The sequence below is a fragment of the Paenibacillus ilasis genome, assembly GCF_043195395.1.
GTDB classification, from domain to species: Bacteria; Bacillota; Bacilli; order Paenibacillales; family Paenibacillaceae; genus Paenibacillus_AQ; species Paenibacillus_AQ lautus.
The window spans coordinates 1-57,671 of record NZ_JBHDJG010000006.1; the positions used below are offsets into that span (position 1 = coordinate 1).

General features: G+C 51.6%; 43 protein-coding genes (1 of these 43 running past the window's edge). 35 read left to right on the plus strand and 8 right to left on the minus strand.

Going from position 1 to position 57,671, the window contains the following annotated elements; genetic code table 11:
- The 14 genes from ACETK5_RS31005 to argH all read left to right on the plus strand — a co-directional run.
- Positions 1 to 934: fibronectin type III domain-containing protein (locus ACETK5_RS31005; RefSeq protein ID WP_394059626.1), on the plus strand; the 934-nt coding region annotated here is incomplete at its 5' end.
- Positions 935 to 1,295: 361 nt separating this feature from the next.
- Positions 1,296 to 1,493 carry a cold shock domain-containing protein gene (locus ACETK5_RS31010; protein WP_009594275.1) on the plus strand — a complete coding sequence of 66 codons (198 nt, stop codon included), beginning with the start codon at positions 1,296 to 1,298 and terminating at the stop codon, positions 1,491 to 1,493.
- 197 nt (positions 1,494 to 1,690) lie between these two features.
- Positions 1,691 to 2,254 (plus strand): ribosome hibernation-promoting factor, HPF/YfiA family, encoded by a 564-nt coding sequence (hpf, locus tag ACETK5_RS31015; protein ID WP_100540918.1) that lies wholly within the window; start codon positions 1,691 to 1,693, stop codon positions 2,252 to 2,254.
- Between the two features lie 717 nt (positions 2,255 to 2,971).
- A complete protein-coding gene (gene secA / locus ACETK5_RS31020; RefSeq protein WP_394059627.1) occupies positions 2,972 to 5,485 on the plus strand; it encodes a preprotein translocase subunit SecA in 2,514 nt (837 codons plus the stop codon).
- 382 nt (positions 5,486 to 5,867) lie between these two features.
- Positions 5,868 to 6,981 (plus strand): peptide chain release factor 2 gene (gene prfB, locus ACETK5_RS31025; RefSeq protein WP_394059628.1). Its coding sequence is split into 2 segments (ribosomal slippage): positions 5,868 to 5,939 and positions 5,941 to 6,981, totalling 1,113 coding nucleotides; the frame shifts between segments, so codons are not numbered across the junction.
- A gap of 26 nt (positions 6,982 to 7,007) precedes the next feature.
- Entirely contained in the window at positions 7,008 to 7,913 is a 906-nt protein-coding gene (locus ACETK5_RS31030) for a YitT family protein (protein ID WP_394059629.1), read from the plus strand.
- Positions 7,914 to 8,189: 276 nt separating this feature from the next.
- Complete coding sequence (locus ACETK5_RS31035; RefSeq protein WP_394059630.1) at positions 8,190 to 8,759, plus strand: GNAT family N-acetyltransferase; 570 nt, start codon at positions 8,190 to 8,192, stop codon at positions 8,757 to 8,759.
- A gap of 395 nt (positions 8,760 to 9,154) precedes the next feature.
- Positions 9,155 to 10,210 carry an N-acetyl-gamma-glutamyl-phosphate reductase gene (gene argC, locus ACETK5_RS31040; RefSeq protein WP_394059631.1) on the plus strand — a complete coding sequence of 352 codons (1,056 nt, stop codon included), beginning with the start codon at positions 9,155 to 9,157 and terminating at the stop codon, positions 10,208 to 10,210.
- Between the two features lie 18 nt (positions 10,211 to 10,228).
- Positions 10,229 to 11,455 (plus strand): bifunctional glutamate N-acetyltransferase/amino-acid acetyltransferase ArgJ, encoded by a 1,227-nt coding sequence (gene argJ / locus ACETK5_RS31045; protein WP_394059632.1) that lies wholly within the window; start codon positions 10,229 to 10,231, stop codon positions 11,453 to 11,455.
- Positions 11,456 to 11,486: 31 nt separating this feature from the next.
- A complete protein-coding gene (gene argB, locus ACETK5_RS31050) occupies positions 11,487 to 12,323 on the plus strand; it encodes an acetylglutamate kinase (RefSeq protein ID WP_394059633.1) in 837 nt (278 codons plus the stop codon).
- Between the two features lie 237 nt (positions 12,324 to 12,560).
- Complete coding sequence (locus ACETK5_RS31055) at positions 12,561 to 13,781, plus strand: acetylornithine transaminase (RefSeq protein ID WP_394059634.1); 1,221 nt, start codon at positions 12,561 to 12,563, stop codon at positions 13,779 to 13,781.
- 58 nt (positions 13,782 to 13,839) lie between these two features.
- Entirely contained in the window at positions 13,840 to 14,796 is a 957-nt protein-coding gene (gene argF, locus ACETK5_RS31060) for an ornithine carbamoyltransferase (RefSeq protein WP_394059635.1), read from the plus strand.
- 107 nt (positions 14,797 to 14,903) lie between these two features.
- Positions 14,904 to 16,136, plus strand: coding sequence for an argininosuccinate synthase (locus tag ACETK5_RS31065; protein WP_394059636.1), 1,233 nt, complete (start codon positions 14,904 to 14,906; stop codon positions 16,134 to 16,136).
- 131 nt (positions 16,137 to 16,267) lie between these two features.
- Positions 16,268 to 17,683, plus strand: a complete 1,416-nt coding sequence (gene argH / locus ACETK5_RS31070) for an argininosuccinate lyase (protein ID WP_100540908.1) — start codon at positions 16,268 to 16,270, stop codon at positions 17,681 to 17,683.
- Between the two features lie 203 nt (positions 17,684 to 17,886).
- Here the strand turns inward: argH and ACETK5_RS31075 are convergent, their stop codons facing one another.
- Positions 17,887 to 18,660 carry an alpha/beta hydrolase gene (locus tag ACETK5_RS31075; RefSeq protein WP_100540907.1) on the minus strand — a complete coding sequence of 258 codons (774 nt, stop codon included), beginning with the start codon at positions 18,658 to 18,660 and terminating at the stop codon, positions 17,887 to 17,889.
- Between the two features lie 415 nt (positions 18,661 to 19,075).
- Here ACETK5_RS31075 and ACETK5_RS31080 point away from each other — a divergent pair, with 415 nt between their 5' ends.
- A complete protein-coding gene (locus tag ACETK5_RS31080; RefSeq protein WP_100540905.1) occupies positions 19,076 to 19,804 on the plus strand; it encodes a bactofilin family protein in 729 nt (242 codons plus the stop codon).
- A 281-nt stretch (positions 19,805 to 20,085) separates the two neighbouring features.
- On the opposite strand, the gene ACETK5_RS31085 is transcribed toward ACETK5_RS31080, so the two are convergent.
- Entirely contained in the window at positions 20,086 to 21,522 is a 1,437-nt protein-coding gene (locus ACETK5_RS31085) for a VanW family protein (protein WP_394059637.1), read from the minus strand.
- Between the two features lie 206 nt (positions 21,523 to 21,728).
- On the opposite strand from ACETK5_RS31085, the gene ftsE reads away from it, so the two are divergent.
- The 5 genes from ftsE to ACETK5_RS31110 all read left to right on the plus strand — a co-directional run bounded on the left by ftsE (position 21,729) and on the right by ACETK5_RS31110 (position 27,624).
- Entirely contained in the window at positions 21,729 to 22,415 is a 687-nt protein-coding gene (gene ftsE / locus ACETK5_RS31090) for a cell division ATP-binding protein FtsE (protein WP_394059638.1), read from the plus strand.
- Positions 22,405 to 23,313 (plus strand): permease-like cell division protein FtsX, encoded by a 909-nt coding sequence (gene ftsX, locus ACETK5_RS31095; protein ID WP_394059639.1) that lies wholly within the window; start codon positions 22,405 to 22,407, stop codon positions 23,311 to 23,313. Before ftsE ends, ftsX begins: the two co-directional genes overlap by 11 nt.
- A gap of 27 nt (positions 23,314 to 23,340) precedes the next feature.
- Entirely contained in the window at positions 23,341 to 24,609 is a 1,269-nt protein-coding gene (locus tag ACETK5_RS31100) for a murein hydrolase activator EnvC family protein (RefSeq protein WP_394059640.1), read from the plus strand.
- 131 nt (positions 24,610 to 24,740) lie between these two features.
- Positions 24,741 to 26,210, plus strand: coding sequence for a S41 family peptidase (locus ACETK5_RS31105; protein ID WP_100540901.1), 1,470 nt, complete (start codon positions 24,741 to 24,743; stop codon positions 26,208 to 26,210).
- Between the two features lie 91 nt (positions 26,211 to 26,301).
- A complete protein-coding gene (locus ACETK5_RS31110) occupies positions 26,302 to 27,624 on the plus strand; it encodes a PDZ domain-containing protein (protein WP_100540900.1) in 1,323 nt (440 codons plus the stop codon).
- Positions 27,625 to 27,704: 80 nt separating this feature from the next.
- Here the strand turns inward: ACETK5_RS31110 and ACETK5_RS31115 are convergent, their stop codons facing one another.
- Positions 27,705 to 28,355 carry a response regulator gene (locus ACETK5_RS31115; RefSeq protein ID WP_100540899.1) on the minus strand — a complete coding sequence of 217 codons (651 nt, stop codon included), beginning with the start codon at positions 28,353 to 28,355 and terminating at the stop codon, positions 27,705 to 27,707.
- Between the two features lie 53 nt (positions 28,356 to 28,408).
- Positions 28,409 to 29,569, minus strand: a complete 1,161-nt coding sequence (locus ACETK5_RS31120; RefSeq protein WP_394059641.1) for a sensor histidine kinase — start codon at positions 29,567 to 29,569, stop codon at positions 28,409 to 28,411.
- A gap of 176 nt (positions 29,570 to 29,745) precedes the next feature.
- Between ACETK5_RS31120 and ACETK5_RS31125 the strand changes: the two genes are divergently transcribed.
- The 3 genes from ACETK5_RS31125 to ACETK5_RS31135 are packed head-to-tail and all read left to right on the plus strand — an operon-like array spanning position 29,746 to position 33,089.
- Positions 29,746 to 30,705 carry an ABC transporter ATP-binding protein gene (locus ACETK5_RS31125; protein WP_394059642.1) on the plus strand — a complete coding sequence of 320 codons (960 nt, stop codon included), beginning with the start codon at positions 29,746 to 29,748 and terminating at the stop codon, positions 30,703 to 30,705.
- A 46-nt stretch (positions 30,706 to 30,751) separates the two neighbouring features.
- The gene (locus ACETK5_RS31130) at positions 30,752 to 31,933 is read left to right on the plus strand and encodes an ABC transporter permease (RefSeq protein ID WP_394059643.1); all 1,182 of its coding nucleotides are present in this window, start codon (positions 30,752 to 30,754) and stop codon (positions 31,931 to 31,933) included.
- Positions 31,926 to 33,089, plus strand: a complete 1,164-nt coding sequence (locus tag ACETK5_RS31135) for an ABC transporter permease (protein ID WP_394059644.1) — start codon at positions 31,926 to 31,928, stop codon at positions 33,087 to 33,089. The genes ACETK5_RS31130 and ACETK5_RS31135 overlap by 8 nt, the downstream gene beginning before the upstream one ends.
- A gap of 201 nt (positions 33,090 to 33,290) precedes the next feature.
- On the opposite strand, the gene ACETK5_RS31140 is transcribed toward ACETK5_RS31135, so the two are convergent.
- Together ACETK5_RS31140 and ACETK5_RS31145 are read right to left on the minus strand one after the other, a co-directional pair.
- Positions 33,291 to 34,106: a flagellar motor protein MotB gene (locus tag ACETK5_RS31140; protein WP_394059645.1), complete on the minus strand. Its 816-nt coding sequence runs from the start codon at positions 34,104 to 34,106 to the stop codon at positions 33,291 to 33,293.
- On the minus strand, positions 34,090 to 34,884 hold the full coding sequence (locus ACETK5_RS31145) for a flagellar motor protein (RefSeq protein WP_394059646.1): 795 nt from the start codon (positions 34,882 to 34,884) through the stop codon (positions 34,090 to 34,092). The genes ACETK5_RS31140 and ACETK5_RS31145 overlap by 17 nt, the downstream gene beginning before the upstream one ends.
- Positions 34,885 to 35,187: 303 nt before the next feature.
- Between ACETK5_RS31145 and uvrB the strand changes: the two genes are divergently transcribed.
- The 7 genes from uvrB to ACETK5_RS31180 all read left to right on the plus strand — a co-directional run bounded on the left by uvrB (position 35,188) and on the right by ACETK5_RS31180 (position 47,831).
- Positions 35,188 to 37,179 (plus strand): excinuclease ABC subunit UvrB, encoded by a 1,992-nt coding sequence (uvrB, locus tag ACETK5_RS31150; RefSeq protein WP_127594784.1) that lies wholly within the window; start codon positions 35,188 to 35,190, stop codon positions 37,177 to 37,179.
- 104 nt (positions 37,180 to 37,283) lie between these two features.
- Positions 37,284 to 40,151, plus strand: coding sequence for an excinuclease ABC subunit UvrA (gene uvrA / locus ACETK5_RS31155; RefSeq protein WP_394059647.1), 2,868 nt, complete (start codon positions 37,284 to 37,286; stop codon positions 40,149 to 40,151).
- Between the two features lie 261 nt (positions 40,152 to 40,412).
- Positions 40,413 to 41,909, plus strand: coding sequence for an S-layer homology domain-containing protein (locus tag ACETK5_RS31160; protein ID WP_394059648.1), 1,497 nt, complete (start codon positions 40,413 to 40,415; stop codon positions 41,907 to 41,909).
- Between the two features lie 254 nt (positions 41,910 to 42,163).
- Positions 42,164 to 42,373 (plus strand): hypothetical protein, encoded by a 210-nt coding sequence (locus tag ACETK5_RS31165; protein WP_071219760.1) that lies wholly within the window; start codon positions 42,164 to 42,166, stop codon positions 42,371 to 42,373.
- A gap of 247 nt (positions 42,374 to 42,620) precedes the next feature.
- A complete protein-coding gene (locus tag ACETK5_RS31170; RefSeq protein ID WP_394059649.1) occupies positions 42,621 to 43,697 on the plus strand; it encodes a S1C family serine protease in 1,077 nt (358 codons plus the stop codon).
- Positions 43,697 to 45,625 (plus strand): copper amine oxidase N-terminal domain-containing protein, encoded by a 1,929-nt coding sequence (locus tag ACETK5_RS31175; protein WP_394059650.1) that lies wholly within the window; start codon positions 43,697 to 43,699, stop codon positions 45,623 to 45,625. Before ACETK5_RS31170 ends, ACETK5_RS31175 begins: the two co-directional genes overlap by 1 nt.
- A 247-nt stretch (positions 45,626 to 45,872) precedes the next feature.
- The gene (locus tag ACETK5_RS31180) at positions 45,873 to 47,831 is read left to right on the plus strand and encodes a GTP-binding protein (protein WP_100540888.1); all 1,959 of its coding nucleotides are present in this window, start codon (positions 45,873 to 45,875) and stop codon (positions 47,829 to 47,831) included.
- A 338-nt stretch (positions 47,832 to 48,169) separates the two neighbouring features.
- On the opposite strand, the gene ACETK5_RS31185 is transcribed toward ACETK5_RS31180, so the two are convergent.
- Positions 48,170 to 49,378, minus strand: a complete 1,209-nt coding sequence (locus ACETK5_RS31185) for an MFS transporter (RefSeq protein WP_100540887.1) — start codon at positions 49,376 to 49,378, stop codon at positions 48,170 to 48,172.
- Between the two features lie 610 nt (positions 49,379 to 49,988).
- Between ACETK5_RS31185 and ACETK5_RS31190 the strand changes: the two genes are divergently transcribed.
- The 5 genes from ACETK5_RS31190 (at position 49,989) to galU (ending at position 56,980) form a co-directional block, all read left to right on the plus strand.
- Positions 49,989 to 51,086 (plus strand): DNA alkylation repair protein, encoded by a 1,098-nt coding sequence (locus ACETK5_RS31190; protein WP_100540886.1) that lies wholly within the window; start codon positions 49,989 to 49,991, stop codon positions 51,084 to 51,086.
- Between the two features lie 634 nt (positions 51,087 to 51,720).
- The gene (locus ACETK5_RS31195) at positions 51,721 to 54,234 is read left to right on the plus strand and encodes a U32 family peptidase (protein ID WP_100540885.1); all 2,514 of its coding nucleotides are present in this window, start codon (positions 51,721 to 51,723) and stop codon (positions 54,232 to 54,234) included.
- 221 nt (positions 54,235 to 54,455) lie between these two features.
- Positions 54,456 to 55,493: an acyltransferase family protein gene (locus ACETK5_RS31200; RefSeq protein ID WP_100540884.1), complete on the plus strand. Its 1,038-nt coding sequence runs from the start codon at positions 54,456 to 54,458 to the stop codon at positions 55,491 to 55,493.
- A 403-nt stretch (positions 55,494 to 55,896) separates the two neighbouring features.
- Positions 55,897 to 56,037: a hypothetical protein gene (locus ACETK5_RS31205; protein WP_165789774.1), complete on the plus strand. Its 141-nt coding sequence runs from the start codon at positions 55,897 to 55,899 to the stop codon at positions 56,035 to 56,037.
- 70 nt (positions 56,038 to 56,107) lie between these two features.
- Positions 56,108 to 56,980 (plus strand): UTP--glucose-1-phosphate uridylyltransferase GalU, encoded by an 873-nt coding sequence (galU, locus tag ACETK5_RS31210; RefSeq protein WP_100540883.1) that lies wholly within the window; start codon positions 56,108 to 56,110, stop codon positions 56,978 to 56,980.
- Positions 56,981 to 57,056: 76 nt separating this feature from the next.
- Here the strand turns inward: galU and ACETK5_RS31215 are convergent, their stop codons facing one another.
- A protein-coding gene (locus tag ACETK5_RS31215) for an O-antigen ligase family protein (RefSeq protein WP_100540882.1) crosses the window boundary here: on the minus strand, positions 57,057 to 57,671 show its final stretch. It continues 1,845 nt past the right edge of the window; the window shows 615 of its 2,460 coding nt (coding positions 1,846–2,460); its start codon lies beyond the right edge, outside the window; it ends in the stop codon at positions 57,057 to 57,059.

Sequence of the window (57,671 nt, forward strand, 5' to 3'; positions counted from 1 at the left end):
AACCAGCACAACCATTGTATTAAGCTGGCCGACAGTATCGGGAGCGACCCGCTATGATGTAGAGCGAAATGGGGTTGTGGTTGTATCCCCAACCGGAGCATCAACAAACTTATCCGGATTGCAGCAGGACCAGGACTATACGATTCGAGTTCGTGCGAAGAATACCGGAGGCAATGGGGATTGGAGCGACAGCATTGTCGTGAAGACGCAGCTGGCAACACCGGTTGTCACGAAAGCAGTAGCTGAGACGGAGATTACCTTAAGCTGGGCAGTAATTGCAGGTGCTACAGCATATGAGGTAGAAGCCGATGGCGTGGTGGTAACGGTGACAGGGACTGGATACACCCATACAGGTTTAAATCCAGGGACAGCGCATACGTACAAAGTCAGAGCAAAAAGTGACACGAATGTGAGCCTGTGGAGTGCAGTGGTCAATGCAAATACGGTTCCAAGTAAGCCGGGTGTCATCACGGGAACTGCAACCAGCAATCGAATCGTGTTAAGCTGGCCGGCGGTATCGGGAGCAACGAAATATGATGTGGAACGCAACGGAACGATTGTGACGTCACCAACAACGGCGACAGCTACACTGAGTTCCCTTCAACCGGATCAAGATTATACCATTCGTGTTCGTGGGAAGAATGCAGGTGGGGATGGCGTCTGGAGTGATCCGTTTACTTTTAGGACTACTTTAAGTGCCCCAACTATTACTGTTACTTCTGGAGTTGGCGAGAATACGATCACCTGGAGTGCAATAGGAAATGCAAGCGAGTACGAACTTGATATCAATGGTCATTCTTTTTATGTTGGTGATCAACAAACGTATATTCATACAGGTCTAGTAAAAGGTGTTAGACAGACCTATCGTATTCGTGCGATTAATGGGGTTAATTTAGGTGATTGGTCCAGTTACGTAACAAAAGCGGCTTTGTAACCTTTAAGACCCAATTTAGTAGAGAAGGATCTTCATCATCTCGAATATGAGGATCCTTTCTCTTCTATTAAAGCTCTGATATATAGAAATGCGTTCGTTTTATAGAAAAAACAAAAAATAGCCTTTGCAAAATTCTGTGGTTCACCCCCTCCCTCCCCGGGTAAATAACCATAAACCTATTTTGTCCGCAGACTATTTTTGCCCGCCAACTCAGTCGTGAAGCCAAGTCGACATTTTTCCGGTTTTTTTGCAAAAGAAAACCTTTTCCTTGGTAATTGACACTGGATAAGTCGGGTGCTATAGTCGGAAATGTGGACAATTAGTGTCACACTTTATTTGACAATGAAGGGAATGTTAGTGCATGCAAGGTAAAGTGAAATGGTTCAACGCAGAGAAAGGTTATGGCTTCATCGAGACTGAGGACGGCGGCGACGTATTCGTACATTTCTCCGCGATCCAATCCGAGGGCTTCAAGACTCTGGAAGAAGGACAATCCGTAGAATTCGAGATCGTTGAAGGCGCTCGTGGCCCGCAAGCAGCTAACGTAATCAAATTATAATCATCCCGGCACAGCCGACCTACATAAACGGTATAGATGGTTAACAATTCGAGATTCGCTAGCCCAAGACTCCGGTTCGTCCGGAGTCTTTTTTCTGTTCACCGTCCCCTGAATATATTGTGCTAAAATTCACAATTCTGACTTTTTACATAGCCTTAACAAAATGCTATAATGAAGGTGCAAAGGAGGAGTGCCCAATGCAATTCACTATCCGAGGTCAACAAATTGAAGTGACCGATGCTTTGAAAGACTATGTTGACAAGAAACTCAGCAGGCTAGATAAGTATTTTGATGCACCCCCCACCTCCGAAGGATATGTCACACTGAATGTCATTCGAGGATTGCACACAGTGGAAGTGACCATTCCGCTCACAGGCGTGGTACTGCGTGCGGAAGACCGAAGCGACGATATGTACGCTTCCATTGACGCTGTTGTGGACAAGTTGGAACGTCAGATTCGCAAGCACAAAACCAAGCTGAACCGTAAGATCAAGCAAGAGGGCGGATTGAAGACGCTCATTGCGGCGAACGGAGCAGCAACCAGTCAGATGGAGGCAGAGCAAGTCGAGTATGACGAGGACAATTACGAAGTTGTCCGTACGAAACGTTTTACCATGAAGCCGATGGACGTGGAAGAAGCGATCCTGCAGATGAACATGGTAGGCCATAATTTCTTTGTATTTTCCAACATTGACACACAAGAAGTAAATGTCGTTTACAAGCGTGATGACGGCAAGTACGGATTGATCGAGAGGGACTAAGCTTTAGTGATATTCCAAGCGGAATGCAGAAGCAGCTGGACCTGATTCGAATTTTAAAACGGTAAATGAAATTGAAATGTAAGATGAGCCTTCATCCGTGTAAGCGGGTGGGGCTCTTTATTTGGATATATACGTTTTCGACGCGGTAGGCATCGTAAAGACGGTGGTATTTGATGGTAAACCCGTCGGAGTATGCTGAAAAGTGCAACCACTGTTTTAGATGAGATGGCTCATAGGGGGCTTCGGTGCCGTTTCTTAAACAGCTTCAGGTACAACGTCTTAAGGACTTCCTTTATAAGAGGATTAGCGTTCGGTTTAGTCATGATTGAACCATAGTTCCGGGGCGGAGTTCTTTGTTATTTCCGGACAATGGGAGAAGAATATTTTACACCCATTTAGATGTAGAGTTTCATTTGAGAAATGAATATACTTCCATTGGTTATGACTGGGTAAATGCTCCACGCAACTTTTTTGAGCCTTTCCGCGTCTCATAGAATAGGGCTTCACGTAACAGACATCTCTTGTGATAACACATATTGTTGCGGCATCCCTTACAAACTGTTACAATTTATGCAAACCCTCATTTTATGGGACGGGCTTTTTAGCCTGCATGAAATGGGACCATCATAAGGAATCAATGAATCGATTTCATCATTTAACCCTTTGGCATTTAATGAAGTTGATTCTATCACTTGTTTTGCACGAAAGGGGTTAACCATGCTAGGACTTGTCAAAAAGATTTTCGGCGACACCAACGAGCGTGATGTCAAACGTCTCATGAAGACGGTCGATGTAATCAACAAACTGGAACCGGATTTTGAGAAGCTCTCCGATGAGCAGCTGCAAGCCAAAACCGAAGAGTTCCGTGCGCGGATCGAGAAGGGTGAGACGCTGGAGGAATTGCTGCCTGAAGCGTTTGCGACCGTTCGTGAGGCTTCCAGACGGACACTTGGCAAGCGTCACTATGACGTGCAGTTAATCGGGGGTATGGCCCTCCACGAAGGCAGAATTGCAGAGATGAAGACCGGAGAAGGTAAGACCCTTGTAGGTACGCTGCCGGTTTACTTAAATGCCCTGCTTGGCAAAGGTGTTCACGTGGTAACCGTCAATGATTATTTGGCACAGCGTGACAGCCAAGAGATGGCGCAAATATATAACTTCCTGGGAATGACGGTCGGGGTTAACCTGAGCGGTATGGAACACCCGGATAAACAGCAGGCGTATGCTTGCGATATTACGTACGGGACGAACAATGAGTTCGGCTTTGACTATCTGCGGGACAACATGGTCCTCTACAAAGAGCAGATGGTTCAGCGTCCGCTTTATTTCTGTATCATTGACGAAGTGGACTCCATCCTGGTTGACGAAGCGCGTACGCCGCTCATCATTTCGGGACAAGCTCAGAAATCGACCGAGCTGTATTTTGCAGCTGACCGCTTCGTGAAGCGTCTTACTCCGGAAGAGGATTATACGGTAGACATTAAGGTCAAATCCGTGGCCTTAACCGAAAAAGGCGTGGCGCTAGCGGAGCGTTCCTTCGGGATCGACAACCTGTATGACCATAACCACGTAACCTTGAACCACCACATTGTACAAGCGCTGAAAGCGAACGTCATCATGCGCCGCGATGTGGATTATGTCGTTACCGATGACGAAGTGGTCATCGTTGACGAATTTACGGGTCGTCTGATGGCTGGACGCCGCTATAGCGACGGTCTCCACCAGGCGATCGAAGCGAAGGAAGGCATTGAGGTTCAGAACGAGAGCATGACTCTTGCAACGATTACCTTCCAGAACTACTTCCGGATGTATCGCAAGCTGGCGGGCATGACCGGTACGGCGAAGACGGAGGAAGAAGAATTCAAGAAGATTTACGGTCTTGAAGTGCTGCAAATTCCTACGAACAAACCGAATCAGCGTATTGACATGCCGGATGTGGTTTACAAGAGCGAAGAAGGCAAGTTTAAGGCGGTAGTAGCCGAGATCGTTGAGCGCCATAAAAAGAACCAACCGATTCTGGTGGGTACGGTGTCCATCGAGAACTCCGAGCGATTGTCTGAAATGCTGAAGCGCAAAGGCGTCCAGCATAAAGTTCTGAACGCGAAGTATCATGCGGAGGAAGCGGAAATCATCTCACGCGCCGGACAGCCGGGATCGGTAACGATCGCGACGAACATGGCGGGGCGCGGTACGGATATTTTGCTTGGCGAAGGCGTACAGGATATTGGCGGACTTCACATTATCGGTACCGAACGTCACGAATCGCGCCGGATCGATAACCAGCTGCGCGGCCGTGCCGGTCGTCAGGGTGACCCGGGGTCTACCCAGTTCTACCTGTCCCTCGGCGATGAGCTGATGAAGCGTTTTGGTACGGACAACGTGCTGAATATGATGGATCGTCTTGGCTTTGAAGAAGATCAGCCGATCGAGAGCAAAATGATTACCCGTGCGGTGGAATCCGCGCAGAAGCGGGTAGAAGGCAACAACTTCGACATGCGTAAAGTCGTTCTTCAATACGATGACGTCATGAACCAGCAGCGTGAGATCATCTACAAGCAGCGCCGTGAGATCTTGGAGTCCCAAGACATTAAGCAAATCGTTGTAGAGATGATCAAGCCGGTCATTGATCGTGTGGTGCAGGCTCACTGCAGCGATGACATTCCGGAGAACTGGGAACTGCAGGAAGTGGCAGACTACGTGAACAGCAAGCTGCTGGACGAGGGCGCCGTTACCCGCGAAGATCTGTGGGGTAAAGAAGCCGAAGAGCTTACGGAGTACATCTTCGATCGCGTGATGAAGAAGTACGAAGAACGTGAACAAGCCATCGGCGAAGAAATGGTACGCGAGTTCGAAAAAGTTATCGTCCTGCGTGCGGTGGACAGCAAGTGGATGGATCATATTGATGCAATGGATCAGCTGCGTCAAGGTATCCACCTCCGCGCTTACGGCGGTACCGATCCGCTTCGCGAATACCAATTCGAAGGCTTCGAGATGTTCAATGCCATGATCGCGACGATCCAGGAAGAAGTGGCGACCTACATCATGAAGGCCCAAATCGCGACGAATCAGGAGCGCCAAGCGGTTGTGGACGAGAATAAAGTCTCCACGAACAGCAGCAGCGAGCCTGCCGAGAAGCGTCCGGTCCAAGTGGCTGAACAGATCGGCCGGAACGACGCATGCCCTTGCGGCAGCGGCAAGAAGTATAAGCACTGCCATGGACAGAACGCTTAAGCGATCCAGCCTAACGGTGATGAATATAAGAAAAGCATCCATTGACGTGCTTTTACAGAAGCAAGAGCGCGTTTAGAGGATACTTTTCTTGCGATGATCGACATTTGTTCAGCATCACAACAAACTTCGATAATCCTCATATAGCCCGTCCAGGTTATGGGCGACTTTTCAACTCCCTTAAGAGCGGCAGATGAACCGGGTGATTGTGGTCTATTCCACCGTGATCCGAAATCACTGCTGCGCTTAAGGGAGTTTATCTGAATAAACAGCGAAACATGTTGTGAAGCGATGTGACGTGGATTTTCTCCTAAAATGGAACGTTTTCCATGCTGGAGAGGGTATACTGGAATTATTACGTGTAGATAAGAAAGGACGAGGACTCATGATCGATCCAAGTGTGAAGCAGGACCTGCGTGAAATCAGCAAGAAACTAACCAATCTTAGGGGGTCTCTTTGACTTAAGTTTAAAGCAGGAGATGATTGAGAACTTTGAGGAGAAGATGGCAGCCCCGGATTTCTGGGACGACAATGAGAAAGCTCAGGCGCTTATTACCGAGATGAATGCCGTGAAGTCATCCGTGGATCAATATCAGAAGCTGCAAGCGGATTACGATGATGCCGTCGTGATGATCGAGCTGGCGGATGAAGAAGGCGATGACTCGCTTGCAGGAGAAATCGGAGAGACCATCAAGGATCTGGTTGGGCGTGTGGAAGAGTTTGAACTCCAACTGCTGTTGAACCAGCCTTACGATAAAATGAATGCCATCCTTGAGCTGCATCCGGGCGCGGGAGGTACCGAGTCGCAGGACTGGGGCCAAATGCTGCATCGCATGTACACGCGCTGGGCGGAGAAACGCGGCTTTAAGGTGGAGACGCTGGATTATTTGCCTGGGGATGAAGCGGGAATCAAGAGCGTGACGCTGCTCATTAAGGGCTACAATGCATATGGGTATTTGAAGGCTGAAAAAGGGGTGCATCGCCTGGTTCGGATCTCTCCGTTCGATTCTTCGGGCCGTCGCCATACCTCATTTGTGTCCTGTGACGTCGTTCCGGAGATTAACGATGAGATTGAACTGGACATCCGCACGGAGGACCTGAAGATTGATACGTACCGTGCGAGCGGTGCCGGTGGTCAGCATATCAATACGACGGACTCGGCCGTACGGATCACTCACTTGCCAACGGGTGTGGTCGTAACCTGTCAGAATGAACGGTCCCAGATCAAGAACCGTGAGCGTGCAATGACCATGCTTCGTTCCAAGCTCTATGAGCGCAAGATTGAAGAGCAGCAGAGGGAATTGGCGGAAATCCGCGGCGAGCAGTCCGACATCGCATGGGGCAGCCAGATCCGTTCGTATGTATTCCATCCGTACAGCATGGTGAAAGACCATCGTACACAGGTGGAGACCGGTAATATAGGAGCCGTCATGGACGGGGATCTGGATGCTTTTATCGATGGATACTTGCGCAGTCAGATCAAGCAGGAAGTCGAGTAGGACGTTGAGGAGAGATTCGAAGAACTATGGCGCAATCCGCTGGTAATCCATCGATTAACAAAAGAAAAAGAGAACCCCTGATTCCGATCAACGGTCCCCTTCGTCAGACGGTGGACGCCGCTTTTATTATCGTCGGCTCCTTTATTATGGCGCTGTCATTTAATCTGTTTTTCCTGCCTAACCACATCGCCTCAGGCGGCGTGTCCGGATTGTCTGTTCTTGCGCAAGCGTGGCTCGGGATTGAACCAGCCTTCACGCAGTGGGCGCTGAATATCCCTTTGTTTGTGCTTGGCTTTTGGCTGCTTGGACGCGATTACGGCATCCGTTCCCTGCTGGGAAGCGTGATTTTGCCGCTGTTCGTCTTTTTGACCAAGGACTGGCCGATTCCAACCTCCAATCCGCTCCTGGCTTCCATTTATGGCGGAATCGGCGTCGGTATCGGGATGGGGCTGGTCTATCGCGGCAGGGGGTCAACCGGTGGATTGACCATCGTAGCGCAGCTCTTGCAAAAATACAGCGGCCTCAGCTTCTCCCTCTGCGTCGTACTCTTGGATGCGATTGTGATCTCTTCGGCAGCCCTCGTGCTGTCGCTGGAGCAGGCGTTATACGCGCTGATTGGATTGTACGTGACAGGCAAAGTGATTGATGCAATTGAGCTGGGCTTTAGCTTCACGAAGGTAGCTTACATTATATCCGATCATACGGAGCCGATCACCAAGGCGATTCTCGAGGATCTCGATCGTGGACTAACCAAGCTGACTGCAGAGGGAGGCTATACGGGCGAACACCGGACGGTTCTGATGGTGGTCGTCGGGCAGAGTGAAATTCCCCGTCTGAAAACGGTGGTACAATCGGTGGACCCGAATGCGTTTGTCATCATTAGCAATGCCCATGAGGTATTGGGTGAAGGTTTCCGCAATATCAAGGCGTAACCCAATAAAAGCGGTGTCGAGAGGTTCTCGACACTTGAAGAGACGGTGTATATCACCGTCTCTTTTTTTGTGGAACTGTAGAATCGATAAGGTTTCAGCGAAGCTAACCATTCGATAATCGCAAGCAAAACGTCCTCTAAACGCGGTCTGTCATCTGTGAAGTGCGTCGATCGTCGACTTTTAAGTAGGGGGCTGATCGTTGACCTTGAATTTTTCTTTATTTTTCTAGTAAAGAGCATATAATGGTATCTAATATTGTTCAGGGGGTAGGAGATTATGGAAATCGAACAGATCTACGCTAATTTGCCGGTATTGGAAACCGAGCGCCTGCGGCTTCGCAGAATATCGATGCAGGATGCGGAACATATGTATGCCTATGCCTCTGATGAGGAGGTTGCCAAGTACGTAACATGGGATACCCATCGGACGATTCAGGACAGTAAAAAATTCATCCAGTTTATACTGGTCCAGTATGCCAAGCATGATATTGCCCCTTGGGGGATCGAGTTGAAGGAGGACGGGCGTCTGGTCGGAACGGTGGATTTTGTATGGTGGAAGCCCGAACAGCAGAGTGCCGAGATCGGTTATGTACTCGCGCGGGATTGTTGGGGACAAGGGCTCATGACGGAAGCGGCCTCCGCTTTACTGAAACTCGGATTTGGCGAAATGGATCTTGTGCGCATCCAAGCTCGTTGCATAGAAGGGAACATCGGCTCTCAGCGTGTCATGGAGAAGATCGGTATGACTTATGAGGGAACATTGAGGAAGGGGATCAAGATCAAAGGTCAGCATTGGGACCTTAAAGTATATTCCATTCTAAAAGAAGAATTTGAATCCGCTTATTAGCCATTGGATGAACATGGAATTCTCATGCATTTGGGACCAAATTTGAATAATCCATTGTATTTATATGAATACGGTCGTATAATAATACATATTTATGAGACGGATAAAGTCAATGAATACCTATGACGAAAGCGTCGTTTTAACGCAGGAGACAGAAGACTTCTTAAACAAGATTTATACAAGCTTGACTGCCTTACGATGGAAAGCCATATCAAGAGCATCAACAGTCACTACCCTTGATTTCTATATCTTATCACATCAAGGGCAGAGTTCAGGAGACAAGGTGAATCGCTCGGAAGAAGTTATACGGATGAGCATGGCGTAGAGATGAAGGATGGATGAATGGGACCTTGTATAAGGTCCTTCAACTGTTCCTTGGGGAGAGGGATGAGGATATGACGGACACAAACACAGTAAAAGTTGCTATTGTTGGATCTACCGGCTACGGTGGCGTGGAACTAATCCGCTTGCTGCAAGCACACCCGCGCGTTGAGATTACATCGGTAATCTCTTCATCGACGGCAGGCGTACCGATAGCGGACGGTTTTCCGCATTTGACGAATATCATGACCCGGAACCTGGATGATGTCAATCCAGCGGAAATCGCTAAGGTGGCAGACCTGGTGTTCGCGGCTACGCCTTCGGGCGTCAGTGCCAAGCTGGTGCCGGAGCTGCTGGATGCGGGCCTGAAGGTCATAGATCTTTCGGGGGATTTTCGTTTAAAGGACGGAGCTGTTTATGAACAGTGGTATAAACATACGGCTCCGAGTGCGGAACTGTTGGAAAAGGCCGTATATGGTCTATGCGAAGTGTTTGGCGAAGAGGTCCGTGATGTGGATTTCATCTCCAATCCGGGCTGTTATCCGACAGCGACGCTGCTCGGGCTCATTCCGGCAATCAGCGCGGGATGGATTGATGCCTCTTCCCTAATTATCGACGCTAAATCCGGCGTGTCCGGTGCAGGCCGGGGAACGAGTTTGATGACGCACTATGCCGAGATCAACGAGAACTTCAAAGCCTATAAGGTAAATAAACACCAGCATATTCCCGAGGTTGAGCAGGTATTGACGCAGGTCGCGGGCGAACCGATCACGGTTACCTTTACGACCCATCTGGTTCCGATGACGCGGGGAATCATGAGCACCATGTATGCCACGTTGAATGGTCCTTACACGGAAGAGGATTTCATCGAGCTGTATCGCCAGTATTTCAAGAACCGCCGGTTTGTAAGAATCCGCGACTTGGGCGTATGGCCTGCGACAAAAGAAGTCAGCGGGTCCAACTACTGCGATATCGGATTTGCGGTGGATGCGCGTACGAACAGAGTGACCATTATATCGGTCATTGATAATGTGGTGAAGGGTGCAGCCGGTCAGGCGATTCAGAACCTGAATTTGATGATGGGATGGGAGGAGAGCCTCGGACTTACGTTTACGCCGATTTATCCGTAAGCGTCTGGGGATACAGACATGGGAGAAAATATGTTTGCGATTATCGATGGGGGCAGCATCGTAACGCCGCAAGGCTTCAAGGCTGCCGGACTTCACTGTGGACTTAAGAAAACCGACCGTAACGACCTGGGCGTCATTGTATGTGATGTGCCTGCCGTGGCGGCTGCTGTATATACAACGAACCTGTTCCAAGCGGCACCGCTGAAGGTGACGCGTGAAAGCCTGCAGGACGGCAAGCTTCGTGCGATCGTCGTCAACAGTGGGAATGCTAACGCCTGTACGGGCAAGCAGGGCGAAGAGGATGCTTACGCGATGCGTGCCAATACGGCTGCGCAATTCGGTCTGGAAGAGAACGATGTGGCCGTCGCCTCAACCGGAGTCATCGGGGAATTGCTGAAGATGGACCGGGTTTCCTCAGGTATCGCCGGCCTGCCTGCAAGGCTCAGCGGAGAAAGCGAAGGGGCTGAAAGCTTCAGCCAAGCAATTTTGACAACCGATCTCGTGAAAAAAGAAGCCTGCGTCACGGTACAAGTTAACGGTACGAAGGTGACCATCGCCGGGACGGCCAAGGGATCGGGGATGATTCATCCGAACATGGCGACCATGCTCGGATTTATGACGACGGACGCGGTCATTGGTCAGGAAGCACTGCAGCTGCTGCTGCGCCAAACGACCAACCTGACCTTTAATATGATTACGGTAGACGGCGATACAAGCACGAACGACATGCTGGTTGCGATGGCCAGCGGCCTGGCGGGACACGACATGCTTTCGCCGGAGCATCCGGATTGGGATGCATTTGCAGCCGGCTTCCATTATGTATGCCAGCAGCTGGCGAAGGCGATCGCGCGTGACGGAGAGGGAGCTTCCCGCCTGATCGAGGTTCGCGTGGACGGTGCCGAAAGCGATGATGACGCGCAAGCGATTGCCAAGACAATCATTGGCTCCAGCCTGGTCAAATCTGCCGTATTCGGCGCAGATGCCAACTGGGGACGCATTATTGCGGCTGTTGGCCGTGCGGGCCGTCCGGTTAATCCGGAGACGGTCGATATTGCCATCGGCCCGATTTCGGTGCTGGAGCAGTCAAGACCCGTTGCGTTTGACGAGGATGCGGCTCTGATTTACCTTCAGGGCGACACCGTGGATATTGACGTGAATCTGCATATCGGTAATGGGTCGGCTACGGCCTGGGGCTGTGATTTAACTTATGACTATGTCCGCATTAATGCGGCTTATCGTACGTAGATAAATATTCAGTAGGACGGAGGAGACGGATATGAAGAGCACGATCGATCAAAAGGATACGCTGCCGGTTAAAACATCAGGTGCGGATACGTTCGTGATGAAATGCGGCGGCAGCACGCTCGCTGCGCTTCCTGACAGCTTCTTCGAGGATTTGAAGGATCTGCAGCAAAAGGGAGTCAACCCCGTTATCGTGCATGGCGGCGGACCCGCCATCTCCGGCAACCTGGAGAAACTCGGCATCGAGACCGAATTTGTAAACGGGCTGCGCAAGACGACAGAGGATGTGCTGGACGTCGTGGAGATGGTGCTTGCGGGCACCATCAATAAACAGATTGTACGACGGATTCAAAGCGTGGGCGGCGCTGCTATCGGCTTGTCCGGCTCGGACGGCGGACTGATCGAGGCCAAACCGGTGACGAACCATGCGGAGGTTGGCTGGGTCGGCGATGTGACGTTGGTGAAGTCGTCGATTCTGAACGGTGTGCTGGAAATGGGCTACATGCCTGTGGTAGCACCGATCGGGGTGGATCCGTCCGGTCAGCGCTACAACATCAATGCCGATACGGCAGCTGGTGCCGTGGCCTCCCATCTGGGGGTACACCGGATGATCGTGGTCACCGACGTGCCCGGGATCATGAAGGGATCGGGCGGCGAGAAGCGGGTGCTTCCAACCGTGACGGTGCAGGAGATCGAGGACATGATCGGGACAGGTGAAATCTACGGCGGCATGATACCGAAGGTCAGAGCGGCCATCAGCTGCATTCACGGCAAAGTGAGCGAGGTTGTCATCGTGGACGGAAGCGAGCCGAATGTACTGAGCCGGGTGCTTGGAGGCGAAGTGCTGGGAACGCGCATCGTGCGGATGTAGATTTAGATTTGAGTTTGTAGGAATAGAGCGGCTTCAACGGAGAAGGTGGAATTGTTCTGGAGAAGCAACGTGGTCGCCTTTGCCCCCGGATTTTAACCGTTTCAACCATTTCAATAAAAATTTGGGGGCAACAGCGATCGGAAGAACAATCCACATGCGAAGTGGTGTCAGGGGTGTCAGAGTTCAGGAATATTCATGAATCTGTTTTGTCCATATGCAAAGGAGTGTGTGAAGGTCATGGGAAAAGAAACAGCAGTAGGCGGTATCAAAGCAGCTAATGAAAGCTCATTGTTCCAAACGTACGCCAGATATCCAATCGCCCTGGTCAAAGGGGAGGGCAGCTGGCTATGGGACGATCAAGGCAACAAATATCTTGATTTTATGGCCGGTCTGGCGGTAACGAACCTCGGCCATGCTCCGGTAAAGGTGAAAGAGAAGCTGAAGGCCCAGCTGGATGAATTGTGGCATGTCTCGAACCTGTTCCACATTCCGGGTCAGGAAAAAGCAGCCGAGCTGCTGACAGCCAACACCTGCGCGGATGCGGTCTTCTTCTGTAACAGCGGGGCAGAAGCGAACGAAGCCGCCATTAAGCTGGCGCGCCGCTACCATCAGAAGGTGAAGGGGACGGTACGGTACGAGGTCATTACGTTTACCCAGTCCTTCCATGGACGGACGCTGGCTACGCTGACGGCAACCGGCCAGGATAAGGTAAAGGAAGGCTTTCTTCCGCTTCCGGCAGGCTTCAAAAGCGTTCCACTGCATGACCTTCCGGCACTGGAAGCAGCCATTAACGACAACACCGCCGCCATCATGATCGAAATGGTGCAGGCGGAGGGCGGCGTACATCCGGTGGAGCCGGAGTTCCTGCAAGCCGTTACCGAGCTGTGCAAGAAGAACGGATTGCTGCTGATCGTGGACGAGGTGCAAACAGGCATGGGCCGGACCGGCAAGCTGTTTGCGCACGAGCATTACGGCATTGAGCCGGATATTTTCACCGTGGCCAAAGGACTCGGCTCCGGGTTCCCGGTCGGCGCGATGCTGGGTAAAGCTTACCTACGCGAAGCCTTTACGGCAGGAAGCCATGCAACGACGTTTGGCGGCACACCAATTGCAAGCTCCGTCATCCAGGCCACCATTGAGACGATGCTGGAGGACAACGTGCCGCAGCGCGCGGCCGAAGCTGGAGAATATTTGATGACGAAGCTGAATGAGAGTCTGGGCAGCCATCCTTTTGTGAAGGCGATCCGGGGGAAAGGCCTGCTGATCGGCATCGAATGCGTTGAACCGGTTGGCGAGCTGGTGCTGAAAGGACAGAGCCGCGGGCTGCTGTTCGTAACGGCAGGACCGAATGTGATCCGGCTGCTTCCGAATCTGTACGTTACCAAACAAGAGATCGACCAGGCGGTATCGATTGTTACGGAACTTATACATGAGCATACGGCGGTTAGCCAAGCATAGAAGAATCGTACAGCAGCATTTTGGACAATAACAGCATGGTTAAGGAGGACTGAAGGATATGGCCGCAAGCGGACAAGTGAAGGAACTAGGCCTGAAAGGGCGGGATATGATCGAGCTGGACGAATACTCTACGGAAGAGATTCAGTTCTTGCTCGATTCGGCAATCGAGATTAAACGCAAGCAGAAGAACGGCGAAGTCTATCAGCCGCTGAAGGGCAAGACGATTGGATTGATTTTTGAGAAGTCGTCCACACGGACGCGGGTGTCGTTCGAGGCTGGGATGTTCCAGCTGGGCGGACATGCACTCTTTTTAAGCAAAAACGATATTCAGCTTGGACGCGGCGAGCCGATCAGCGATACGGCACAGGTGATGTCCCGTTATCTGGACGGCCTGATGATCCGTACCTTCGGGCACGACAACGTGGTCAATTTGGCGAAATATGCCTCCATTCCGGTTATCAACGGTCTGAGCGACATGGCGCATCCATGTCAGGTGCTGGCTGATCTGCAGACCGTGCTGGAGCACAAGGGTAAGCTGAAAGGCCTCAAGATGGCCTTTATCGGCGATGGCAACAACATGGCGCATTCACTCCTGATCGGCGGTGCCAAGATGGGCATGCATGTGGCCGTGGCCAGTCCGAAGGGCTATGAAGCGGATGCCAGCATCGTGAAGCTGAGCGAGGAGATCGCGGCGCAAACAGGCGGCAAAATCACGATCACCCAAGACCCGCTCGAAGCCGCGAAGGATGCGGACGTGATCTATACGGATGTATGGGCAAGCATGGGCTTTGAAGAGGAGCAGGCTCAGCGGGAAGCCGCTTTTGCGGACTACCAGGTGAATGAGGAACTGGTGAAGGCGGCGAAGCCGGATTACTTGTTCTTGCATTGCCTTCCAGCCCACCGCGGCGAAGAGGTCAGCGAAGGCGTGATCGACGGTGCCAACTCCGTCATTTTTGATCAGGCTGAGAACCGTCTACATGCCCAGAAGGCTTTGATGGTTGCTTTGATGGCGTAAGGCCATTCATTGCAGAGCGAACATTCTCTATGAAAATGCGTCAATGGACGTTTTCTTTAGTATAATGAAGGACAGGGTTGTTAGTAACAAAGAGAGGGAGTTTAACCATGGCAAAACAAAAAATCGTACTGGCGTATTCCGGCGGTTTGGATACGTCTGTCATTCTGAAGTGGCTGAAAGAAACCTACGATGCGGAGATCATTGCCTTCACGGCCGATATCGGCCAGAAGGAAGAACTGGACGGACTTGAGGAAAAAGCGCTGGCGACCGGCGCCTCCAAAGTATACATCGACGATCTGCGAGACGAATTTGCGAATGATTTCATCTTCCCGATGTTCCAGGCGGGTGCCATGTACGAAGGGCAGTATCTGCTCGGCACCAGCATCGCGCGTCCGTTGATCGCGAAACGCATGGTGGATATCGCACGTGCCGAAGGCGCGACGGCGATTGCGCACGGCGCTACGGGTAAAGGGAACGACCAGGTTCGTTTTGAGCTGGGCGTAGCCGGCTTGGCACCGGACATTGAAGTGATCGCGCCTTGGCGCATCGAGGAGTTCCGTAACTCTTTCCCGGGACGCGCGGAGATGATCGCTTACGCGGAAGCGCACGGCATTCCGGTAACGGCATCCGCTGCCAAATCCTACTCCATGGACCGCAACCTGCTCCATATCAGTTACGAGAGCGGCGTGCTGGAGGATCCTTGGTTTGATGCAAGCGCGGAGGACAGCAAGGATATGTACCTGCTCAGCGTATCGCCTGAGGATGCGCCGGATGAGGCGGAATACCTCGAGCTTACGTTCGAGCAAGGGAATGTCGTTGCGCTGAACGGCGAATCGATGAGCCCGCTGCAAGTGATGGAGAAGCTGAACGAGCTGGGCGGCAAGCACGGCATCGGTCGCGTGGACATGGTGGAGAACCGCTTCGTCGGCATGAAGAGCCGCGGCGTCTATGAGACACCGGGCGGCACGATCCTGTTCACCGCTCATCGCAAAATGGAGTCCATTACGATGGACCGTGAAGTGATGAACCTGCGCGACAGCCTGATTACCCGCTACAGCACCTTGGTTTATAACGGCTTCTGGTTTGCGCCGGAGCGTCTGGCATTGCAGGCGCTTGTAACCGAGAGCCAGAAAAACGTATCCGGTACGGTGCGCGTGAAGCTGTACAAGGGCAACATTATCGGGGCAGGCGTGAAGAGTCCGGTCAGTCTGTACAACCCGGATATCGCTACAATGGAAGCCGATCCAACGCAAGCTTATGATCAGGGCGATGCGACCGGTTTTATCCGCTTGAACGCACTGCGTTTGAAAGTGGCAACCGGCGTGAACCAGAATCAATAAGTTTACAATAATGAACAGGCTGAAGGCCGTTTTCTTGCTAGGGAGCTCCGCCGATTCTCGCGTAACCGGGATGAACGGGACTTCTTAAGCGGGAAGCGGCCCTCTGCCTTAAACAGAGAGGGGCAAGTGTTGTGAGCAAGTTATGGGGCGGGCGCTTTACGAAGCAGACCAACGCATTGGTAGAGGAATATACGGCATCCATCGGTTTTGATAAGCAGCTGGCTGAGGAGGATATCCAGGGAAGCCTTGCGCATGTGTCCATGCTGGGCAAATGCGGCATCGTGCCGGCCGAAGACGTGGAGACGATCAAGGCAGGCTTGAACAAGGTGCTGGAGCGCATCCGTGAGGGCAGCATCGAGTTCTCCGTTTCGGATGAGGATATTCATATGAACATCGAGAAGAATCTGATCGAGGAAATCGGACCTGTCGGCGGCAAGCTCCACACAGGCCGCAGCCGTAACGATCAAGTGGCTACGGACATGCACTTGTATCTGCGCAACCGCGTCGTGGCGTTGACCGGCATGCTGCATGAGCTGCAAACCGCGTTGATTGGGCAAGCGAAGGATAACCTGGACACGATTATTCCGGGGTATACGCATCTGCAGCGTGCACAGCCGATTCTGTTCGCGCATCATTTGATGGCTTACGTGTCCATGTTCCAGCGGGATATCGACCGTCTGATCGACAGCTATAAGCGCATTAACGTGTTGCCGCTCGGGGCAGGCGCGCTTGCGGGTACAACGTTCCCGATCGACCGTCATTTCGTGGCAGAGCAGCTTGGGTTTGATGGTGTTTACGAGAACAGTCTGGATGCGGTCAGCGACCGTGACTTCATCCTGGAATTCCTCTCGGATGCTTCCATTATCATGATGCACTTGTCCCGTCTGAGCGAGGAGCTGGTGCTCTGGAGCAGCACGGAGTTCAACTTCGTTGAGCTGGACGATGCGTTCTGCACAGGCAGCAGCATTATGCCGCAGAAGAAGAATCCGGATGTGCCTGAGCTGGTCCGCGGCAAAACCGGACGGGTATACGGCAATCTGATGGGCCTGCTCACCGTGCTGAAGTCCCTGCCGCTTGCTTATAACAAGGACATGCAGGAAGATAAAGAGGGCATGTTCGACACAGTGGCTACGCTGGAAGGCGCATTACAGCTGTTTGCACCGATGATCGCCACGATGAAGGTCAACAAAGGCCGCATGCGCGAAGCGGTGAACACCGACTTCTCCAACGCAACCGACATCGCGGACTTCCTGGTTGGCAAAGGCCTTCCTTTCCGCCAGGCGCACGAAGTGATTGGCAAGACCGTATTGTACTGCATTCAGAACAACAAGTATTTACTGGATTTGACGCTGGACGAATTCAAGCAGTTCTCCGAGTTGTTCGACGACTCCATTTATGGTGTGCTTCAACCGGAGACGGTGGTCAATGCGCGTAACGTTTACGGCGGTACGGCAACCGAACAAGTGAAGGCGGCCATTGATCGCAGCGTGCAGACCCTTCAGACCACGGAAGAATGGCTGGGTCTCCGCCAAGGGAATGTTGAGTAACGGCAAAGAATACTTGGCGTGATAAAAATAGAGGTGGATCGGCAAACGTTACATTTGCTGATCCACCTTTTGTTTTGTAACGATGAGATTCGTTGGATGAGGGATTACCTAAAATCCTCTCACGAAGAAAAGTACACCCAGTACACCCCATGGAACCGCGAATGAACCGCAGGCACGTTCATGGCGTGCATATGATGGGTTCATTAGGCTTTCAACGGAAGCCACTTCAGCACATCCTGAATGTGGGTATCCCAGTATCCCCAATCGTGGCCGCCCGGGCCTTCCTGATACGTGAGGTCCAGGGAGGTTGCTTCGCAGGCTTTGCGGAACGCTTGATTGTCTTCATAGAGGAAGTCCTCCGTTCCGCAGCATTGATACAGCAGCGGCTTCGGTCCCTCCGAGCGGTCCACTTCCTGAAGCAGCCAGAGCAGGTCGTTGTCGGTGCCGGTAATGTCCCGATCTCCGTAGACTAATCGATGTTCAAACAAAGCCTCGTTCCTATTAACATGACCCGCCATATCGAGCGCGCCTGACAAACTGGCAGCGGCGGCAAAGGCTTCGGGACAGCGAAGGGCCAGCTTGAATGCCCCGTATCCGCCCATGGACAAGCCGGCGACGAAGTTATCTTCTCTCGCGTGGGATAACGGGAAGAAGGAACGGGCGATGGCCGGCAGCTCTTGGCTGATAAAGGTCCAGTATTTGCCGCCGTATTCCATGTCCGTATAGAAGCTGCGATGCACTTGCGGCATAACGACGGCAATGCCCATCTCGGCCACATAACGTTCGATGGAGGTTCTTCGCAGCCAGATGGAATCGTCGTCGGACAGGCCGTGCAGGAGGAAGAGCGTCGGATGCAAGCCGCTTTTGGCATGATTGGTCATGCCGATTTGTGAAGAGGTTTGCTGAGGGAGAATGACGGTCATGGATGTGCTGAGACCGAGCACCTCCGAGTAAAAGTGACATTGCATTAAAGCCATGGATTATGTATCCCCTTTCATTTTTTGAAAATGAGAGACCAAAATGACGAGCCTACTAGGATCATATCACAATCGTCCTCCTTTGCTCCAAGCAAATCTAAAGCCATCGTTTCGGACGAGAACAAATTTTCAGTCTGCTGCGTTTGGGCACTATGCTAATCCTCCAGAATATAAAGGTGGCTCCGGATGGAATTGAAACGGATGGGATGGATAAGCGCATAAAACGCCTCGGTCTTCAGACCGAGGCGAGGTTCAGCCATCGGGCTGTTCTATGATCGGCTGCGTTGTGTTATGTTAGAGGGAGATTATGGTTCCATCTGGTGGAGGATTCAAAAGCATAAATTTAGAAGTGTAGCAAGTGTCCAGTTAAGATATAGCATGATGATCATATTTGTGAATCTGGAGGAGTATGCGCATGATACCACATGACGATAAACTGTCTGATCTGAAGATTACGGGAACCGGAAGCTCAAGCGGCGGCCAATACGGCAAGGTGCGAATCGATGGTGCCGGGCAGGTGAACGGAGATCTGGATTGCCGGGAATTAACAGGTAACGGAACGATGAGTTTGAACGGCGACGTCGCTGCCAACACGATTCGCGTGAACGGTTCGGGAACCATTAAGGGAACGGTGGACGCGGAGGAGCTGCATGTAGCCGGCAGCCTGAGTGTGAAGAGAGGCGTGCGCAGCCGGTCCATTTTTATCGGAGGGCATTGCAGCATTCACGGCGATTCCGAATCGAAGAGGCTTGATGTAACCGGAAACCTGAGAAGCCATGGTGACGTGCGGAGTGAAACGGCCACGTTTCATGGGGGCTTCAAGATCGATGGCCGCCTGCATGTAGGAACAGCGGATATTCGGCTGTTGGGCCGCTGCCTTGCGCAGGAAATCGTCGGAGACCGGATCACGATCCGCAAAAAAGGAAAGCGGCTCTGGGAGATGCTGTCCCTGCCATTACGGGGAACGCGGCTGGAGGCACGCATTATTGAAGGTGATGTCCTGGATCTAGAGTATGTCGAAGCCGATATCGTTCGCGGCAACCGGGTGATCCTCGGCCCAGGGTGCGAGATTCGGCAAGTGGAATACCGGGATGAATTGACGCAGCATCCGGAAGCCCAGGTCAGAGCATCCCGGCGGTTTTAAGGGCGACATCAGGCGAAGCATCCGGGCATAGGCCGAATAGATGATAAGGAGGCAGCGATATGGTGCATAACGGAATAGCCGTAGAAAGACCCGGTTGTTTCCATAACGGGTGACGGTGTCGTTGGCGGCGGTATTGTCGGCAAGCTTCGGATAAACGGTGAAGGCGTCATTCATGGCGACACGGATAAAATAGATACATTACATTAAAATAACAGCAAGGCAAACAGCCCGGATTCGCGGTTCTATTCGCGAATCCGGGCTGTTCCACGTGATCTGCAGGTTCATGGCGCGCTGATCCCGTCCTCAACCACTTCCTCTTTCGGCGTTTCATTCGTATCCGGCAGCGGGACCTCATTCGTCGGATTAATGGCAACGATGCTGTTCTGGGGACGGTAGGTATCTTTGGATATTTTCACATTCTCCACGACCTTCCCGTTCACTTTCTTGGTTCGGTAGGTTTCTACCACATAACCTGGTTTCCCGTTCTGAACCACCTGCTTGAGTCCGGGCGGCAGCGAGTTATTGTGAATGATTTTCTCTGGTGACGGCAAGGTTTCAATGGTGGTGGACACAAGCTCATATTCGGTATTGTCCGGGAAAGTCCCGAAGATCTTTAGTGTTAAATTACCGTGCGATACCTCCGATAAAATAAGCAGATGCTTGCCTGTATTGTTTCGGAAGCGGAAGTTTATCGCACCTTCGGCAAAGGTGGCATCCTGCCCCTTGGGCAGGTAACTGACCGGAAGGGAATGATTGCGCCGTTCGGTGATCTCCAGCCCGATGAGCAGAGCGGCATGGTAGACCGTGCTGGATACCTGGCAGATGCCGCCACCGATACCGGGAACCAGCTTGCCGTTCACGATAACGGGAGCTTCTTCAAAGCCGTATTCTTTCTTTGCCGTATCAATAATATGAGCATAATTGAATTCATCCCCGGGCTTCAGAATCATGCCGTCTACGGCTTTGGCAGCGGCGGTCACGTTATGAACGCGTCCAGGACCGCTGGATCCGAGACTGGTGGAAAATTCGACGATTTTGCGCTCAATCCCCTCATCCTGCAGCGATTTTACGGTAACGGGGGGCTTTTGACGGATGAGAGGGAGCTGAACCGTAATGATCTCATCCGGATTCAGCTCGGTGAAGTGGGACTCATTCGGAAGCGCAGCGCTGAACCCTTCATAGAATGCCGGCCAATCGATGCGGTATGCCGTTTTCTCCGGGGTATACCGGACAACATCATCTTCGGATATGCTCCGTACCGCATTGACGGGTTCCCCAAAGCGTTCCTTTTGCCAGTCTTCGCTCAGCCGCTCTTTTAACACATCGCGGTCCCAGTCCGTGGATATATGCCACTCCAGCTGAAAGTTATGCCGATAAAGAACCTGATCCCATAATGATCCTTCGGACAGCTTGGCGATAGCTTCCCGAAAATCGGCTGCGTTGAATTGAACGCCGGCTTCCCGGAGAGTGAAGCTTTCCGTCTGTCCCTTGAGAGCGTCCGATTGCAGCTCCACCTTCAACGCTGTCATCGCCTGCAGCCGTTGATCCAGCTCTGACAGCACCTCGTCTGCGGGTTTACCGCCTACCTGCCAACCGGCGAGAACGACTCCCTTCGGGAGTTCCTTCTGGTTCACGTACATCGTCAATAGACCGAAGCCGACCGAGAGGAGAAGACCGAAACTGATGACAATGATGAGACCAAGATGAATTTTTTTCATTCGAAACCACCTTCTTAACTTCGTATTGGCCGCAGTTCATGCACTTGTTCATGTATATGTCACGGTGGGCTTAAACTTTCGGGTACTCAAAAGGTAACAAATTTGTTACAATAGACGATGTCGTGAGGATTTTTCATGGATTTTAAAGGAATTCGATGGAAACTGTCGAAAGTATAATGGCTAATTAAGGATTGGGAAGTGATGAAGTGATCGAAATGCAGGACGTATGGAAGACTTATCCGAACGGCGCTCATGCGCTTCAAGGAGTTTCCGTCAAAATCAATCGGAATGAATTCGTCTATGTTGTCGGACCGTCAGGTGCGGGCAAATCGACGTTTATGAAACTTATCTATAGAGAAGAAGTACCTACCAAGGGGCAAATTTCCGTTAACGGATTTAATATCGGGAAGCTGAAGCAGCGCAAAATTCCCTATGTTCGCCGAAATATCGGGGTTATTTTTCAGGACTATCGTCTGCTGCCCAAGCTGACTGCTTACGAAAATGTAGCTTTTGCCATGGAGGTTATTGAAGCGCCGCAGCGTCTCATCAAGAGACGGGTCATGGAGGTGCTGGAGCTTGTAGGATTGAAAGCCAAGGCGAACCGCGAACCTTCCCAACTCTCCGGCGGTGAGCAGCAGCGGATCGCAATCGCCAGAGCGATTGTGAACAACCCCTCCGTCATTATTGCGGACGAGCCTACAGGTAACCTGGATCCGGAAACCTCGTGGGGCATCATGCAGCTGCTGGATGAAATCAATTTCAGGGGAACCACTATCGTCATGGCTACCCACAACAGGGATATCGTGAACACCATGCGTAAACGCGTTCTTGCGATTGAGCATGGACAGATCGTCCGTGATCAGCAGAGAGGAGATTACGGGTATGAATTTTAGAACCTTCTTGCGGCACTTGCGGGAAGGGGCGAAGAGCGTTTTCCGGAACGGATGGATGTCGGTCGCATCCGTTACTTCCATCGTGGTGTCTTTGTTTATACTGGGCGTTTTCATGCTATTAGTCATGAATGTGAACGCCTTAGCCGATAAAGCAGATAGCAATGTGCAAATCAATACGTACTTAAATCTCAATGTGGATGAGAAGCTGCGCGAAACCATCAAGGGTGAAATCGAGGCCATGCCGGAGGTCAGCGCCATCAAGTTCGTGTCCAAGGAAGAGGGCATGAAGGAGCTTGAGGAAAGCCTGGGCTCCGAATGGGTGGAAGGCTTCAGCGAGGCGGACCAGAATCCGCTTCCGGATGCATTCGAGGTTTCCGTTATTCAACCGACCACGGTCGGTTTTGTTGCCGACAAGATTACCGCACTGAACCAGAAATATGCGGAGGAGCCGATCCTGCGAGTCAAGTATGGTGAAGGCACGGTAGAAACCCTGTTCAAGATTACGAAGACGGTGCGGAATATCGGCTTTATTTTCGTAGCGGGACTCGGCTTGATGTCCATGTTCCTGATCTCGAACACCATTCGGGTTACGATTTTGGCCCGTCGCCGCGAGATCGGCATTATGAAGCTTGTCGGCGCGACCAACAACTTCATTCGCTGGCCGTTTTTCGTGGAAGGCGCCATGATCGGCCTGATGGGCTCCATTGTGACGGTCACACTGTTGTTTGTAGGCTACAATCGCCTGTACGCCGCATCGCAAACGGATTTGACGTTAGCGCAAAGTTTAATCCCGCTGGGTGATTTGTGGCTGCCGATTGGCACCATTGTTGTTGGGCTGGGCATCGTCATTGGCATCTGGGGCAGCACCATGTCGATACGTAAATTTTTGAAAGTATAAAACAAGGTAAAGGATGGGGAGCGAAACTTGAAAAAGATCGCCGCAGGAGTAGCAGCCTTATTACTGGCCACCGTTATGATCCAACCGACCGTCGGACAAGCCGAGAAGAAGACTTCAGCCGATGTAGATCGAGAACTGAGAGTGCTTCAGGAGCAGGTCAAGAAAGCAAGGTCACAGAAAAACAAGGCAGCGGAAGATAAACAAGAAGCCCAGCATTACAAGAAGAAAACAACGAAGAATCTGAAATATGTGATGGAACAGATCAGCATCGTCAGCAATGAATTGACCAAAATCTCCATGAAGATCGAGGAGACAGAGGATCTGCTGAGAAAAACGACCAAGGAACTTGAAGCGGCGGAGGAGCGTATCGCCTCCCGCGAGAAGCTGTTGGAATCCCGGATTCGCCTCATCTATATGGATGGGCAAGTATCGTATCTGGATGTGCTGCTCTCCTCGACCAGCTTCAGCGATTTTATTGAGCGTGCGGATTCCCTGAAGACGATCGTTAACCAGGACCAGGATTTGCTGGTGGAGCATAAGCAGGACAAGCTGCTGGTCATCGACAAGAAGAAGGAACTTGAAGGACAGTATGCAACCGCCAAGGACCTGTATGGCCAAATGGAGGATCGCAAGAGCATCCTGAACGAGAAGGAACAGGAGAAGCGAGTACTACTGGCCCAGTATGATCAGGAAATTGAGGATGCGGACATCTTGACTGAAGAGCAGGATAAAATGCTGGTTGCCCTGGCAAGCAAACGTTCGGATCTGCAGAAGGAAAAGAATAAGCTTGCCGCTGAGGAAGCTGCACGCAAAGCAGCGGCTGCCAAAGCGGCTGCCGCGAAAAGAGCCAAGGCGACCACCCTCGGTGGTAGCAAAGGTGGCGGCGGATATACAGGTAACGGCGGACCATTCGCCATTCCGGTCTCCGGGGCCAGACTGTCCTCCGGTTATGGGCCGCGGGTTCATCCGGTAACGGGTGAAGTCGGCAAGATGCATACAGGCCAGGATTTCGCCGTTCCGCAGGGAACGGAGATCCGCGCAGCGGAGAGCGGCACGGTCATTTTGGCCGAGTGGTGGAGCGGTTACGGAAACTGTGTTATTGTTGATCATGGGGGCGGCGTATGGACCTTGTATGGACATATCCGCAACGGCGGCATTAAAGTCAGCGAAGGCGACAAGGTGTCCAGAGGGCAGAAGATTGCCGAAGTAGGCTCCACGGGTCAGAGCACAGGACCGCATCTTCATTTTGAGGTTCGGGTCAATGGATCGCCGGTGAATCCTTCGCCTTATCTGTAACAGAATTTCATGACTTATACCATATAACCTTCAGACCGCTGTATAAATATTCCCGGCAAGCCAATCATATACTAGGTGGACGGGATTCCCCATGTGTGTAGCAGTTGAAACGTACAAAGGCGGTGAAGTACTTGCTGAAAAAACGAACGGCTGTCTTTCTGGTCATAGCTGCCATGCTGTGCGGCGTGCTGTTAACGATGGCCTTGACCCAGCTGCCCGCTCCTAGCCAGACCGGAGACGGTGAGGGGCTGCTGGCCAGTATAGCGAACAGGAATGGACTGGAGCAGTCGGAAGCGAAAAAACTGGGGACAGCGATTGACCTCATCGAGAGCAATTATTACAAGGATATCGATCGGTCGAAACTGATCGACGGCGCCATCAACGGGATGATGGAAGCGCTGGAAGATCCATATTCCAACTATATGGGAAAAGAAACGGCAGCCCAGTTTGAAGAAAGCATTGAGGGCTCCTTCTCGGGGATTGGCGCGGAGGTATCCTCTGTAGACGGCAGTGTGGTCGTTGTATCCCCGATCAAGGGATCTCCTGCGGATAAAGCCGGCATTCGGGCAAAGGACACCATCCTTTCCGTCAATGGCGAATCCTTGCAGGGCCTTGAACTGAACGCGGCCGTCAACAAGATTCGCGGTCCGAAGGGCTCCAAGGCCGTTCTTCAGATTAAGCGTGCAGGCTCCGAGCAGCCGATCGAGTATGTTATCGTTCGTGATGACGTCGATCTGGAAACCGTATCGGCACGGATGGAGAAGGGCGGAATCGGCGTTATTGAGATCTCCCAATTCTCGCTGAATACAGGCGAACGCTTTAAGGAGGAACTCGAGAAACTGGAAAGCCAAGGCATGAAGGGACTGCTGATCGACGTCCGGAACAATCCAGGCGGCGTGCTGTCCGTTGTCATTGACATTGCAGAGCAGTTCGTACCTAAAGGCGAGTTGATCGTTCAGGTAGAGGATAAGGATAAGAAGCGTGAGAAGCATCCTTCCAATGGTGAGGCAAAATCCTATCCGATTACGGTGCTGATGAACAAGGGCAGCGCCAGCGCTTCCGAAATTTTGGCAGGCGCACTGCAGCAATCGGCGGGAGCTACCCTGATGGGTGAGCATTCCTTCGGTAAAGGAACCGTGCAAACGAGCTTTGATAAGCAGTTTGGCGATGGAAGCCTGCTGAAAGTAACGATTGCCAAATGGTTGACGCCAAACGGTACCTGGATCCATGAGAAGGGAATTGAGCCGGATATTAAGGTGTCACAGCCAGAATACTTTACCGTTGCACCGATCGATAAGAAGAAAACCTATACGTACGACACGAATAGCACAGATGTGAAGAACGCTCAGATCATGCTTGAAGCGGTTGGTTACAAGACAGGGCGTACGGACGGCTATTTCGACCGGAATACGGAGAAGGCGGTCAAGAGCTTCCAGAGCAAGCACAAGCTGAAAGCGGACGGTATCCTTAACGGCGCTACAGCCGAGGCATTGGAAGCCGCCTTGATCGAGAAGATTCAGGATCCGAAAGAGGATAATCAAATGAATCGCGGAATTGCCGAGGTTCGGAAGGAAATCGCCGCTAAAGCGTCGAACAAGTAAGAAGGCTGAATGTTAGCCTTCTTTTTTCTTTTGAGATATCAGAAAGTATACATTTCGAAGCATCTTGAAGCGAAAGGAGCGTGGCAAGCTGTTGGAGACATTGAAACAACTGCTTATGTATGGGATAGATGCAGGCATACAACTGCTGACGCAGCCCTTTTACTATATTTCGATTTTGTTTGTCATGCTGTTTTACCGAAGGCAGGTGTTGGTGGAGCGTAAGCTGTTCCATGTGAAGCTGCATTCCTGGGGATTGCAGACATGGCGAACGTTTCTGGGCGGGCTGCTGGCAGGAATCGGCGTATCGATCGTGGTGGCCTTCCTGGGCATATCCTTAAGCCTGGAAGCCATTATATGCATATGGGTGACTTCCCTGATCCTGATGCTGTTCCATATCCGGTACTTATGCTTTGCCTATTCCATCGGTCTTCTCGGGATCATTCAGGTTGTATTAGGCTGGTTTCCGAATTGGCAGCCGGAAGGCTGGATTGGTCACGTCACAACAACGATCGTTGGATTGGACATCCCTGCACTGCTGGCGTTATCCGCCGTTCTGCATTTTGCCGAAGCCTTGCTTGTCAGAATACAGGGTTCGGGTTTTGCTACACCGCTGTTCCTTGAGGGGAAGCGTGGCAAGCTGGTTGGCGGTTATCATATGCAGAGCTTCTGGCCCTTGCCCTTGTTCTTGCTTGTTCCGGCAGTAAGCGGAGGCAGCGTGCTGCCATGGACGCCATTTTTCGGTGGGGATGCCTGGAGTACAGGCTTTACCATGATGGCACTCCCGGTCGTGATCGGCTTCGGGGAAATGACGCAGAGCATGCTCCCGCAGGAGAAGGCAGGGATCACATCGAAGCGGCTCATATTCTACGGAGCCATTGTGCTGGCGTTGAGCCTGCTGGCCGAGTGGTGGGCACCACTCACGATCGTGGCTGCATTAGCGGCATTATTACTGCATGAAGGATTGGTGTGGTACAGCCGTTACGAAGAGCAGCAGCGCAGTCCGATCTTTGTGCATCCGATTCGGGGACTACGCGTCCTCGCGGTGCTTCCGAATAGTCCGGCAAGCGAGCTTGGCATTCTGGCAGGAGAGACGATCCTTAAGGTGAACGGTAAACTGATTCACAGTAAGGAACAGCTGCATAGCGCGCTTCGTCAGAATTCGGCCTTCTGTAAGCTGGAGGTTCAGAACCATCAAGGGGAGAGTAAATTCCTGCAGCGTGCGATCTACGCAGGGGATCATCATCAATTGGGAGCTATCGTGGCACCCGACCCGAGGGATGGCATAGCGGTGGGGTTAAAACCTGTAAGCTTGATCACCCTACTGGCGAATAAACTACATATTCGCAGCAAGCGGGGTTCTTCCGGCAGCACGACGACCGGCGGTTCCGAAGAGGCAGGTTTCCATTCATCATGATATTGGAAGCGGGTCTTTGTCCTATATGGACAAAGACCCGCTTTTTTGATTGCATAAGCGATGAAATGCTGTATATGGAGCTAGCCCTGCACTTTTTTTAGATAGAAAATGGCGATTTGCGTTCGGTCCCGAAGATTCAGCTTTCCCAGGATTTCGGTGACATAGTTTTTGACCGTACCTTCACTTAAATAAAGCTGTCCGGCAATTTCCTTATTGGATAGACCCTCCGCAATAAGGACAACGACCTTCTTCTCTGCAGGGGTCAGCCCGAATTGTTCAAGCTCAGCAGATTTGGGGACGGGCTGCGCCGTTGGACGAAGCAGGCCAGTCAGCTTGCGGGCGATGTCGGGATGAATCAGCATGTTTCCATCATGCACTGTTTTGATCCCCTGGATGATGCGGTCCGGCGGAATGTTCTTCAGCAGATAGCCGCTGGCCCCGTTCTGCAGAGCTTCCACGATATAATCATCATCATCGAAGGTGGTCAGCATAAGCACTCGTACATCCGAATATCGTTCACGAATTCGTCGCGTTCCCTCAACGCCGTCACATACCGGCATGCGAATGTCCATGAGCACGACGTCAACAGAAAGTCCGCCCTCCAGCATAGCCAGCGCTTCTTCGCCGTGCTCCGCGACAGCCGATACTTCGATATCCGGGTCCATCCCCACCAGTAATTTCAAGCTTTCCCGAATGAACGGATCATCATCTACAATTAAAACGGATATCATGGATAGCCACGACCTTTTCTATAAAATAAGATACAACATCTTGTCTTGTTAAATTACATAATCTCACGCTTCTGGTAGACAGGCAGCCGGGTGATGACGGTAAAAGGTACGGTTCTCCGTACCTCAAGCGTCCCACCCACCACTTGGGTTCGTTCGAGCATGCTGCTCATTCCGATTCCTTGACGGTCCCGTGCAGCTTCGTGGCCAATCGGCTCCCGAACCGTACCATCGTTGGAAACCTCCATCCTGACGTCCTGGTCTCCGTAATCCAGGATGATTTGGATCCGTTTAGCCTCGCCATGGCGGATGGCGTTCGTGATCGCTTCACGGGCATTTTTGTATAGCACCACCTGTTGACTGGGATAGAGCGGATAGGGGATGCCCTGCAATAAAAGTTCGGTCTCGATCCCGGTCTGTCTGCCTGTCTCCTCCAGCAGCCGATCAAGGGAATAGTCGTCCGTGATCCGCCGGGCCGGATTCATCTGTTTCACAGCCGTTCGCATCTGCTCCATGCTCTCTCCCAGCTGGTCACGGATTTGACGGAGCATATCCATACCGCGCACGGAATCATGCGGAACGGTAAGAAGGGCTGCTTCCATCATCATTTTAACGCGAATCAGGCGGTGGCCGATGTCGTCATGAAGCTGGCGGGAGATGCGGTTACGCTCCTCGGCCTGGGCCGCACTCTCTACCTGATGGGCGAATTGCAGCAATTGTCTGCCTGCCTCGTCCTGCTGGAAATGCAGTCTTTTCAGCTCGTCGTATAACTGAATATGATCCGCTTCTTTCTGATTCATTTCATGGATGTGATTGAATGTTACCGCCATGAACAGAAACAGCAGATTGGCTGTCGTCAGCAGCAGCGCATCGTAATCGGTAATGGCCATGTTGAGCAGCACAAGGTGACCGAACGCCAGCCATAGCCTGCCTGGTCGCTCGAACAAGGGCAAATAGACGCATAGGGTGGAGATGGACAGGAACACCATCATGAAGCCGAATTGATGGCATAGCCACAGAGATAGTAGAATTTCCAGCAGAGCGGCTGCCTTCAGATAAGCAGGCGACGGCAAAAAGCGGCTTAGCACCGTAATCGCCAGAAACAGCAATATGTACACCATATATGCCCCGTAATCATCGAGCTGCTGCAAAAAGATGTCCGCGGCGGCCGGAAGGAGAATGAAGCCATACCTTAGATAGGTGAGTGGGGATGTCACGTGCGATCAAACCCTTTTCCATAGTGAAATCAAACCGTTCAAACGATTGGCTTCATTATATCACAAGGATGTTTTCGGCAAGGAGATGACTTTCGTCACCCTATAAAGTGACTTCTTCTACCTTAAAAAGCCGGCCATTCCGGATAGAATGAAATCAACAAATGGATACGAGAGATATGAGAAATGGAGTGGTGAATATGGCAGTCTTTTTGCAGATGAGGGATGTCGTGAAACGATATGGAAACAAGCTGTCGGTGGATCATATGAACCTGGAAGTGAACGAAGGGGAAATCTTTGGGCTTCTAGGACCGAACGGGGCCGGCAAAAGCACGTCCATCAGTATGATCTGCGGCCTTCTTCCCAAGGATCAGGGCAGCATCAAGGTGGACGGTATCTCAATTGAAGAGCAGCCGCTGGAGGTGAAGCGGAGAATCGGGTTGGTGCCGCAGGATCTGGCTCTATATGAAGAAATGTCGGCTTGGGACAATGTCGCTTTTTTTGCAAAATTGTACGGACTGCGCGGCCATCTGCTGAAGGAACGGGTGGAAGAGGCGCTGGAGTTTGTCGGCTTGCAGGATCGGGCGAAGGAAAAGCCGTCCACCTTCTCCGGGGGGATGAAACGAAGACTGAATATTGCATGCTCGATCACGCACCGTCCGAAGCTGATCATTATGGATGAGCCTACGGTAGGGATTGATCCGCAGTCCCGGAATCATATTCTGGAATCCGTGAAGACGCTGAACCGCATGGGCTCTACCGTTATTTATACAAGCCATTACATGGAGGAAGTTGCTGCGATCAGTGATCGGGTAGCGATTATGGATCAAGGTCATGTTATCGCCTGCGGGACGCAGCAGGAGCTTCGGGCACGCGTGGCGCATGAGGAAAAAATCATCCTTACTGCTGATGGGATCACACCCGACCTGGTGGAGGAGCTGACCATTCACCCGCGTGTTCGGCGCGTCACCCAGAATGATAACGAGATCGAAGTATATGTACCGTCGGCTCAGGATGAGCTGCAGGATATTTTGTTCATCTGCAGTAAACATCATACGATTCTCCGCTCCCTGCAGTGCGAGGAGCCGGGGCTTGAAACGCTGTTTCTCAGCCTAACCGGGCGAACACTTCGCGATTGATCATAACGGCACGTGCAGAGGAATCCATGAAGGAGGAATACCGAAAATGAATACGATGATTATCGCCTGGTTTGAGCTGAAGCGGATGGCGACCAGCCGAACGGTGCTGATCAACCAGTTTTTGCTGCCGCTCATTCTTATTTTTATATTGGGAAACGCGCTCTCGGGCTGGTTCGGCAACGATCAGGAATTTAAACAGCCATCGGTCAGAGTGGGATTTGTGTTGGATGCTTCGGAAGGAGGCCAGCTGCCGGGGAGCATTCAGGCTCTAACAGGCTCGCCGGAAATCCAGGAGATTCTCGTTCAAGAGATGGCAGCCAGCCGGGAAGAGGTTGAAGGAAAGCTGCGCAGGGGCGAGGTCGATTATGCGGTGGTGATTCCCGCTTCCTTAGATGAACGGATGGGTCAGGGAGCGGACGTGAAGCTTGAATTGCTGCCCGGAAGAGACCGTAATCTCAACCTGGTGGCAGACACGATCTTTAAGACCTTTATCGCAGATGCCAATCACAAACAGGCTGAGGTTATCGTTATGGGCGGAGATCAAGTTCTTGCGGCTCAAGCGGCAGCGCCTGTGGAAACCTCGTCTGGCCCGAACGTAACGATCGGGAAACTGAGCGAGAAAGGAGCCACGTATTCAGCAGCCCAATATTACGCTGCCTCCATGCTGATTATGTTTCTTTTGTATTCGGGTCTGATGGCAAGCAGCAGTCTGCTGGGAGAGCGGGAAAGCCGGACCCTGTATCGCCTGCAAAGCGCACCCGTCACCCCCGGAACCGTATTTGCCGGTAAAATTATCGGCTGCAGTCTGATCACGCTTGTACAGGCAGCAGCCATTGTGCTGGGTTCCATGTGGCTGTACGGCGTGAAATGGGGCCCCCACCCCCTGCTGCTCATCGTGGTCTGCGTATTAATCACATTATCGTCCATGACCATTGCCACGTTCATCACCCTAGTCTCCTCAACGGCGGCAGGAGCCAGGGGGCTGATGCAGGCGATCATTATCGCCATGACATTTGTGAGCGGGGGATTCATGCCGCTTCCCGTGGAATTTTTCCAGAAGATCGGCGCCTTCACCGTCAATCATTGGGCCATGCAGAGCATGCTGCGGATGATGCTGAACAGCGACGTGCATTTGATTGTCACTTGTCTCGGCATGCTGGCGGCCATTACCGTAGCCCTGTCGGCTGCAGCCATGATTACGTACAGAAAGGTGGGATACCATGCATAGCTTAACCATAGCCTGGCATATGGTAAGACGCACACTGGGGCGCAAAAGAGGCTGGATCGTCTATCTGCTGGTTCCTTGCGTGGTCGTTACCTTGACGGTGTTTCTCTTGGGGCAGACCACGGCTGCGAGCATTCTGGTCTCCTATGTGAATGAAGATGATGGCCCGGCAGGTCAGTATCTGATGAATGAGCTGGAGCGCAGCGGCCAATACGTACTCAAGGAGTCCGAGTCCGAGAATACGCTGAGAGAAGACCTGGTGGAGAATAAAAGCACAGTAGGCGTTTATATACCGGAGGGTTTCAGCGACGGATTGATTGTAGGGCAGCGGCCGACGGTTCAGGTATACGAAGTTTCAACTTCTGAGGCTTCGGTGATGATACGAATGACGGCGGACTCTGCAGTTACGCGTCTGAGCGGAACGGCTGCTTTGATTCGGGAAACCTCGGAGCCGGATGTTGACCGAATGTTGATGCTGCAAGAAGTGCTCAAGCAATCCGCGCTGAATCGGTTGGATACTGAGGTCACGGATTTGAATCTGTACGCCAAGCCAGGACTCTCGAACGTGACGGGTTTTACCCTGATGTTCATGATGACCCTCATCTCCAGCGTGGTGTCGATGATGATCGATGACCGGAGGCAGCGAACGCTGTCCCGCATGTATACGGCACCGGTGCGTGCCTATCAGATTGCTTTAGGCAATTTTCTGGGCAGCTTGGTGGTCGGCTCGCTGCAGGTGATCATCGTGCTCGTTCTCAGCCGGTATGTGCTTCGTTACGATTACGGAGTTCCGTTACTGCTGCATTTCCTTATTCTGATCGCCTTCATGCTGGTATCGTTAGGCGTGGCAAGCACGGTCGCCGGGTTGATCCGGAACGGGCAGAATGCGGCCATGATCAATTCCATGATCGTCACGCCGACCTGCATGCTGGGCGGATGCTTCTGGCCGCTTGCCATCATGCCGGAGTTCATGCAGAAAATCGCCAATTTCATCCCGCAAAAATGGGCCATTGAGGCAGTGGAGATTGCGGCCACGGGCGGCACGTTGTCCGATATCGCAATTCCGCTGGCCGTTCTTGGCTTGATGGCGGTCATTCTGCTGGCCGTCGGCTCCGCTATCCTGCGGCCAAGCGAGAGCGGAGTTGGGCACGGCGCATAAAACGAGTATGTTGGAACCTCGTGGCTCTCAGGAGAACGTTGTAGTGATTGAATCTTTTTTTAAAAGCGAAAGCGCCCGGCCAGACCTGAATGCATGTAGATTCAGTCTGCCGGGCGCTTATTTAATATAGGTGGCGATGGGTTAAGCATTTTCTTCAAAGGCAAAGCATGGGAGCGAGTTTGGCCGATGGAGGCTATCTCCCTACTCCTTAAGCTGCCGCAGCACCGTAATTTCAACCCGCCGATTTTTCTGCTTGCCTTCGGCAGTCGCATTATCCGCGGCTGGTCTTGTATCGGCATAGCCTGCGTATTGGAAGCCTTCCGGGTCCAGCTTGCTGTTATCGAGGAAGAACCGCAGCACTGACATCGCCCGGGCACCGGAGAGCTCCCAGTTGTCTTTGTAACTGGAGTAGCGGCCGATCGGCACATTGTCCGTATGCCCCTCGATGCTCACCGTGGTGCTTAAATCGCCGAACAGACTGGCTAATTTGCCCAGAACCGGAGCGGCCCCGGGTTTAAGTTCGGCCTTGCCGACATCGAACAGGAAGCGGTCGCTTAGCGTAATGGCAATCCCTTGCGGCTCGTCCGCGATGAAGATATCCTCTTCGAGCTGGTTGTCCTTCACGTATTGCTGAATGAGTCCCATAAAGTTTGCCAGCTCCTCCTCCTGGGCACGGAAAGCGAGTTCTCGCTCGGTTAGCGGTTCCGCAGCTGTATCCTTGCCTTCGCCCTCCTCATCGGCTGCAGGCTTCGGCGGAGGATTCTTATGCTTCTCCGTATCGGCTGTACCGGTGAGGCCTGAACCCATCTCCAGTATGCTGTCTCCGCTCTGGAAGGTGGCCTGCAGGGATTGGGTGACGAGTTTGTATTTTTCTGTATCGAGCCGGCTCATGGCATACATCACAACAAAAAAAATCAGGAGCAGCGTAATCAAGTCGGCATAGGTGATCATCCAGCGGTCCCGCTGGTCGCCTTCAGCCTGCTTGCGCTGACGGCGCCGTCTATTCGGCTGTCTCATGCGCGATCCCCCTTGAGGACGGAATGTCCGTGGTGCCGGCGGAAGCGAAGGAGGCTAGCTTTTTACGAACCAACAGCGGGTGCTCTCCGTTCTGAACAGCCATAATTCCTTCGAGCAGCAGCTCCATATTTGCAATTTCTTCTTCGGAACGTGCTTTAATCTTGGTCGCAATGGGCAAAAAGATAATATTGGCACTTGCGACACCGTATAAAGTGGCGGTGAACGCGACCGCGATCGAAGGTCCGAGACCCGTAGGGTCTTGCAGACTGCCCAGCACGTGGATCAAGCCCATGACGGTACCGATGATTCCCATGGTAGGAGCATATCCCCCGGCGGACTCGAAAATCTTGGCATACCCTTCGTGCTTCTGCTCGGCGGCATTGATATCGAGCTCCAGGATTTGGCGCACCATTTCCGGGTCGTTGCCGTCCACGACCATCTGCATGCCTTCCCGCAGGAATGGATCCCCGTGTTCGGCCGAGATGCGCTCGAGCGCCAGCACCCCGTCTCTTCTGGCCGTTACCGACATATCGACAATGGCGTCAATCAGCTCGTCCGTTGAACGATTGCTGCGGCCGAAGGCCAGCTTGAGGGCAGCCGGGATGGTGCGGAGCCGGGTAGCCGGGAAACTGACGATGACGGCGGCGATGGTGCCGCCGAATACGATAAGCGCAGCCGCTCCTTGCAGCAGGCCGCTCAGATGCCCGCCTTCCCATAAAAACCCTCCGATCAACGCGGCCAAACCGGCGAGAATGCCAAGAATAACCGTAATATCCATAACGCTGTACCATCTCCTTAAGGAAGTTAATTGTAGATCATGGGTTTGCTTGAAGCTAGTCCGACATGGAATTTGAAGGCTGCCGGGCCCTAGAAGGTGTGGCCCGGAACATTCGCGCTGGAACTTATTGAAATTTTAATTAAACTGTTTGCATCAAAAAAACGTAAAGGGTATAATGAGACGGGAACAAATATTCTTATTCCTTACGTAGACACCACTAATTTCCCATAGTATATCATCGGGAAGTTTCGACATATCTTTTAGCATGAATTTCATTTTAGAGTATGAGGGTGATGAAGGGCAATGAGCGATTTAGTTGTCAGTACCAAATCCTTTGAGATCCAGTCTGAATTCCAGCCGCAGGGGGATCAGCCCACGGCTATTGATGCGTTGGTCGAAGGACTCCGCCAAGGGAAAAAACATCAGACGCTGCTAGGTGCAACAGGAACGGGGAAGACGTTTACGATCGCGCAGACAATCGCCAAAGTAAACCGTCCCACACTCGTCATTGCGCATAACAAGACGCTGGCTGCACAGCTGGCCAGTGAGTTTAAGGAATTCTTCCCGAACAATTCGGTGGATTATTTCGTGAGTTATTACGATTACTATCAGCCGGAAGCGTATATCCCTTCCTCCGATACGTATATCGAGAAGGACTCCAGCATTAATGAAGAGATTGATAAGCTCCGCCACTCTGCAACGAGTTCGCTGTTTGAACGGCGCGATGTCATCATTGTGGCAAGCGTATCTTGCATATATGGCTTGGGTTCGCCGCATGAGTACGGCGAAATGCTGCTTTCGCTCCGGGTAGGCATGGAGAAGCCGCGGAATGAGATTTTGTCGCGATTGGTTGATATCCAGTATCAGCGGAACGATATCAACTTCGTTCGCGGTACCTTCCGCGTCCGCGGGGATGTCATCGAGATATTCCCAGCCTCGAAGGGGGAACAGGCCGTTCGCGTCGAGCTGTTTGGCGACGAGATCGAGCGGATCACGGAGATCGACGTCTTGACGGGCGAGCTGGTTGGAGAACGCGAGCATATCGCCATTTTCCCGGCGTCTCACTTCGTTACCCGTGAAGAGACGATGCGGGTAGCAATCGTGAATATCGAACGCGAATTGGAAGAACGCCTTGAGCTGCTGCGCTCGGAAGGCAAGCTGCTGGAAGCGCAGCGCCTGGAGCAGCGTACCCGTTACGACATCGAGATGATGAAGGAAGTCGGATTCTGCTCCGGCATCGAGAACTATTCCGGCCCTCTGACCTTCAGGGAGCCTGGTGCTACGCCATATACGCTCCTTGACTACTTCCCGGACGATATGCTGTTCGTCATTGATGAATCACACGTGACGCTCCCGCAAATCCGCGCGATGTACAACGGTGACCGGGCACGGAAAACGGTGCTGGTCGATCACGGCTTCCGCCTGCCGTCCGCGCTGGATAACCGGCCGCTGAAGTTCGAGGAATTCGAGGAGAAGGTCAATCAGATCATCTACGTGTCGGCTACGCCTGGACCGTATGAGATGGAGCACTGCGACACGATGGTTGAACAGATCATTCGGCCGACGGGTCTATTAGATCCGATCATTGATGTGCGCCCAACAGAAGGGCAGATCGATGACTTGATTAGCGAGATCCATGACCGGGTGGAACGTGACGAGCGTGTGCTCGTGACGACCCTGACGAAGAAAATGTCAGAGGATCTGACCGATTATCTGAAGGAAATTGGAATCAAGGTTCGTTACATGCACTCCGATATCAAGACGCTGGAACGGATGCAGATTCTGCGCGATCTGCGGCTTGGTACATTCCACGTGCTGGTGGGTATTAACCTTCTACGGGAGGGTCTTGATCTGCCGGAGGTTTCCTTGGTAGCGATTCTGGATGCGGACAAGGAAGGCTTCCTCCGTTCGGATCGCTCGCTCATTCAGACGATCGGCCGGGCAGCCCGGAACTCGGAAGGTAAAGTTATCATGTATGGTGATAAGATCACCGATTCGATGGATCGGGCGATCAAGGAAACCGAGCGCCGCCGCAGCATCCAGGTTGCGTACAACGAGAAGCACGGCATAACGCCGCAAACGATCCGCAAGAAGATCCGTGATGTCATCGAAGCAACGAAGGTTGCGGAGGGCAAGGCAGATTACTTGGTTGGCGAGGGACAGAAGATGTCGAAGAAAGATCGTCAGAAACTGATCCAGCGTCTCGAGTCCGAAATGAAGGAAGCAGCGAAGAATTTGCAATTCGAGCGTGCGGCCGAGCTGCGTGATGCGCTGCTGGAGCTGCAAGCCGAATAAATATTAGGAAGACGAATGACAGGGGGGACGGCCTATGCGGTCGTTCTCTTTGTGAAAATATAAGCACCAACATGCATGCCATATGGAGTAGGAGATGATATCGTTTGGCAAGTGAAAATATTGTGATCAAAGGCGCACGTGCACACAATCTGAAAAATATCGACGTCACGATACCGCGTGACAAGTTCGTTGTTCTTACGGGGCTTAGCGGCTCGGGTAAATCCTCTCTCGCATTCGATACGATTTACGCCGAGGGTCAGCGACGTTACGTGGAATCCTTGTCGGCTTATGCACGGCAGTTCCTCGGACAGATGGAGAAGCCGGATGTCGATTCCATTGAAGGCTTATCGCCGGCGATATCGATTGACCAGAAAACCACGAGCCGCAATCCGCGCTCTACGGTAGGTACCGTAACGGAAATATATGATTATTTGCGTCTGCTGTTCGCCCGGGTCGGACATCCTCACTGTCCGGAGCATGGCGTCGAGATTACGTCCCAGACGGTCGAGCAAATGGTAGACCGCATCATGCAGTATCCCGAGAAGACGAGACTGCAAATTCTCGCGCCGGTCATTTCCGGGCGCAAGGGCGAGCATAAGAACCTGTTCGCCGATATTGCGAAGCAGGGCTTCGTTCGGGTGCGCGTCGATGGAGAGCTGCGTGATCTGTCGGAGAACATCGAGCTGGAGAAGAACAAAAAGCATACGATCGAGGTGGTTGTGGACCGGATCGTAGTTAAGGAAGATATCGAAGCACGTCTGGCCGATTCGATCGAGACGGCACTGAACCTGTCAGGCGGTCAGCTCCTGGTTGATATTATGGGTCAGGAGGAGCTGCGGTTCAGCTCCAACTTTGCTTGCCCGATCTGCGGCTTCAGCATGGAAGAGCTGACCCCGAGGATGTTCTCCTTCAATACCCCTTTCGGTGCTTGTCCGGATTGCGACGGTCTGGGCGTCGAAATGATCGTGGATCCGGAGCTGCTTGTACCGGATACGAGCAAGAGCGTGGAGGAAGGTGCCTTCGCTGCATGGAGCGGGGGCACGTCGACTTATTATCCGCAGTTTCTGAAATCGGTTTGCGCGCATTTCGGCATTCCGCTGGACAAGCCGGTCAGTACCTTTAGTCAGGAACAGATGAATAAACTGTTGTACGGTACGGGCAATGAGAAGGTTCACTTCCGTTATGAGAATGACTTCGGTCAGCGCAAGGAAGCGCATGTGACCTTCGAGGGCATCATTCCGAACCTGGAACGTCGCTACCGCGATACCAATTCCGAGGGGATTCGCGAATACATCGAAGGTTATATGAGCAGCAAGCCATGCGATGTTTGTAAAGGTCATCGTCTCCGGAAGGAAAGCCTGGCGGTTACAATCAATGATCGCAACATGGCTTATGTGACCAGCCTGTCGATCGGAGAATCCCTGAAATTCTTCGATCACCTGGAGCTCAGCGAGAAAGAAAAACAGATTGCCAATCTCATTCTGAAGGAGATTCACAGCCGTTTGGGCTTCCTTGTCAATGTGGGTCTGGATTACCTGACGCTCAGTCGTTCGGCGGGAACGCTGTCGGGTGGGGAAGCGCAGCGGATCCGGCTAGCCACGCAGATCGGCTCCAGCCTGATGGGCGTGCTGTACATTCTGGACGAGCCCAGCATCGGGCTGCATCAGCGAGATAATGACCGTTTGATTTCGACGCTGGAGCATATGCGGAATCTGGGCAATACGCTGATTGTGGTCGAGCATGACGAGGACACCATGATGGCTGCGGACTATATCATCGATATCGGTCCCGGCGCTGGTATTCATGGAGGCCAGGTCATCGCGGAGGGAACCCCGAAGGAGATTATGAACGACCCTAATTCTCTGACGGGCCAGTACCTGAGTGGCCGCAAGTTTATTCCGGTCAGCAGCAAGCGGCGCAAGACCGACGGACGCTGGCTCGAGATTAAAGGCGCGAAAGAGAACAATCTGAAGAATATCAACGTGAAAATTCCAATTGGTGTCTTTACGGCGGTAACCGGCGTGTCTGGGTCAGGGAAATCGACACTGGTTAACGAGATCCTCTACAAGACACTCGCTCGTGATTTGAACAGGGCCAAAGTACGTCCGGGGCAATACCGTGAGATGAAAGGTCTGGAGCATATCGAGAAGGTCATTGACATCGACCAGTCACCGATTGGCCGTACGCCTCGCTCCAACCCGGCGACCTACACGGGCGTCTTCGACGACATCCGGGATATCTATTCCCAGACGAATGAAGCGAAGATTCGCGGATACAAGAAGGGCCGCTTCAGCTTCAACGTGAAGGGCGGACGCTGCGAGGCTTGCCGCGGGGACGGTATCATCAAAATTGAGATGCACTTCCTGCCGGATATCTACGTGCCTTGTGAAGTGTGTAAGGGCAAACGCTACAACCGCGAAACGCTGGAAGTCAAATATAAAGGCAAGAACATCGCTGAAGTACTGGAGATGACCGTTGAGAATGCAACGGACTTCTTCCAGAACATTCCGAAGATACACCGGAAGATGCAGACGCTGATGGATGTCGGTCTGGGTTATATTACGTTGGGCCAACCTGCCACCACATTGTCCGGTGGTGAAGCGCAGCGGGTGAAGCTGGCTTCCGAGCTGTACCGCCGCAGCACAGGCAAAACGATGTATATTCTGGATGAACCGACCACCGGCCTGCATGTGGACGATATTGACCGTCTGCTCGTTGTGCTTCACCGTCTGGTGGAATCCGGGGAGTCCGTCCTTGTCATCGAGCACAATCTCGATGTCATTAAGACCGCGGACTATCTGATCGACCTGGGTCCTGAGGGAGGCAGCGGCGGCGGTACGATCATCGCTACCGGAACGCCCGAGGATTTGGTGAAGGTGCCGGAATCTTATACAGGGAAGTACCTGAAGCCAATCCTGGAACGCGATACAAAGCGAACCAAGGAATTGAACAAGGTGGAAGCGGCACGTTAATAGCTGCTCCCTTGCTTCTGCAAGGGAGACCGGATGAATGGACAGTATCTTAAACGAATCTGTTCCATGCTGGAAGTGAACTGTGAAGCACACAGCTTATAACATTTCATATTTCAGCAGATGAATAAGGTTAGTGTAATATACGGAGTCCCCGGTTTTATAACGGGGGCTCTTTTTTTCTAATTTCATTTCATCCTTCAATATCTTCGCATTCCAGGATATGGTATGATCTTGATGATTGCGACAAAATGGAGGGATTGTATGAAGAGGATCACCTGTTCCGTTCTGATAGCTCTGGCAGCAAGTGCTTTATACATAAACTCATCCGATAGCGTTCAAGCAAAAGAGGGTGTACCCGTTTCAGATATGGGGCTCTTCGATGCGCAGGAAGCCATTCTCCGGTTAACCGAAGGAGGACCCCATCCCGGTGACGGTGGTAGGGATCTCCATCCGAAAGTGGCCATCAGCCGACAGGATTTTGTCATATTGATCGTGAATGCTCTAAACCTGAACACGGCTGAGCTTCCGGAAGTCGCTACCTTCAAGGATGTACCTAATGATCACTATGCCTTCTCCGCAATCGAAGCTGCGTTTCATGCAGGGCTGGTGAAGGGGATAGGAAAAGGAAGATTTGGACCTGGACAGTTGCTGACACGTCAGGATATGGCTGTGCTGTATCAAAGAGCTCTGCAAGGGACTACCGATCAGGAAACCTCGGACGGGGAAGCCACGCAGCTGGAGCTGGAGTTACATGAAGGCTCCTTCAGCCATTATGCTGAGGATGCTATCGTACTGGCCATGGAGTTAGGTCTCTTTCAGGGATCCGCAGCCGATGTTCTGAATCCCAAGGGTACCGTTACCCGGGAAGAGGCGGCTTTGGCTACAGCGAAGTGGTTGAAAGCCGTGGAGCACATCAGCTCGGATACTGCGGAGGTAGAGACACCACCAGAAACTTCCCGCCCGGTAATCCAAGGTGTCGTAACCTCATCTTCGGGATCATCATCCACAACTCCTGCCGTTCCCGGGTCAGCACAGTCCCATGCGGGGACAGAGACCTTGGCATCTCAGCCGGATTTGCCGATAACGGCACCAATCGCTCCGAAGGATTTGAAATTCCAATATGAGAAGGGTCAGATTCAATTAACCTGGACAGAGCAACAAGGGGAAACCTACAATATTTATTTCAGCGAGAAGTCCGGAACGGGTTATACGTTATTGGCTGACGGAGCGAATGTGAAGTCAGGCGCTTACGTAACATCCGATGTGCGTTTTCAGGAGACCGCCTACTATGTGGTTGAGGCTGTGAACAGCGTCGGCAAGAGTGGCTATTCTAACGAAGTTTCGAGCCGCCCGAATAAAATATCCGATCTTCAGGCCATCCTACATGAGGAAGATGAATCCATTGGTTTAACCTGGTCAGATGCGCAGGAAGGCATAAACTATCATGTATACTACATAGGACCTGACGGAGTACTGTATCGTTTGAATGATGAACCTTTAGTGAGCCGTTCCTATCTTATTCCGAACCGCAATATGTTGGCAGGTCCGTCCGGCCGATATGCGATCCATGTAGTAGCTGTGAACGAACTGAATGTAAGCAGTGAACCGTCCAATGAGGTTGTGCTGGATGTCAAAAAGGAACCTGAGGATCGGATTACGATCACGGATCCTTCCGTGGCATGGCCAAGTGAGGACTTGGAGAAGGAAACGGCAATAGAGCAGGAATCGATTCCTGAGGAGTATGAGGAACAGGAGTGAACGTTTCTCGATCCTGTCCGGAGTCACTTCGATATACGAAGCAGCCTATGCCTGACTCCCTAACGCAAGCTTGATCCCGCCTTTGCCGTGATGAAAGTCATGCTAATATCTGAAAATTTGGTTAAAAATGAGAAATTTCTATGACTTTTTTTCATTTTTAGGGGCGGAGGGCTTGCATCTGGACGGGCACATGGATAACATAGAAGAAGATATGTAAATTTGCCCGAGAAGAAACCCACGAGGAGGTACGTTTCATGATCCTTGCAGCAGCATCGGATGCGAGCGCGACGTTTAAGACATTTGATATTTTCATGATCCTGTTTACGATTCTGATCTTTGTTGGTGTGGTTCGCTTGTTAATGGCCCGCCAAAAAAATAAATTCGCAATCGCTTTCGGTCTCGTCAGCTTATTTGTGTTCTTGTACTCTGACTATGCCATGATTACAGGATGGTTTAACAATTAGGTTGGCCTAGGTACCTAATTTAAAGCGGCTTCATATGACGAATGTAATGAAATACATACAAACAAGACGCCCGTCTGCTGTTGGCAGTATGGAGGCGTCTTTTTGTTTCTTTCGGGGAAAAGTTACATGCTCCGCAGGAAAAACGTAAAAGAAATAGGTCTAGAAGCAATGGCTACAAATGGAAAAACATGATAAATTGAGGAGTACAAGTTGGGTTGAGGATGGAACCGGGGGAGGAACAAACGAATTGAAGAATTTACAATGGCAAAAACGATCGGCGGCTGCGCTGCTGGGGGCCATCATTCTGGCAGGAAGCGGCGATGTGCTTATGCATACAGACATTGCGGCTGCAGCAAGCGCTAAGCCCAAGAATACATATGAACAAAATGCGGTGCCGCAGGTGATCAGCCGGATGTCGCCGTCGGTTGTCGGCATTATCGGGAAGGCAGCACAAGGAAGCGGCGAAGTGGATGACAGATATAATCTGGCGCACGGTACGGGTGTGATCTGGAAGTCAGACGGCTGGATCGTGACGAACGCTCATGTGGTGGACGGGCTAACCGGAATCACGGTCGTAACCTCAGACGGTAAATCCTATAAAGCCAAGGGCGTATTCAGCGACCCTATGAGTGATATTGCGTTGGTCAAAATTAACGCCAAGTCTCTGAAACCGGCCAAATTTGCTGCATCCGCGCAAAATGCGCTGGTTGGAGAAACGGTGGTCGCCATTGGTACGCCAATCTCTTTCTCGTTAAGAAACTCGGCATCCGTGGGTGTGGTAAGCGGCTTAAACCGGAGTGTAGACGGCTCTTATCGCCTGATTCAAACTGATACCGCCATTAACCCTGGCAACAGCGGAGGGCCGCTCGTCAATCTGAAAGGCGAGGTCATTGGCATCAACAGCAAGAAGTTTGCCGCCGTTGGCATTGAAAATATGGGCTTTTCCATCCCTGCGGAAACGGTCCATTATATTGTGGATCATTTATTGGAATACGGCGAGGTTCGAAGAGCCGGCCTCGGATTGGAGCTGGAAGAAAGCTGGTCCGCCATCGTGGGCCTGCCTTCGGACGACCCATTGACCGTTACGAAGGTGCTGTCCGAGCAAGCGCGGAAAGCTGGAATCCAAGAGGATGACGTGTTATATGCAATTAACGGAAAACGAATCTATTCCGTCGTTGATATCAACGAACGGTTAAAGCCTTTCATCCCAGGCCAGCAGGTTCAGCTGCTGATGCAGCGGGATGGAGATATCGTGAATGTAAAACTGACGCTCAGCCAGGATGGTAACGAAGCTGCTTCGTCAAGCGTTGGGGAGGCCGAGTAATGGTGAAGAGAGAAAAAACGGAATCAAGCCGACGTTTGCGGCAGATGACAGCCGGAACCTTATCGGCTTTAATGCTATTTACGTCGTTGTCACTCCCCGTATGGGGAGATGACGGTGTGCCGGAGAAGCGTATACTGACCGTGCAAAGCGGCAGCAGCACAGCTTCGGTCAATGGCACCTCGTATACGATTGCCAAGCCGCAGCTGAAGCAGGGCGTATTGATGGTACCGCTGGGCGTGTTTAAAAAAGCTTTTGGCAGCGAGATCAAGCTGGAGGGCGAGAACCGGGTTCGACTGCTGCAAGGACCGCATACGGTTGTGCTCGTTATCGGCAACAAAACCGCATGGATTGACGGGAAAAAGGTACAGCTGCCGGTAGAACCGACGATGGTGTCCGGAACGCTGATGGTACCGCTACGTCCGGTTGCGGGGGGGATTGGTGCCAAGGTAAGCTCCTCCCAAGGCAAGCTGTCCATCAGCCTCATGGTCACGGATAAGGAAGAGAAGCTTGACGAGGGCGAGATCAACAATACGACCGGGAAGACCCGAATCGGAAATAGCTATTATGAATGGAGTATGAATTATCCTTCCTGGATGATCGTTGGGAGAGGAACCGACGACGAGAGCGGTGCTGCTTTCAATGATGCGACGGGCCGCTATTATCTTGAGGTTCATGCCTCCTCTCAGAAAGTAAAGCTGAGTCCTGACGATCTGTTAGAACGGCTCCTGAAAGAACTGAGCGATTCTGGAGATGTTGTGCTTCACCAAGAGACGGTCGCAAGCGGACCGTATGCCAGAGTCATTTCCCGCGATGTCGACGGCGTCCTATGGGAAGGCAGGCAGTATTATGCCAATGATCGCGTCTATGAGCTGTATTTTGCCGATGCCGAAGCGGTTCACTATAAGGATATGGACAAACACGCGAGCTTGCTGGGTTCTTTCAAAACGACCTATCAGGCGGGAGACAAATCATTAAAAGACGTCTCCTCTATCGTAGGTGGACTCCGTGAAGCAGGAAATGAAGAATACGGCATATGGTTTGGCATTCCTGCAGGCTGGGAAATCAACAACAAGGATATGTTATACGGCAGCGAAGGGGAAGGTTATCTGTCCGTCTCGGTGACATCCGCTCCCACAGGGGTTGATGGCACGCTCACAGCTTGGGGGCAGCGGCTTAAAGACTGGCTGTCGGAATCCTTTGTCCCAGATTCTTACGAATACGTCGGACTTACGCCTGTCGAGATATCCGGCGTCAAAGGGCAGATTCAAGAGGTTCGGTACAACTTCGGAGATAAATGGGTGACGGAATATGAAGTGATGATCCAGAAGAACGGCTACGGCTATTATCTGGAGTATGCGGTACCGGATGGCCAGGAACGGACGGCTTCCAACTGGAAGAAGGTGCTGGAATCGATCGAGATCGATTACGATGTGGTACCGGAGAACTTCGGCCGCATTGGCGATGAAGGCTATCTGACCGATAAAACCAAGATGAGAAGCAAAAACTCCGAAACGTACCGCTATCATATCGATATTCCAAAGTACTGGGAACCGCTGAATGATCAGTTCGAGCAGGGAACGGTGGAATATGGATTTGCCGGAGGCGGGTTTGAAATTCTTGCTCAGAAGGATACATCCGCAGAATTCATCGTCAGCAACCTGAAGCGTTATTATAATGAAGCCAGCTCGACTTCAGGGACGACGGTGAAATTGCTTGGCGTGGATAACATTACGTTTGCCGGTGTGCCTGCCGTGTCGTTCAAGGTGCATCAGGTGAAGAACGGCGTTGGTTTTACGACTCAGGAAATCGTGTTTGAAAACGGAGATATCGCGTACACGATTACGACGACGTTGAATGATGCCAATGCAACGGAAATGCAGCAAGCCGCCTTGGCGCGTGCGCTGTCCTCGTTTGAGCTGGTGAAATAATCCGCAGGATGGAATTATGAGCTCAGATCACATGGATTAGAATGAATTTTCGATAACACCGATAGCTGTCCTGCTGCACACATGGGGTGCGGATGGGCAGCTATTGTGGTTTAGATAGCGGAATGGTTCACCCTCGTTCGAAAAATATAGAACATACGTACGTTTATGCGATCTGATATGTTAAAATTAAATCGTGAGAGCAATGGATAAGTAATTAAACCAGGCTTGCAGAAGAGGGAATAAGCGGATGAAAAAAACGATAGGCATGTTCGCCCATGTGGATGCAGGCAAAACCACGTTGGCGGAGCAGTTGTTATATATGACCGATACGATTCAGGAGCGGGGCCGCGTGGATCATCAGAGCGCTTTTCTCGATCGACATGACATTGAAAAGGAACGGGGCATCACCGTATTTGCCGATCAGGCCACCATGCATTTTAACGGCTCCACTTATTATTTAATCGATACGCCGGGTCACGTCGACTTCTCGCCGGAGATGGAGCGTGCCATTCAGGTCATGGACGCCGCAGTTGTCGTCATTAGCGCTGTGGAAGGTGTCGAAGGGCATACGGAGACGGTGTGGCAGTTATTGCGTAAGCATGGCGTCCCTACGTACTTGTTTATTAATAAAATCGACCGGGAAGGCGCGGATGTGGCGCGTGTGTTTGCAGAGATTCAGAGCGAGCTTTCCGCAGACGTCTGTATGATCACGGAGGAGGATGTACTGCACGAAGGCGTGATGCAGTCCTCGCTCATGGAGGCTATCGCGGAGCGGGACGAGAAGCTGCTGGAGCTCTATATGGAACAGGGAGTTGAGGTCTCACGGTGGCTGGATACGATGACAGCGATGCTAAAGAGAGGACAGCTATTCCCCTGCTTCAGCGGATCAGCTCTGCAAAACGTGGGCGTGTCCCATTTCTTGCATCAGCTGGATCTGCTGACGGTTACGGACTATGACCCCAGCGTTGATTTTGCCGGAAGGGTATATAAGATTCGTCATGACGAACAGGGCACAAGACTGACGTATATCAAAGCCATGGGCGGAATGCTGCGGGTGCGCGATGAGATGGCTTATTTCTCCGGAACGGAGACGATCACGGAGAAGGTGACGCATATCCGTTTGATCAATGGAGGGCGCGTAACGAATGTCGATCAGGTGCAAGCGGGTGATCTGTTTGTATTGACGGGTATTTCATCAGCTGCGGCAGGCGACGGGCTCGGGACACTGAGTGGTGGCCGGACCGTTTATGAGCTTGTACCGACACTGAAGTCGAAGGTGCAATTCGAGTCCTCCATTCATCCCAAGGATATGCTGCGCGAATTCCGTCTGCTGGATGCGGAGGATCCTTCCCTGTCTGTCCAGTGGGATGAGCACGCTCAGGCGATTCATATCCATGTGATGGGTATCATTCAGCTTGAAGTACTGGAACGAATCGTGTTCGAGCGCTTTGGTTACCGGATCACCTTCGGTGAACCGGAGATTTTATATAAAGAGACCATAACAGAAGCCGTTGTGGGCTGTGGCCATTTTGAACCGCTGAAGCATTATGCGGAGGTGCACCTCCGGCTGGAGCCGGGATTGCGGAACAGCGGCATCGTGTTCGCCAATGCTTGCCATCCCGACGTGCTTCCGGTCAATTATCAGCATCTGGTCGCCCAGCATATCGGTGAGAGGGATCATCACGGGCTGCTTACAGGCTCTCCCGTCACGGACATCAAGATTACCCTGCTGAAGGGACGGGCGCACAACAAGCATACGCACGGCGGGGATTTTAGGGAAGCCACCTACCGTGCATTACGCCAAGGGCTGGAGAAGACAGTCAATATGCTGCTGGAGCCTTACTATCACTTCAAGGTGAAGGTCGATGCCGAGTATATCGGACGGCTGATGTCGGATTTGACCATGGCGAAGGCAAGCTTTGAGCCGCCGGAAACGGTCGGAAACAAGGTGACAGTCACGGGATCGGCTCCCGTATCGACCATGATGAATTACAGCATGGAATTAGCCGCCTACACCAAGGGAAGAGGTACGATCTCCCTGGTTTACGGCGGGTATGGGCGGTGCCATAACGAGGCCGAGGTCATTGAACGTAAAGGATACGATAAAAATGCGGACCCGGAATACAGCTCCTCTTCGATATTTTGCGCGAAGGGCAGCGGTTACGCGGTGCCTTGGGATGAAGCGGATCGTCATATGCATGCGTGAAGTGGCGGAGGAGAATAGGTATGCAGGCAAGATGTGCGCGCTAGTGGAATATTCGCCGATTTCATCTTGCTCGTGACAAGTGAATGGTGCAGCAATGAATTGAATGATATGTAGCGAGGCAGAATGCTGCTGTGAAAGGCAATCATGCGTAACGAAGCCGTTATTAGCAGGATTAAATATCAATGACATTAATTATGTAATGGAGTATATAGACAATCGAGCGATTATGAGTTAACGATGGTGGGCTATATAAGCCCACCCGATGATTCAATACAAATCCGTAATGAAATACGCACGCGAGATATGAAATCATCCCGCGTGCGTAAAGTAAAGAGATTTTATGAAGAGAGCGATCCTTTTTCAACAGGCTGCTGTCGCGTTGGCCGCATTGTCCAATAAGTAATGGCGGTCGTAATCAGCATTAAGACGCCGGTCATTAAGAATACCGAGTGAATGTTAAAGATGCCGCTGATCATGCCGCCAGCGAGTGGTCCAGCCATCCCGCCGATTTGGTTGGCTGTCTGATTGAGGCTGAACGCACGCCCGCGGAATTCGCTTGGCGTATGTTTGACGACAAGGCCGTTGAGCGCCGGGAATACGGCACAGAAGAACGCGCCGTAAGCAAAGCGGATGGCCGAGAATGCCCAAATGTTGCTGAACAGGATCTGGGCGAGCGATCCGATTCCGCCGGCGAGCAGACCGATCAGCAGCACCTTTTGGAACCCGATTTTATCGGATAAGCGTCCCCAGCGGGCCGCAAACAGGATGCTGGCGATCCCGACGATGGAGAAGACAAAGCCGGCAATCATCGAGGTATGCGATGAAGAGCCGCCGATCTGAGCGATATACAGCGGCAATACCGGCTCGATCGTCATGACGGAAAACTGCGTCAGCACCGTAAGCATGAGCACGGTCATCAGCGCCTTGTTATGTCCGGCGACCTTAAAGGTGTTTATGACGGAGACGCGCTCTTTGCTGGGCACGAATTTCTCTTCCTTGACCCAGAATATGACAAGCAGCGTGGCTGCGAAGCACAGCATCCCTGCCAATCCGAATGCCATTCGGTTGCTGAACAGGGAGGCCAGGGTGCCTCCGATCATCGGGCCCATAATGCCGCCGGTTGCGGTTGCCGTGGACATCATGGAGAGGGCGTAGCCAACTTTTTTCTCAGGGGTGTTGGTGCCTACAATGGCGATTGCGCCCGGAATAAAACCGGAGAGAAGGCCTTGCAGCAGGCGGAGAACCAATACCTGATACTCATTCGTGACGAATGCCATCAGAATATAGATGACAAAGAGCACCAGCCCCGCGCGGATTATCATCGGTTTGCGTCCATATTTATCGCCGACGGCTCCCCAGAAGGGAGAGGACAAGGCGCCCGCAAAAAAAGCGGAACTGAACAGCAGTCCCGACCACATTTCCGTATGCTTGGTAACGCCGAGCTCAATCAGAAAAAGCGGGAGAAATGGTATGACCATCGAGAAGCTTGATGAAACGATAAATGAGCCGAACCATAGTATCCATAAATTCTTTTTCCAACTTTCCATGTCTTCTTCATCTCCTGATGTGCGATTTGTTGTAATCCTTCGAGCTTCGCCTCCTGTCTTTTAAATGGGGTAATGATGTATGTATTACATTTTTAGAGATAACCAAGAGCATAAACTTCGAGACTTGAGTCCTTGTTCGCCGAGAAGCTGCAGGAGTTCCTGCAGGAGAATCCGTCGGTTTACCGTCGGATCTTGGAGAAGGCACTGCGATTATCTCGAAAGGAAAGCTTCCTCTACATGCGGTCTGTCATCTTTGAACGTGCGTCGATAGAGGTTTTTCTTTCGAGATAAGAAAATTGTTAATGGACCAATCCATTTATGTATCGTATGGCGACCCCCCAGGGGAGGCCGGGTTCGGATAAAGCAAAACGCCCCACTAATTTGGCAAACTGGAATTAACCAGACTGCCGCACTAAAGCGAAAGGCGTGCAACTTCATCCTACACCACATGTTTTGGATTGGGAAGAGGCGGGGCACAGGGTTAGAGCGGTCGACGGCACTTTTGGAGATGGGTTGGAACCGCCGGGTTATCGCATAAATAAAGGGCTTTCAGGATTCCATAAGACGTGGATACAATATCGTAAAAATTATTTTTTTAGGGAGATCTTATATGAGAGAAACGCTGAAGGATCTATATTCAAATACGTTGTTCCAGCAAGTGACCGACCGGTTGAAAGAGGTTTATCCGGCATTCGATTCGAACCGGTTCATGGAGCTGATTCATAATGAAGCCTGGGGTCAGGAGGAGTTCAAGCAGCGCATCCGTCATATTACGCTGGCTTTAACGGACACGCTGCCTGCTTCTTACCCGGAAGCCATTGGGATCCTGACGCAGGTAGCCCCGCATTTTAGAGGCGTGGAATATGTCTTCTTTCCGGATTATGTAGAGGTTAATGGGATGGAGGATCTGGAGACATCGATGGAGGCTTTGGCGGTATTCACGCATTCTTCAACGGCAGAGTTTGCGGTTCGGCCTTTCATCAACCAGGATCAGGAACGGATGCTGGCTCAGATGATGACTTGGGCACAGTCCGATGATGAGCATCTGCGCCGATTAGCGAGTGAAGGCTGCAGACCGCGTCTGCCTTGGGCGCCGCAGCTGCCGGCTCTGATTAAAGATCCGCGCCCGGCGCTGCCGATCCTGGAGCAGTTGAAAGAGGATCCTTCCTTATATGTTAGAAAAAGCGTCGCCAATCACTTGAACGATATCTCCAAGGATCACCCGGAGCTTGTGCTGGAGATCGCCGCCAAATGGTATGGCAAGCATCCGCTAACGGATTGGATCGTACGGCATGCGCTGCGTTCGCTACTGCGGAAGGGAGATATCCGGGCGCTGGCTATTTTCGGATACGAGGAGCTTGAGAAGCTGGAAGGACTGGAGGTGCGCGAGCTGCGCATCAAACGATCCGTCATAGCGATGGGAGACGATTTGGAGTTCGCTTTTCAAGTGGTCAACGAAACCGGCTATCCGATGGCGCTCCGCATCGATTACGAGATCGATTATATGAAGGCAAGCGGTAAGCTTGCGCCGAAACGCTATAAATGCTCGGACAAGATCTATGCACCGGGAAGCTGGAAGGTGGAGAAGAAGCAATCGTTTAAACCGATCTCCACCCGCCGTTTCTACTCCGGCGATCACCGTCTTCACATTGTTGTGAACGGCAAGCGTTTGGCCAGCATGGATTTTGTGCTGGAGGGCGCGGAGTAAGGGGAGGGCATGTGGTCAGGATGTGCATTGGCAAAACTAGGTGCAGGACGTGCACTCGGAAACCTGTGGTGAAGGATTCCTGGACCGCTTGACGGTTCGAGGCGATTCCGATCTAAAGTTTTGTACATCGTGTGCATTGCTTCCTGTGCGCACGGTGCGTAGTCCGGGGCATGCTTGGATGGCTGTCAACCGTTGAGATGTTAAGGAGGCTCTGACTACAGGATTCGGAGATCGTAATGCAATTTCCCTGGTAAGGAAAGGGAAAGCAATCTCCTTAGGCAAAGAAAAGAGTTAAGTGCACTAGCCCCGCATGGTGATCATGCACCAGTAGCAGCCGCAGAGGATAATGTGAGCCAGGCCTTCCAATGGGAGGGCTTGTTTTTGTTTTTGTAAATAACCGAGTGCCATGCGGATTATGGCAACACTATCAAATGTGTGGAAATCAAGTTAGCAGGTAGAAGAGAAGCCGGACTTTTGGTACACTAGATAAGTTGAAAAGCTTTCAAAGTATTTACAAACAATTGATATAGATGTCGGATGCCCTGTTCTATGAACATAGAGTATGGCTTGCAGGTTTCAATGGAAGAATAGTAGTACACAGCACGCCGGCTTGGACCGGTCTGGGAGGATATAGATGGACACGAAAGCACTACGAAGAGAAGACGTGGAGCTGCTGGCGCCGGCAGGGGATTGGGATTGCATGCGGGCCGCGGTGGCGAACGGGGCGGACGCGATCTTTTTTGGGGTCGAAAAATTTAATGCTCGCGCACGGGCGAACAATTTCCGGATGGACGAGCTGTCCGAAATTATGGCCTTCTTGCACAGTTATGGGGTTAAGGGGTTCCTGACCTTCAATATTTTGGTGTTCGAGAACGAGCTGGAGGATGCCAAGGAGCTGATCGATGCGTGCGTGGATGCAGGCGTCGACGCGGTGATCGTGCAGGATCTGGGCCTGGTGAAAATGATTCGCGAGATTTCCCCGGATTTCCCGATCCACGGCTCAACGCAGATGACGATTACGTCGCCGGAGGCCGTTGAATTCACGAAGCCGTTTAACATGGAACGCGTCGTGCTCGGGCGCGAGAACAATCTGAAGCAAATCCAGAAGATCGGGGAGCAGGCGAAGCTGCCGATGGAAGTATTCGTGCATGGTGCACTATGCGTATCCTACTCGGGCCAGTGCCTGACTTCCGAAATGTGGGGCGGCCGCTCCGCCAACCGCGGAGAGTGCGCGCAGGCCTGTCGTCTGCCGTACGATCTGATCGTGGATGGCGAGCAGAAGCCGATGGGCGACGTTGCCTACTTGCTCTCGCCTAAAGATCTAGCCGCGATCGATCTGATGCCGGAGCTGATTGAAGCAGGCGTGACCTCGTTCAAGATTGAGGGCCGGTTAAAGAGTCCGGAATACGTGGCCAACGTGGTGAGCAAGTACCGGAAGGCGATCGACCGGTATTTTGACGGCGAGGATGCTAGACCGAGCAAGGAAGAGGTGCGCGAGCTGCAGCAGAGCTTCTCCCGCGGCTTCACGCATGGCTTCCTGGATGGAACGAACAATAAAAAGCTGGTTGAAGGCACGTTCCCGAAAAGCCGCGGCGTGTACCTCGGCCGGGTGGAACAGATTCTGCGCGACGGCGTCGTCTGCAAGCTGGATGCGCCGCTGAAGCGCGGGGACGGTATCGTGTTTGATGCCGGGGATCCAACGAAAAAAGAAGAAGGCGGACGCGTCTACGACGTCCGGCGCAAAGGCGTCAAGCTGGAGGGCGAGGCGCAAGAAGGCTGGATCGTCGATATCGTTCCCGGCCGGAGCGACGTGGACCTGCGCAAGCTGCACGTCGGCGACCGGATCTGGAAGACGAACGATCCCGCGCTGGATAAGCGCCTCCGTCAGACGTACGAGACGGAGAAGCCGTACCGGGTATTCCCGGTACATGTACGCGTCAGTGGCCGTCCCGGACAGCTGCTGTCGACCTGGTGGACCGATGTGCAGAAAGGCACGACGGTCCAGGTGGATTCGGAGCTGGAACTGGAGATTGCCCAGAAGCGGCCGCTCAGCCAGGAGATCCTGGAGGAGCAGCTTGGCCGCCTGGGCGGAACGGTGTTCCAGCTCGAGGCACTCGACGTCGACCTGTACGGCGACGTCATCGTGCCGATTCGCGAGCTCAACAGCATCCGCCGCCGTGCGGTGGAGCTGCTCGCCGGCGAGCGGCCGAAGCCGCCCGTGTACGTGAAACGGGCGGTGTCGGTGTATGGCGATGCGGCTGTGCCCGCAGCGCCCGTGGCCCGCGGTGAGGCGAAGCTCACCGCGCTGTGCCGCAGCCTGCCGCAGGTTGAGGCTGCGCTTGCGGCCGGCGTCGAGATGATCTACGCCGACTTCGAGTTCATCAAGCAGTTCCCGGCAGCGGTGGAAGCCGTGCGTGCAGCCAGCAAGCAGATTGCGCTGGCAACGCCGCGCATCCACATGCCGGGCGAGAACGGCTACCACAACAACATCCTGCGCCTCCAGCCGGACGCCGTGCTGGTGCGCAACACCGGTGCGCTGTATTTCTACCTGCGCCACCGGATGGAGAACCCGGGGGCGAAGCATCCCCGGCTGATCGGCGACTTCTCCCTGAACATTGCCAACCACAAGGCGGCTGACCTGTTTGTCGAAGCCGGATGCGACGCCGTCACGCCTTCCTATGACCTGAACATCCAGCAGATGGTGGATCTTCTCGGGAAGGCCGACACATCCAAGATGGAGATCGTCATTCATCAGCATCTGCCGATGTTCCATACGGAGCACTGCGTGTACTGTACGTTCCTCAGCGAAGGAACGGACTTTACGAACTGTGGTCGTCCTTGTGAAGAGAGCCGCGTGTCCCTGCAGGACCGGATCGGCATGTCCCACCCGGTACGGGTAGACGAAGGCTGCCGTAATACCGTGTACAACGCCATCGAGCAATCCGGAGCCGAGTACCTGGCAAACTTCATGGAGCTGGGCGTATCCAGCTACCGTGTGGAGTTCCTCGAGGAAACACCGGAGCAAGTCCACGAGGTCATCGATCTCTACAACCGCGCCTTGCGCGGCGAGATCAGCGGCACCCAGGTGTGGAAAAAGCTGAAGGCGACCAACCAGCTTGGAGTTACGCGGGGGCAGTTGGTGAAGTAAGGAACGGATTGTATACAACATGTCTGACCTTTGAAAGGGTCAGGCATGTTTTTTGTATTTTTGAATAGGATGAGAGGGGCTTTTAATAGGATTTTTGTAAATGGTGGTTTTCTAAGTGTCGTAATTAATTTTCTAATCGTGTGTAAACATCGTAAATAGAGGAAAGATCATGAACTATGTCGAAAAATAGAATATTAAACTTTTAAAGGAGCTAATTTTTTGTGAAAGAAAGAGATGTTTTTTTTGACAATCTAAAATTCATACTTATATTAATGGTAGTGATGGGTCATTTGTTTCAACCATTCAATGGAGGGATAACGATTGGCCCAATATTTAAATTCCTTTATTCGGTTCATATGCCGTTATTTATTTTTATAGCAGGATATTTTTCTAAAAATATCGATAACAAAAACTATAATAAAAAGGTCATAATCAATTTTGTGATTCCTTATTTAATATTTGAAACCATCTATACTATTTTTGATTACTTCATTTTTGAGCAAGAAAAGCTCGAGTTTACTTATTTCTATCCTTATTGGATCATGTGGTTTATGTTCAGTATGATTATTTGGAAAATAGTTACTCCTTATTTAATTAAAATAAAATTTATTTTTTTGGTATGTGTCGTTATTTCCCTATTAGCAGGTTACGCTAAGGATGTGGAATACTATGCAAGCATTTCTCGTATATTGTATTTCTTCCCGTTTTTTCTTTTAGGTTTTTACTCTAAAAGAGAATGGATAAACAAATTAGATCAGCCACGAATAAAAATAGGAGCTGTGATTCTGCTTTTAATATGCTTTTTTCTACTGTTAATGGTAAATGATTCGATTCATGTTAAATGGTTTTTTGGTACACTACCTTATCAATCTTTGGGATATGAAGACTGGTATTCAGGAGTATATAGACTCATAGGTTATCTATTCTCTGTTGTTGTTGGAACTTGTATCCTAACATTAACGCCAACAAAGAAACTGCCTATTATATCAAACTTAGGTAAAAATACATTGTATGTTTTTATTCTTCACGGATTTATTATTAAATATCTTGAACACATTGAATATTATAGAAATTTCACAAGTACAATAGGTAAGCTAATACTCATTGGAATTGGTCTTATGATAACGATTTTTCTATCTACTAATTTGGTAAGGCGTTGCACGAGTTGGATAATCGAACCAAACTTAAGTTTTGTTTTTACAGAGGGTAATAACAACAGTGTGGAGGAGAAGCATAAAAAAACTTTCACTACATTGTAATATAATAACGGAGTTAATACATAAAAAGAGCAAACCAGGTCGTTTTTGCCCTTACCGATGACATAAATCAATTTGTAAAATCCATGAAGATCAAGGACAGTTAATCCACGTTCCTGATATCAGGTGGATTGTCTTTTTATACCTACCTTACGCGCCCTAAAAAGTGAACAACCGGGTATATTTCTAAACAAGTTCCAGAATCTTGGGTATGTGGTAACGGAAAGAGGTGTGTAAGTTTACTGGTTCGTCCTGACAGAAAAACGGTGGCAACAATGAACGATTATGGTTCTGCACAGTTCTTACTTACACCAGCGGATGGGAAAATGAAAGTAAGGCCTGGGGGAACCTACCAGGTGCCTATCCTTCGTCTTTCTATACATACCGAAAGGGAAGCATTTTTAAGATGGAGTACGACCATTACTGGGGTAATCTTTTCTATCTGACGCTTCCCGAAGGGGTGGTGACCATTATGCTCTCCGACTACCAGGAGACATTCTTGGCCTTTTCGCTGAAGCCGCTTGCCTTTGACAAAAACCGATTTTAATCGATGGGTTGGCCGGACTCATGATACAATGTCATCAATATGGGAGACTTACGGGATTGGAGAAGATAAAATGAACATTCGTAAAGCGATCATACCGGCCGCTGGACTTGGTACGCGGTTCCTGCCAGCCACGAAAGCGATGCCGAAGGAGATGCTTCCCATTGTGGACAAGCCGACCATACAATACATCATCGAGGAAGCGGTCGCTTCCGGCATTGAGGACATTATTATTGTGACGGGTAAGGGGAAGAGGGCGATTGAGGATCATTTTGATTCTTCATTTGAGCTGGAACATAACCTAGCTGAGAAAGGGAAATGGAACCTCCTCGAAGAAGTGCGCAAGCCCTCCAACATGGCAGATATCCATTATATCCGTCAAAAGGAGCCTAAGGGGCTGGGTCATGCCATTTGGTGCGCGCGCAAATTCATCGGGGATGAGCCGTTTGCCGTGCTGCTAGGCGACGATATCGTGGAGTCGGAGATCCCTTGCCTAAAACAGATGATGAAAGTCTACGACACCTACCAATCTGCCATTGTAGGCGTTCAGCCGGTATCCTGGGATGAAGTGGACCGTTACGGGATTGTAGATGGACTTCAGAAATCAGAACGAATCTATGAAACGTTGAGGTTGGTAGAGAAACCGTTCCGTGCCGAGGCGCCTTCTAACCTGGCCATCATGGGCCGCTATATTTTGCCGCCGGAAATCTTCGACCTGCTAGAGAATCAGGAGGTTGGAAAGAACGGGGAAATTCAACTGACAGATGCGATCTCCACCTTAGCTCATCGGAGCCCCATCTATGCGTATCATTTTGATGGGATGCGTCATGATGTCGGCGAGAAGTTGGGATTTATTGAAACCAGCATTCATTATGCATTGCAACGGGAAGATTTGAAAGATGATTTGATTGCATATTTAAGCGGGGTTTTGGGGAAAGTTCGGTAAAAGCGATTTTATACACATAAGAAAAAAAGGGGGCAGTTGGGTAGAAGATTTCTACCACGAACTGCCTCCTTTTTAGTTAAAATTGAAGATTAGCAAGTTGTTGAACATTGTCCTTCGCATTCGGATCAACTTGGGTTAGTCTCCCCATAAGGGCATCATCACTCAAGTTTTGTTTTTGTAATGCTGCCAGATACCAACGTACAATCTCCTGTTGGGTTGTCTGCGAGAGATCTTCTTGTATGCCGAGCTTAAGAGCTTCTGATGCTTGCTTCGGCTGATTCATCATGAAGTGCATTTTTCCTGTATGGAGGATCATGTCGGGTGTGTTTTCGAAAGGGTTACCTTGTAGTTGGCCTTCAGGTAATGTAGCTAAATGCTTGATACCTTCTTGTACTTTAACAAAGGCTGATGTTGCCGAATTAAAGTACTTTTCTTTTCCGGCAGTGTCCCCTTCCCCTAAGGCTTTCATTCCCAGGTCATACCCTTTATTTATTATCTGCTCGTACCAATTGATATCCCATTTAAACTTGTAGGCATTATTGATAAGAATTTCATAAGCTTGTTCAGGCTGTTTGTTCATTTCATAACTCTTAACTAATTGATTCAGCATAGATTTGTTATGAGGCTCATCTTCAAGAACTTGATTTAAGAGATTAGTAGATAGTTGGAAAAAGCCTTCATCCTGACTCTG

Excerpts from the sequence above, each read along its gene's own strand:
- ACETK5_RS31010 (WP_009594275.1), top strand. The coding sequence starts at position 1,296 with ATGCAAGGTAAAGTGAAATGGTTCAACGCAGAGAAAGGTTATGGCTTC.
- hpf (WP_100540918.1), top strand. The coding sequence starts at position 1,691 with ATGCAATTCACTATCCGAGGTCAACAAATTGAAGTGACCGATGCTTTG.
- secA (WP_394059627.1), top strand. The coding sequence starts at position 2,972 with ATGCTAGGACTTGTCAAAAAGATTTTCGGCGACACCAACGAGCGTGAT.
- ACETK5_RS31030 (WP_394059629.1), top strand. The coding sequence starts at position 7,008 with ATGGCGCAATCCGCTGGTAATCCATCGATTAACAAAAGAAAAAGAGAA.
- ACETK5_RS31035 (WP_394059630.1), top strand. The coding sequence starts at position 8,190 with ATGGAAATCGAACAGATCTACGCTAATTTGCCGGTATTGGAAACCGAG.
- argC (WP_394059631.1), top strand. The coding sequence starts at position 9,155 with ATGACGGACACAAACACAGTAAAAGTTGCTATTGTTGGATCTACCGGC.
- argJ (WP_394059632.1), top strand. The coding sequence starts at position 10,229 with ATGGGAGAAAATATGTTTGCGATTATCGATGGGGGCAGCATCGTAACG.
- argB (WP_394059633.1), top strand. The coding sequence starts at position 11,487 with ATGAAGAGCACGATCGATCAAAAGGATACGCTGCCGGTTAAAACATCA.
- ACETK5_RS31055 (WP_394059634.1), top strand. The coding sequence starts at position 12,561 with ATGGGAAAAGAAACAGCAGTAGGCGGTATCAAAGCAGCTAATGAAAGC.
- argF (WP_394059635.1), top strand. The coding sequence starts at position 13,840 with ATGGCCGCAAGCGGACAAGTGAAGGAACTAGGCCTGAAAGGGCGGGAT.
- ACETK5_RS31065 (WP_394059636.1), top strand. The coding sequence starts at position 14,904 with ATGGCAAAACAAAAAATCGTACTGGCGTATTCCGGCGGTTTGGATACG.
- ACETK5_RS31075 (WP_100540907.1), bottom strand. The coding sequence starts at position 18,660 with ATGGCTTTAATGCAATGTCACTTTTACTCGGAGGTGCTCGGTCTCAGC.
- ACETK5_RS31080 (WP_100540905.1), top strand. The coding sequence starts at position 19,076 with ATGATACCACATGACGATAAACTGTCTGATCTGAAGATTACGGGAACC.
- ACETK5_RS31085 (WP_394059637.1), bottom strand. The coding sequence starts at position 21,522 with ATGAAAAAAATTCATCTTGGTCTCATCATTGTCATCAGTTTCGGTCTT.
- ftsX (WP_394059639.1), top strand. The coding sequence starts at position 22,405 with ATGAATTTTAGAACCTTCTTGCGGCACTTGCGGGAAGGGGCGAAGAGC.
- ACETK5_RS31115 (WP_100540899.1), bottom strand. The coding sequence starts at position 28,355 with ATGATATCCGTTTTAATTGTAGATGATGATCCGTTCATTCGGGAAAGC.
- ACETK5_RS31125 (WP_394059642.1), top strand. The coding sequence starts at position 29,746 with ATGAGAAATGGAGTGGTGAATATGGCAGTCTTTTTGCAGATGAGGGAT.
- ACETK5_RS31130 (WP_394059643.1), top strand. The coding sequence starts at position 30,752 with ATGAATACGATGATTATCGCCTGGTTTGAGCTGAAGCGGATGGCGACC.
- ACETK5_RS31135 (WP_394059644.1), top strand. The coding sequence starts at position 31,926 with ATGCATAGCTTAACCATAGCCTGGCATATGGTAAGACGCACACTGGGG.
- ACETK5_RS31140 (WP_394059645.1), bottom strand. The coding sequence starts at position 34,106 with ATGAGACAGCCGAATAGACGGCGCCGTCAGCGCAAGCAGGCTGAAGGC.
- ACETK5_RS31145 (WP_394059646.1), bottom strand. The coding sequence starts at position 34,884 with ATGGATATTACGGTTATTCTTGGCATTCTCGCCGGTTTGGCCGCGTTG.
- uvrB (WP_127594784.1), top strand. The coding sequence starts at position 35,188 with ATGAGCGATTTAGTTGTCAGTACCAAATCCTTTGAGATCCAGTCTGAA.
- ACETK5_RS31160 (WP_394059648.1), top strand. The coding sequence starts at position 40,413 with ATGAAGAGGATCACCTGTTCCGTTCTGATAGCTCTGGCAGCAAGTGCT.
- ACETK5_RS31165 (WP_071219760.1), top strand. The coding sequence starts at position 42,164 with ATGATCCTTGCAGCAGCATCGGATGCGAGCGCGACGTTTAAGACATTT.
- ACETK5_RS31175 (WP_394059650.1), top strand. The coding sequence starts at position 43,697 with ATGGTGAAGAGAGAAAAAACGGAATCAAGCCGACGTTTGCGGCAGATG.
- ACETK5_RS31180 (WP_100540888.1), top strand. The coding sequence starts at position 45,873 with ATGAAAAAAACGATAGGCATGTTCGCCCATGTGGATGCAGGCAAAACC.
- ACETK5_RS31185 (WP_100540887.1), bottom strand. The coding sequence starts at position 49,378 with ATGGAAAGTTGGAAAAAGAATTTATGGATACTATGGTTCGGCTCATTT.
- ACETK5_RS31190 (WP_100540886.1), top strand. The coding sequence starts at position 49,989 with ATGAGAGAAACGCTGAAGGATCTATATTCAAATACGTTGTTCCAGCAA.
- ACETK5_RS31195 (WP_100540885.1), top strand. The coding sequence starts at position 51,721 with ATGGACACGAAAGCACTACGAAGAGAAGACGTGGAGCTGCTGGCGCCG.
- ACETK5_RS31205 (WP_165789774.1), top strand. The coding sequence starts at position 55,897 with ATGGAGTACGACCATTACTGGGGTAATCTTTTCTATCTGACGCTTCCC.
- galU (WP_100540883.1), top strand. The coding sequence starts at position 56,108 with ATGAACATTCGTAAAGCGATCATACCGGCCGCTGGACTTGGTACGCGG.